The organism is Delftia sp. WSY_10 (genome assembly GCF_043104705.1).
In the GTDB taxonomy this organism is placed as follows: domain Bacteria; phylum Pseudomonadota; class Gammaproteobacteria; order Burkholderiales; family Burkholderiaceae_C; genus Comamonas; species Comamonas tsuruhatensis.
Genome location: NZ_JBICKY010000015.1, coordinates 281,811 through 335,749 on the forward strand (window position 1 = coordinate 281,811; position 53,939 = coordinate 335,749).

The following is a 53,939-nucleotide window of genomic DNA, read 5'->3' on the forward strand; positions in this document are numbered from 1 at the left end:
TCAAGGCAATTTCATAAAGCTGCCACTCTTTTTGAAAATCACGCAGGCAATAGACGCGCCTCGAAATACTTGCCATATCCAGGAAATCGACATCTCCGGCAATGCCTCCATTGCCGGATATTCAGGATTCGCCTATGACCACCACAGGAATACACAGGAACGAATACACGGGACAGGCAATGCAGGAGTACTCCTTCGCTTTTCATTTGCGCATTCCATTCATTGCGCATGCGGCATGCCAGCGGCGCCGCGAAGCCGGCGGCATGCCTGCGCCGCCCGCAGGGCGCCACCAGGGCTTCACCCTGGTGGAGATCATGGTGACCCTGGCTGTGGTGGTCATCCTGCTGGCCATTGCCGCCCCCAACATGAACGACATGGTGCAGACCAGCCAGCAGGAGTCCGCACTGATGCGCCTGTCCGCGGCCCTGCGCATGGCCCAGCACGAGGCGGGACGACGCAACCAGCGCATCACCATCTGCCCTGCCAGCGCGGACCGCAAGGCCTGCAGCGACACCGCCATCGGCAGTGGTCCCTATCAGGGGCTCCAGGATTGGTCCGGCGAGCTGATCGCCTTCAGCGACGGCAGCACCCCCCGCGTGATCGACGAGGACGACCAGGTCCTCAGGGTGTTTCCCAGCGTGCGCAGCGTGGATCTCTTCGCCTGGTATCCGACGGGCGGCCAGGGCATGAAATCGGCGGGCCACGCCGTACACGCGCTTCCGGACGGGCAGATCTGCTGGCCCACGGCCCGCCGGGGCGCACCGGGCGCCGAGCAGGTCCACCGCGTGGCCTACCCCTGCAACCCCGACGTGACCTTCACGGCCTGCCCGAGTCGCGCCCGGCACCTGCCCGCCCGCCATATCGCCATGTATGCCGGTGGCCTGCAGGACCTGGCACCGCGCGACCCGTTGCCCCGCGCCTCTGGCAGCAGCAAGCCGCAAGCCGTGGACTGCGCCGGCGCCGCTTCCGGCCTCTGAACACAAGCGAGGACTTCGCATGGACAGGAAGGATCCACACCCCGCTCCCACCCCCTCCGCAGCTGCCGCATCGCAGGCAGGCTTCACGCTGGTGGAGGTCATGGTCACCCTGGTGGTCATTTCTGCCGGCCTGCTCGGCACCCTCAAGGGGCTCTATCAGAACCTGGGCGACCTCAATGCCTCCTACCAGCGCACGGCGGCCGTGCAAAAGGCCGCCGAGATGGTGGAACGCCTGCGCGCCAACCGCCGGGGCGCACTGGCAGGCGACTTCGACGGCGGTGGCGGCACCGCGCCCAGATCCTGCAGCGACCCTGGCGAAGGCGGCGACGACAAGGCCCATGCCCAGTACCGGCTGTGCCTGTGGCAAAGGGACCTGGGCAACGCCCTGGCCCAGGGTCAGGGCAGCGTCAAGACGGCCCAAGGCAAGACCCTCATCACCGTGACCTGGAGCCATCCCCGCAGCGGGGATGGAAACCCCGAAGAACACAGCATCGAGGTCATCCCATGAGAGATCGGCTGGCATCCCGTGGCCCGCAGCAAGGCCCGCAACAGGGCCTGACCCTGGTGGAACTCATGGTGGCAGTGGTCATCGCCCTGTTTCTCCTGGCCGCCTTGGTGGGACTGTATGTGAACGCAAGAGGCCTGCTGCGCCATGAAAATGCACTGGCGCGCATGCAAAGCGATGCACGCCTGAGCTTTGGCGTTATGGGCCAGGCGGTGCGCAATGCGGGCTTCACGGGCTGCAGCACGGCCCTGACCAAGGTTCCCCCCTTCATCGCCGAGCCCGAAAGGCTCGGGCCCCACTGGAACCTGCTGGACCCCATAGGCATCCGGCGCGGACAGGCACAGGATGCCTGGACCAGTTTCGCGGAAGATGTCCCCGCCCAGGCCAGCGCCCGGTCGGACGTGCTCAGGACAGCGGGCACGGGCACGCACAAGAGCAGCCAGCAACTGAGCGACAACGATGTGGTCGTCGCGACCGATTGCTCGCAGACCTACATTTCCCGCCGGGCGCTCCTGGATACCTGCATCCAGCCCCCGCCCGGATCGGGAATTTCCGGTTTCTCCCCGGACCGGGGCGCCTGCGGCCTGACGCTCCTCAAGCGCGACGCACGCGTGCTGCCCGCAGTCAATGACCTGTTCTTCATCGGGCGGCTCAAGAACGGCAGCGCCACCGGCCTCATCCACTGCTCCAGCAGCCAGATCGATCCCATGCCCGGGCAAGGCAAAGCCAACGACCTGAGCTGCCGCATGCTGGCCGAAGGGGCCATGGATCTCAAGATCGAGTCCATACACGGCCAGCCCTCGGCCGCCGTGCAGCAAGAGGCGCCGGGCAACAGCGTATGGAACAACACCGGCTCCGGCCTGGCCGGCAGAGCGACGACGCCGGGTCCGACTCCGCCACCACCGCCTCCTGCCGTGCGCGCCGTGGAAGTGCGCCTTCTCATGGCCTCCGCGCCTGGCATGGGCGCGCTGCTGCACGCACCCCAGAGCTACACCTTCTATCGCGACAGCAACGGCGCCCCCCGGCGCACCACCGCCGCCGACCGGCGGCTGTACCGTGAATTCAGCGCGGTCTTCACGCTGCGAAACCGGGTGGAATGAGCATGGCAAGGACACGGACACAAACACGGACACAGGGCGGCCTGGCGCTCATCACCACCATGATCATCATGATGGCCCTGGTGATGCTGTCGCTGGCCGCCATGAATATGGGCCTGCTGCAGGGCCGGTCCACGGGCAACCGCAACGACTGGCACATCGCCTTCCAGGCCGCCGAGGCCGCGCTGCGCGACGGGGAGCAGGACATCACCACCCGCAACCCGGCCCTGGAGGCCTTTGACGATGCCTGCACAGCGGGCCTGTGCCTGCCCAGGGAAGACGGCAGCTCGTGGTCCGAGGCGCTCATTGCCCAGGACACGCTGGGCGTGGCGCTGGGCACGCGCACCGGGCAGACCTCCCCCGGCCCCCAGGGAGCACCGACACCGCGCTACCTCATCGAGCGGCTGGAGACCCCTGCGCAAAGCGTGGTGGTGCAGGGCTATGGCGCCGACCAGGGCCGCCCTCCCGTCTTTCGCGTGACGGCCATCGGCATGGGAGCGGCCCGGCGCGCCGATGGCAGTCCGGCCTCGCGGGTGGTGCTGCAAAGCATGTACATCAATTGAAGGAAAGACCATGCGCAAACTCCCTCTGCAAAAGCCCTGCCCTCCCCTCTTTCCGGCGGCAGTGGCGATGCTGCTGCTTGCCTGCATGGCCGCCCCCCGCGCGCAGCAGCCTACGGCACCGGTGCGCCCCGTGCCCCTGAACATTTCACAGGCGCCCCTGATGGCCACGCAGAACGCCACGCCCAACGTGCTGCTCATCATGGACAACTCCAACAGCATGGACGAGGCCCCGAACGGCTCCGCCGTCGGCAGCGACAGCACTGACAGCAAGTCCGAGATCGCCCGCGCCGCTGCCCGCACCATCATCGAACGCTACCAGGGGCGCATGAACTTGGGCCTGATGGCCTACCAGCAGGAAGACGTCGTCCCGCGCAGCCTGAGCAACTCGCTATACGACGTCAGCTACGACCCCAACCACTTCGACCCGCAATGGAGGGGCACGCGCGCCAGCCCCACCCGCAAGCGCTTCAGGTTTCCCAACCCCAGCGACAAAGGGCGTTTCATCTACTACAACGTGGCCTTGCCGTTCTATGGTGGCGGCAACACCTCCAGCCACTGCTTTTCCGCCACGGCCAACGCCGGGCCCACGCCCGCCAATCCCGACGGCTTCCGCACCAACGAGACCGTCGATGGCCCCTGGGACGTCTATTCATGCTTCAGCGGCAAGACAGGCACTACCAACGCCACCAACACCACCGGCAATGCGGGATACAACAACTTCCGGGGCCGGGCAATGTTCAACCCCACCGACTCCGACTATGCCCAGGGCATCTACGACTTCGGCAGGCAGATGTTCGACACTCCCATAGGACAGGCCTGGTTCAGCGAAAGCTTTCCGGGCCGCGGCTTCCTGCACCAGCCCATCCGGCCGCTGGACGTCGCCCACAGGGCCGCTCTGGAACGCAAGCTCGCCACCTCGCAGTTTCTGCTTAACGCGCCCCGTGATCCCGCCCGGCCCCTGCAGAACGCGGGCAACACACCGCTTGAGGGGACGCTGCTGACGGCGCTGGACTACTTCCAGGGCGAAGAGCTTTGGCGCAATGCCGCAGAAGGCTATGTGCCCGCCTGCTATCCGCTGCCCCAGTCCTGCGGCCGCAACTTTGTGGTGCTGCTCACCGATGGCCTGCCCTCGACCCGGCCCAACGGCAAAATCATCCAGGACATGGCGGCAGGCCTGCGCCAGACGGCAGAGGCCGCGCGGCGCCTCAGGCAAGAGGCCAACGTGGAGACCTTCGTCATCGGATTCGCCCTGCCCTTCGGCACCAATCCCGAGCAATTGAACGAGGTGGCCGCCGCCGGGGGCACGGAGCGCGCCTTCGCGGCCAACGACCCCGCGACCCTCGATACCGCCCTGCAGGCGATCTTCGCCGACATCGCCGCCCGCTCCTCCAGCGTGGCCGCCGTGGCGGCCAACTCCACCAACGTGTCCAGCAGCACCAGGATCTACCAGGCCCGCTTCGATCCCCGCGACTGGAGCGGCACGCTGTCAGCGCACAGCATCACAGGCAATGCGGTGGCCGAACAGGCGCAGTGGGAGGCACGCATTCCTGCGACACGCCGCATCCTCAGCTACCGGCCCGACACGCGCCAAGGCGTGGCCTTTGCCTGGGAAGCACTGAACCCCGAGCAGCAAAGGCAGATCGGATCGCCCGACGTGCTGGCCTACCTGCGGGGCAGCCAGGCAGGGGAAGCGCCCCGTGGACCCCTGCGCAGGCGCACCAGCCTGCTGGGCGACATCGTGAACTCGGCCCCGGTGTATGTGGGCGCGCCCGAGATGCCCTACACCGAGGCCTCCTACCGCGAATTCCGCAAGGCACGGGCCGATCGCCGCAAGATGGTCTACGTGGGAGCCAACGACGGCATGCTGCATGCTTTCGACGCGGACACGGGGCAGGAGCTCTTTGCCTATGTCCCCTCGACCGTGATCCCCCACCTGCGCCAGCTGTCCGATCCGAACTACCGCCACCGCTTCTACGTGGACGGCTCGCCCATGGTGTCCGATGCCTTCATTGGCGGCCGGTGGCGGACCATCCTCGTGGGGGGTCTGGGCGCAGGGGGCCAGGGCGTGTACGCGCTGGACATCACCGATCCCGATGCGATCACCGAAGCCGCCGCCAAGAACGTCGTGCTGTGGGAGTTCGGCGACCGCGACCGGCGCGCACCGGGCAGCAACCGACCCGCCGGTTTCGATATGGACATGGGCTTCAGCTTCGCGCAGCCTTCCATCGCCAGGACCCGGGCAGGCTGGATGGCCCTGTTCGGCAACGGCTACAACAATGTGGAGGCGGACGGCGCGGCCAGCACCAGCGGCAATGCCGTGCTGTACGCCGTCAACCTGGAGACCGGCGCGCTGCACAGTAAATGGGACACTCGCCGAGGCGTGCAAGACAGCCAGCGCAGGTGGCCCAATGGCCTGAGCACGCCGGCCGCCGTGGACCTGGACGACGACGGGCTGGTGGACCGCGTCTATGCGGGAGACCTGCAGGGCAACATGTGGCGCTTCGACCTCATGGCCGCGAGCGGGGACGGGGGCGGGATCGTGCCGTCGGTCAACGGCACTCCTGCACCGATGACCACCCCCTGGGGCGGCAGCTTCCACGGGCAGCCCATCACCACGCGGCCTGAGGCCAAGATCAGCCACGGCACGCTGCAATCCCACGTGCAGCTACTGTACGGCACGGGCAAGAGCTTCGAGGTCGGCGACCATGACGCTGCGGCCCCGGCCTCCGCATCCCAGTACTTCTTCAGCCTGCTGGACGAAGGCACCGGGGGCTCCTCCGCAAGCCACAGCGTGCTGAAGGTCACCAGTGTCGACGCCGGCGCCGCCAACGGCGATGGCCGCACCACGCAGATGTCCCTGCGGCTGATCTCCGACGGCCGCCCCGGCAACAGGAACTGGCTCATGCCGCTGGCCGACGCGGGCGAGCGCTTGATCACCCATCCCATGCTGCGCCGCGACCGCATCATCTTCACCACGGCCGTGCCCAGCACGCAGATGTGTACGGCAGGCGGCCATAGCTGGCTGATGGAACTCTCGCTGGACGGCCAGGGCGCGGAGAAGTATGCCGACGGCCTGTTCGACATCAACGGCGACGGTACGGTGGACGGCAGCGACCGCTACGGCGACAACGACCGCGCCACCGGGGGCGCGCGGCTGGAGGGCATCAGCTCGCAGCCCGCCATCCTGAACAACGGCAAGCAGGAAACCAAGGTCATGAACAGCACCGCAGGCCTGCAGTCGCTGGCAGAAAGCAAGGGGCCGCTGAGCAACAGGCGCATTTCCTGGCGCGAGGACACCCCGGCCGACATCCATCCGCTGGGCCTGGACTGACCATGGGCATGCAGAACAACCCCTTGCCGACGCCTGGTCGCCGCCGCCGGGTGGCACGCGGCTTCACCCTGATCGAGCTGATGGTGGTGGTGGCCGTGATCGGCATCCTGTCGGCCATCGCCTATCCCAGCTATGCCGAATACCTGCGCAAGTCCCGCCGCACCGATGGCAGGCGCGCCTTGCTGGAGGCCGCAGGCGCCATGGAGAAGTACTTTTCCGCCAACCTGACCTACGAGGGTGCGACGCTGGGGGGCACCGGCGTCTATGCCAGCCGATCTCCCGACGGTTTCTACGAACTGTCGCTGAGTCCTGACCCCGCCGCATCGAGCTACACCCTCATTGCCTCACCGCTGCGAAGCCAGCTCAGCGACAAATGCCATACCTTCACCTACGACCACCTGGGCGTGGGTGGGGTCCGCAATGGCACCCTGCCTGCACGCGATTGCTGGTAGCAGCTGCGCAGCGTGGCCCGGCAGCCGCGCTCAGGGCTCGCTGCCCGGCCCAGGGCTGGGGGCCGGCGCCCCGGGTCCGGCAGGTTCCGGCCGCTGTATGGTGCGCACGGCCGCGCGCACGCGGGTCAGGGTGTGGAAGTCCAGCAGGCTGGTGGCCATGATGGTTTCCCAGAGAAAGCAGGCCAGGGCCGAGAGAAACATCAGCACGCCGAACAGAAAGCCCAGCACCGCATAGCCATGGCCGTTGATGCCGTAGGCCTCGCCCAGGAACAGCAGGGCAATGGTCAGGCCGATGCAAAAGCCGCAGACGGTCAGCAGCCCTATGCAGACATTGGCCAGCCGGCCGCGCTTGCGCAGAAAGTGCAGCTCGGTCAGGCTGCGCGCGATGAATTCCTCCTCCTGCGGCGTGCGCAGCAGTTCCTCCAGCTTGCGCGCGCGGTCGATGATGCGGGCCAGCCGCCCGGCCACGGCGCCTATCATGCCGGCCACGGCCGTCAGGAAGAACACCGGCGCCAGCGCCAGCTGGATGCTGTGGGTGACGGTATCGGCGTCTAGCGACCAATTGATCATGCGGTCCTCTGCGTGCTTTCTGTTGTCTGGTCCGGCCGTGCTGCCGTGTTTTCGCGCGGACAGTATTGTGGCCGCAACCGGGGGCCGCAAGAAGCCATGCCGCCCGCTTTCAGCGCGCCGGGGGTGACGGCAGAACCTGCGCGCACAGCGAAAGCATCTGGTCCAGCAGGGCGGGCGCCCGGTCGCGGCGGCGGACCACGCCCAGCGGCGCCAGCCGGCCCGTCAGTTGCACGTCGAGCCGGCACACGCGCGCATGGGTCTGCAGGCCCGGCGCGATGCTCAACGGCACCAGGGCCACGGCGCCGGGCTGGCTCAACAGGCCTTCCAGTATCGGCAGGGAAACGGTGGAGACGGGAAACCAGGGCGCATCGGGCAGTGCCTGGAGCACCTCGGCCTCGAAAATCCCGCGCACGGCGATGTTGGCCGTGGGCAGCACCCAGCGCGCGCCGGTCAAGGCCTGCAGCGGCACGCCACGGCGCCCGGCCAGTGCATGCGAGCGTGCGGCCACCACCACGGCCGTGTCGGCCAGCAGCGGCTCGAAGACGAAGGGGCCGGGCAGCAGCGCCGGCTCGCGGCAGAACACCGCATCCAGCCCGCCGCCCAGCAGCTGGGACAGCAGCCGGGTGCTGGCGTCTTCGTGCACATCGACATGCACCTCGGGGTGTTCGGCATAGAACCGCGCCAGCAGGGGCGAAAGAATGGCCAGGGCCGCCGCCGGAATGGCGCCCAGGCGCAGCGCGGCCGCGGCGCCCCGGCGAATGGCGGCCAGCGATTCCGCCACCTCCTCCAGCGCGGCCAGCACGCCGCGCACCGTGTCCACCAGGGTCTGGCCGGCCAGCGTGGGGCGTATGCCGCGCGCATGCCGCTCGAACAGGCGGATGTCCAGCACGCGCTCCATCTCGGCCAGCGCCTGGGTGGCGGCCGACTGGCTCATGTGCAGCGTGGCGGCGGCCTGCACCACCGAGCCGCATTGCTGCAGCGCCACCAGCAGCTGCAGCTGGCGCAGGCGCACATGCTTGGTCAGGCGCGAGAACAGCAGCCGGCCCTGGGGCGTGGCCGCATCGTCCAGGCCTTCGCGGTCGTCAAAATCGTGGCTCATGGGAATCTTGGTGTTTTCCCCAGGCAGGCCCTGGCGCGCCACAGGCGGCAAAGGGCAAGCTATCGGAACGGCTTATAGCTTGGCACAAATACCGTGGCCCACGCGGGCGGCAGGATTTCTATAGTCGCCTGCATCGGGAGCCGGCACGGCCCAGGCTGCGGCTCCCTCCCCGTCGATGGAGTCCATGCCATGCAAGCCAAGCCCCTCTTACAGCCTCTCTCTCACCTGCCGCGCCGCACCCTGCTTTCCCTGGGCGCGGGCCTTTGCGCCGCGCTGTGCGGCCTCACCCTGGCCCGCACGGCCCATGCGGCCGACGCCTATCCGAGCAAGCCCGTCAAGCTCATCGTGCCCTTTGCGGCCGGCGGCTCCACCGACATCGTCGCGCGCGTGATCGCCGAAGGCCTGCGCAGCACGCTGGGCCAGCCCGTGGTGGTGGACAACAAGGCCGGCGCGGGCGGCCTGATCGGTACCGAAAGCATTGCCCAGGCCGTGCCAGACGGATACACCATAGGCATGGCCACGGTGAGCACGGCCACCATCAACCCCTCGCTGTACACGCGCGCCGCCAGGCTGGAAGGCAGGCTCCTGCCCGTGGCCAACCTGGTGACCATGCCATCGGTCTACATGGTCCATCCCAAGATGGGCGTCAAGGATTTCGCGGGGTTCCTGGCCAGGCTGCGCGCCCAGCCCGGCGCCTACAGTGCGGGCGTGCCGGGCCTGGGCACGCTGGGCCATCTGATGGTGGCGTCCTTCAACGAGACCATGAAGACCCAGATCCAGATCGTGCCCTATCGCGGCAACGGCCCGGCGCTCAACGACGCCCTGGCGGGCATGGTGCAGGTGATGACCGATCAGTTGCCTTCGGCCATGCCCCAGATCAAGGGTGGCAAGCTCATCCCCGTAGCACTGTCGGGCGACAGCCGCTCGCCCGATCTGCCCGATGTACCCACCTTCAAGGAGCTGGGCTATGCGCAGCTCAACGAGCTGGGCATCAGCTGGTTCGGCCTGGTCGTGCCGGCCGGCACGCCGCCCGCCATCGTCCGGCAGTTGCAGGAAGCGTCCACGAAGGCCGTGCGCCTGCCCGAGGTGCAAAAGCACCTGAAGCTGCTGGGCGCATCGGTCACCGAGATGGACCAGGGCCGCTTCCCTGCCCAGATCGCCAGCGAACTGCAGCGCAACAAGGCGCTGCTGGACAAGGCAGGAGTGAAGCCGGAATGAGCGCGGTCGATCATCTCCAGGATTTCTTCCAGCAGCAGTCCGCGCGCATGGCGGCCCTGGCCGACAGCATCTGGTCGCTGGCCGAACTGCGCTATGCCGAGACGGCTTCGGCCCAGCTGCACATCGATGCGCTGGAGCAGGCCGGGTTTCGCATCACACGCGCCCTGGCCGGCATTCCCACCGCCTTTCTGGCCGAATGGGGCGACGAGGGCCCGGTGCTGGCGTTCCTGGGCGAGTACGACGCACTGTCGGGCCTGAACCAGCAAAGCGGCGCCCTGGTCTGCACGCCGTCCACCGACAGCCCGGGCCTGGCCGGCCACGGCTGCGGCCACCACCTGCTGGGCACCTCGGCGCATTTCGCGGCCATCGCGCTGCAGGAGCACCTGCGCCGCAGCGGCGCCAAGGCGCGCGTGCGCTACTACGGCTGCCCGGCCGAAGAAGGCGGATCGGGCAAGACCTTCATGGCGCGCGCCGGGGTCTTCGACGATGTGGACACGGCGCTGACCTGGCACCCGGCCAGCTTCTCCGGCGTGTTCAGCCAGAGCACGCTGGCCAATATCCAGGCGAAGTTCGTCTTCCACGGCAAGGCCTCACATGCCGCGCACTCCCCCCACCTGGGCCGCAGCGCGCTCGACGCCGTGGAGCTGATGAACGTGGGCGTGAACTACCTGCGCGAGCACATGCCCACCGATGCGCGCGTGCACTACGCCATCACCGACTCGGGCGGCCTGTCGCCCAACGTGGTGCAGGCGCGCGCCGAGGTGCTGTACCTGGTGCGGGCCGCACGCAACCACGAGGCGGCCGCACTCTACGAGCGCGTGCAGAACGTGGCGCGCGGCGCAGCGCTGATGACGGATTGCCGGCTGGAGATCGTCTTCGACAAGGCCTGCTCCAACCTGCTGCAGAACCGCACGCTGAACCAGGTCATGTACGAACAGATGCAGGCCCTGGGCCCGCTGCGCGTGGACCCCGGCCTGCACAGCCTGGCCGGCGACTTCCAGGCCACGCTGGACAGCAATGACGTAGACCAGGTCAGCCGCCCGCTGGCCAGCGTGCTGCGCGGCAAGGTGCCGGCCGTGTTCGAGGGCCTGGCGCCCTACGACCCCGCTGTGGAGGGCACCCTGTTCGGCTCCACCGACGTGGCCGATGTGAGCTGGATCACGCCCACCGTCCAGGCCTGGGTGGCCTGCTACGCCTTCGGCACGCCGCTGCATTCCTGGCAGATGGTCTCGCAGGGCCAGTCCGGCCTGGCCCACGCCGGCATGGTGCGCGCCGCCCAGGTGATGGCGGCCACCGCCATCGCCCTGCTGCAGCGGCCCGAGCGCATGGCCGAGGCCAAGGCGGAGCTGCTCGAGCGCCGCGGCGGCAGGCCCTATGCCTGCCCGATTCCTGCGGAGGTGCCCTTGCCGTTCATGCGGGGGTGATGTCCTTGGCATCGACGAATGTAAGGAAAATTCCTTACACTCATCTCCCAAGTCATTTGTGAAGGATTGCGCCATGCCCGACATCCATGAACTGGCCACCCTCACCTCCAAGGGCCAGGTCACGCTGCCCAAGCCCATACGCCAGGCCTTGGGCGTCGATGCGGGCGGCAAGATTGCATTCCGACTGCGCGAGGATGGCCTGGTCGTTGTCAGCCGCGCCGAAGAAGAGCATCAGGACCCCGCCATAGCGGCCTTCCTCGATCTGCTGGCTGCCGATATCCAGTCCGGCCAAAGGCTCCAGAGCCTGCCCGACGACCTGGCCCGCGACATGCTTGCGCTCGCAGGTCGTACGGTGGACCTGGATGACGATATCCAGGGCGATGTGGTGATCTGATGCAGCGCCACGGCTGGACCCTGCTGTTCCATGACTGCGTGGTGGAACAGTTGCGCAAATTGCACCAGGCCGCCCGACGCGCAGAGCACAACAGTCCGCAAGACTTCGGCTCCAATGCCAACGTCAAACTGTTCAGGGCTCTGAGCCAGTTGATGCTGGAAGTGATTCCCGGCGATCCCTCACGCGACGAATACCGCCAGGGCAATACGCTGGGAGCCAGCCACCGCCACTGGCGGCGGGCCAAGATCGGCAGAAGGTTCAGGCTGTTCTTCCGGTACGACTCCCGCTCCAGGGTGATCGTCTTCGCATGGGTCAACGACGAGCAGACCCTTCGCTCGTCGAGCAGCGCGTCCGACCCCTATGCAGTTTTCGAAAAAATGCTCGGACGCGGCCATCCGCCCGACGATTGGGAAGATCTGAAAGCGGCCAGCACGGAACATTGGCACGCAGGCCCGCAGTAGCCGGGCACCCGGCCTTTGCGCTGCCGCAAACCCGCCCCGCCGCCGCGTTGACCCATCACAAGCCCTCCACGCCATGCCACGGCGATAGTCGGATCGGGACCCCACCGATACCTACAAACCACAGGAGGACTTGTGAAGCTGATGATCGATCTCTTTTCCACCGACTACGGGCTGATGAGCCTGGGCGTCATCGTCTTCATCCTGATCATGGCGGGCTTTTTCCTGCGCCTGTTCCTGGGCAAGATGAAGCACGTGGCCAACAAGCCGCTTGAATGAAAAGATGCCCAGGCAGGGCCTGGCCTGGGCATTCGCATGCAGCCCTGCGCACTCAATAGTGCGGGGGCAGCTCGTCGCGCAGATGGGTCGCACCGCCGGCGGGCCCGCCCTCCGGCACCCGTCGGCGCAGGTCGCGCAGCTCGTCCAGGAGCCGGTCGATCTGCTGCTGCTGGCGGTAGATGGTCAGGTTCAGTTGCTCCAGCAGGTCGTCGGTGTAGCTGGCCTTGATCTCCAGCTCCATCACGCGCGCCTGCAGGGCCTGGGCCTCGTCGCGTTCGCCGCTGCGCTCGTTGTCCCCAGCCACGCTCACGCCTTGAGCGCCTGGGCCAGGCGGGCGATGCCTTCGCGGATCTTGTCCTCGTCGGCCGTGGCGAACGAGAGGCGGAAGCTGGTGGCATCGGGGTTTTGCGCGAAGAACGGCGCGCCCGGCACAAAGGCCACGCCCTGGGCGATGGCCCGCTTGGCCAGCTCGCCGGCATCGGCCAGCGCGCCGCCCTTGCCGGTCAGGCGCACCCACAGGAACAGGCCGCCCTGGGGCTGCAGGAATTCCACGGCATCGCCGAGGTGCTCGCGCAGCGCATCGCCCATGGCCTTGGCGCGGCGCGCATAGACCTCGCGCACATGGGCCAGCGTGGCGGGCATGGCGCCGGACTTCAGGTACTGCGCGGCCGTGGCCTGGGCAAAGGTGCTGGTGTGGGCGTCGCTGAACTGCTTGCACATCACGGCGCGGGCCAGCAGCTCGGGCGGGGCCACCAGCCAGCCGATGCGCAGGCCGGGGCTGAGCACCTTGCTCAGCGAGCCGCAGTGCGCCAGCCAATCGCGGCTGCCGGGCACCTGGCTGGACAGGGCCAGCAGGCTGGGAGGTGGCGCCTCGCCAAAATACAGGTCGCCGTAGGGATCGTCTTCCACCACCAGGGTCTGGTACTTGACGGCCAGCTCCAGCACCTTCTTGCGGCGCTCCAGGCTCAGCATGGCGCCGCTGGGATTGCCGAAGGTGGGAATCAGGTAGACCAGCTTGGGGCGGTGCTCGGCAATGAGCTTTTCCAGCGCATCGACCTGGGCGCCTTCGGCATCGATGGGCGCGCTGATGACTTGCGCGCCGTACAGGCGAAAGCACTGGATGGTGGCCAGGAAGGTCGGGCCTTCCACGATGACCTTGTCGCCAGGGTTGATCATGGTCTTGCCCAGCAGGTCCAGCGCCTGCTGGCTGCCCGTGGTGACCACCAGTTGCTCGGGGGCCAGCTCACGCACGCCCTTGCCGGCCATGAAGGCGGCGATCTGCTCGCGCAGCGGCTGGTAGCCCTCGGTGGCTCCGTACTGCAGCGCGGCGCCCGGCTCCTGCTGCAGCGCTGCCTGGGAGGCGGCGCTGATGCCGGCCACGTCGAACATGGCGCTGTCCGGGAAACCACCCGCGAAGCTGATGATGCCGGGCTTGCCCAGCAGCTTGAACAGCTCGCGGATGGCGGAGGTTTCTACGTTGTTCAGACGGTCGGCGAATTGCATGGGCAGGATTCTCGTTGTCGATGCGATGAAAAGGCGAAGCCTGCATTGTCGCCAATCCTGCCGCAGCTTTCCTGCACGATTAGAAGTCCCCTGAGTCGCTTCGCGCCTTCCCGTTGCACGGCGCCTCCCAAGGGGAAGACGCCATCTCTGCCCCCTCTCTCCCGGAAGGCAGCTGCGTTCAATCCACCTTGATGTCGGCCCTGGCGGCCACGGCGCGCATCTGCGGCAGTTCGCGCTCGATGCGCTCCTGCAGCGCGCTGCCCGGACCCCATGCGGGCGACAGGCCGATGTCCACCAGCTTCTTCTTCATGGCCGGCTCGGCCATGGTGTCAGCCAGCGCCTTTTCCAGCTTCTTCTGGATGGGAGCGGGCAGGCCGGCCGGTGCGAGGAAGGCAAACCAGGTGTCCATGGCAAAGCCGGGGTAGCCGCTTTCGGCCACGGTGGGCACCTGGGGCAGCAGGGGCAGGCGCTGCGGGCCCAGGGCCGCGATGGGGCGGATCTTGCCGGCCTTGATCAGCGGCGTGGTGGCCACCACCGTGTCCACGGCCACCTGCACCTGGCCGCCCATCAGCGCGGTCAGGCTGGGCGAGCTGCCATTGAAGGGCACATGCACCATGCGCATGCCCGTGGCGGTCTTGAGCATTTCGCCACCGAAGTGCACCGACGACCCCGTGCCGAAGGAGCCGTAGGACAGCTTGTCCGGATCGGCCTTGGCCAGGGCCACGAGTTCAGGCAGGGTGCGTGCAGGCGTTTCGTTGTGCGCCACCAGCACCAGCCCCATGTCGGCCACCAGGCCCAGCGGCGTGAAGCTGCGCAGCGGATCGTAGGGCAGCGGGTTGCGGATCACGGGGTTCAGCGTCAGCGTGGTGCTGGCGCCCAGCAGCAGCGTGTAGCCATCGGGCGGCGCCTTGGCCACCAGCGCGCCCGCCACCACGGTGCCCGCGCCGGGACGGTTTTCCACCACCACGGGCTGGCCCAGGCGCTCTCCCAGCGATGTGGCCAGCAGGCGGCCCAGGATGTCGGTGGCGCCGCCGGGCGCAAAGGGCACGACCAGCTTGATCGGGCGATCCGGGTAGGACTGGGCCTGGGCATGCGCCAAGGGCAAGGCAAGCGCAGCGGCGCCGGCCATCAGGCACGACAGAAAACGGGAACGGGACAAGGCCATGGCACGGATCTCCTGGGGAACGAGGGAACGGGAACCTGGGAACAAGCTCAATGCGGCAATTCAGTCGTCAGTCTTCAGTCGAGCAGCGGGCTGCGCACGCGCGACAAGCCGCTGGCCTGGTCATAGGCATGGCCGATCTGCAGCACGGCCAGGTCGGCCTGCGCCGGGCCGATGATCTGGAGCCCGGCAGGCAAGCCATGCGGCCCGAAGCCCGCAGGCGCGGCCAGGGCCGGAAGGCCGGCCATGGTGGCAGGCACCACGGTCTGCATCCAGCGGTGGTAGGTGTCCATCTCGCGGCCGTCCACGGCGTGAGGCCAGTCCAGCGCTGCGTCGAAGGGAAAGACCTGGGCGGAGGGCAGCACCAGAAAGTCGTAGCTGTCGAACAGGCGGCGCAATGTTTCATACCAGGCCGAGCGCACGCGCGCCGCGTCATAGACGGCCATGGCCGGCAGCGTCAGACCGCGCTCGATTTCCCAGACGGCCTCGGGCTTGAGCAGGGCGCGTTTGGCCGGATCGTTGTACAAGGCGGCGTTGGCGCCGGCCACGCTGAAGCTGCGCAGGTCGATCCAGGCGCGCCACAGGCGCTCGAAATCGAACTGCGGCACGGCCTCCTCCACCGTGCAGCCTGCGGCCGTGAAATGCTGCAGCGCCGCCCGGCAGGTCTGCAGCAGGCCAGGCTCGGTGGGCAGGTGCCCGCCCAGGTCCCCCAGCCAGCCGATGCGCAGGCCCTTGCAGTCGCGCTGCAGCTGCGCGGCCCAGTCCTGGGGCGGCTCGCTGCGGCGGGTCAGCGGCAGGCGCGCATCAAAGCCTGCCTGCACGGACAGCAGCAGGGCCAGGTCGGGGATGTCGCGCGCCATGGGGCCGGCGACGCTGAACTGCTGGAAGAACACCTCTTCCGAGGGGCCATGCGGCACGCAGCCCACCGAGGTGCGCAGTCCGTAGACATGGTTGAAGGCGGCCGGCGTGCGCAGCGAGCCCATCATGTCCGAGCCATCGGCCACGGGCAGCATGCGCAGCGCCACGGCCACGCCCGCCCCGCCGCTGCTGCCGCCTGCCGATCGCGAAGGATCGAAGGCATTGCGCGTGGTCCCGTAGACCGGGTTGTAGGTATGGCCGCCCAGGCCGAACTCGGGCGAATTGCTGCGTGCCACGAAGAGCGCACCGCCTGCGCGCATGCGCTCGAACACCACGCAATCGGCCTGCGACAGCTGGTTCGCGAAGATCGGCGATCCCTTGGTCGTGACCATGCCTGCGGCCGGCATGATGTCCTTGGGCGCCTGCGGAAAGCCGTGCAGCGGCCCCAGGCTCTGGCCGCGCGCCAGCAGCGTATCCAGCTCGCGGGAGCGGCCGCGCAGCCAGTCCCGGTCCAGCGGAGCCACCAGCGCATTGACCACGGGGTTGAGCCGGTCGATCTGGGCGCAGTAGGCATCCAGCACTTCCAGGCAGGACAGCTCGCGGCCGTGGATGGCCTTGGACAGCGCGACGGCCGACATCTCCACCACGGCACCGCCCCCGGTGGCCAGATCCGGCTGCAGCGCAGCGGCGCTTGTGCTTGACTCCATGGATTTCCTCGTTTTTGTGACAGAACGAAGTCAGCATAAGCAGGCGCAAATATTTCGACAATCGCCATTTTCTCGGCTTATCGTTGCGTTTTCCGCAAACCATAAATGGGAGCCACATGCTTTCCAACCGCCTTCAGGACACGGCCCTGCGCTACTTTCTCGAAGTGGTGCGCAGCGGCTCGGTCAGCGATGCCGCCGCGCGGCTCAACGTCTCGCCCTCGGCCGTGAGCCGCCAGGTCGCCGGTCTGGAAGAGATGCTGGGCGTGCCGCTGTTCGAGCGCCGCCCGCGCGGCATGGCGCCCAGCCCGGCAGGCGAGCTGCTGGCCGCCCACGCGCGCCGCGGTGCGCTGGAGGCCGACCGCGTGGTCTCGGACATCGAGGCCCTGCAGGGCCTGCGCCGGGGCGTGGTGCGCGTGTGCAGCTCGGGCGGCTTTGCCATCGAATTCCTGCCGCGCGCCATGGCGCTGTTTCGTGAACAGTACCCGGGCATGCAGTTCCACCTGCGCGTGGAAGCGCCTGCCGCCGTGACCCAGGCCGTGCTGGGCGGCGAGGCCGATGTCGGCCTGACCTACAGCCGTGCGGCGGCACGCGATATCGAGGTCTGGCACCGCCAGGTCTCGCCCGTGGTCGCCATCATGCGGCCCGACCACGCACTGGCCCGGCATGCCAGCATCACCCTGGCCCAGATGCATCCCCATGCCATTGCCCTGCCCGAGGACGCCAACACCGCGCGCCAGCTGTTCGACATTGCCTGCAGCCACCGGCGCCTGGTGTTCGAGCCTGCCCTGGTCAGCGGCCAGTTCGAGACCCTGGTGCACTTCGTGCTGCATGGCGGCGGCCTGTCATTGGGTGGTGAGGTCACCATGCGCGAGCGTGTGCGCCGTGGCGAACTGCATGCGGTGCCCATACGCGAACGCGGCATGAATGCACGCGCCATCGAGCTGCAGACGCTGGCAGGCCGCACGCTGTCCAAGGGAGTGCGGGCCTTCGTGGAGCATCTGCGGGAGCTGCTGCCTCCCGGGTAAGAAGACGAAGTAGAAGAAGCAGAGAAAGACGGAAGGGATGGACTGCAGGCCGGCGCCCGTGCTCAGCCCTGCCCGACTTCCAGGTGGCACTGTGCCCAGTGCCACTGCGCCCGGCGCGTGGCCTCCCGCAGCCGCTGGGCCAGCACATGGCGAGCAGGCAGGCCGGGCAGATACTCGGCCATCTGGACGCCGCCGCGGCCCAGCTCCAGCAGCTCGATCTGCTCCGAGCTGTTGCCCGAGCACAGCATGATGCCCAGCGGCGCATCCTCGCCCGGCTCATGCTCATGCCGATCCAGCCAGCGCAGGTAGTGCTCCATCCGATCCTTGTCCTCGGCCGCGAATTCGCCCACCTTCAGCTCCACCGCCACCAGCCGCCGCAGCCTGCGGTGGTAGAACAGCAGGTCAAGCTGGAAATCCTGGTCATCCATCTGCATGTGCCTTTGCCGCGCCACCAGGCTGAAGCCCATGCCCGACTTCAGGAAAAAGGCTTCCATCTCGCGGATGACGGCCGCCTGCAGGTCGCCCTCCTGCCAGGCATCGTGCAGCCCCAGGAAGTCGAGGATGTAGGGGTCTCGCATGAACAGCGCTGGCGACATGCGCTCGGTGGCTCGCTGCGTGGGCTCCTGCGCGACCAGCGTGTCCGCATCGAAGGACAGCACGGTGCGCTCGTACAGCCGGGAATCGATGCGGCTGCGCAGCGTGCGAGCGCTCCAGCGCTCAATGCTCGCCATGCTGGCGTAGTACTCGCGCTGCAGGGCGTCCTTGAGCGGAATCAGCGCGATGAAATGCGCCCAGCTCAACTGCCGCGTGGGCGAGATGACCAGGGGCTCATCAGGAAAGGTGGTGGAGAACTGCACCATGCGCCACAGGTTCTTTTCCGAGAAACTGCCGCCATAGCCCTGGACCAGATGCCCGGCCAGGGAGGGCAGGACCTTGTCGCTGCAGCCGGCCTGCCGCACCTCGGATTCGCAGTCATGGATGTGCTGGCCGATATGCCAGTACAGCAGGGTCATTTCGCTGTTGATGGTGGAAGCCACCCGAAGCCGCGCGGCCTCGATCAGGTCGCGGACATCACCCAGCAGGGTCTGCGCCGCCGCGATCGCGGGAGAAACGGATATCTTGCGAGTGGCCATGCGGTCGCCCCCTCCTGGTGGCGTGTTGTCTGTATGTGTGGTGTCGGCGGAATCGATCCGGCCCACTATTGCCATGCGGCCCCAGCACGTCAACGCCGCAACGGCATAACCAGACGATCTGGCCCTCGCAGACATCAAAAACCAGAACAGTCCTAGAAATCACACTTGCACGACAATGCTCGCCACATCGATGGACACGCGCTTCCCACAATGAAAACCACCAGCATCGAACCCTTCTTCGCCACACTCAAGGCCGCCAACCCCTCGCCCCAGACCGAGCTGGAATACACCAACGTGTTCGAGCTGCTGTCTGCCGTGCTGCTCTCGGCCCAGGCCACGGACGTGGGCGTGAACAAGGCCACGCGCAAGCTGTTTCCCGTGGCCAATACGCCCCAGGCCATCCTGGACCTGGGACTTGAAGGGCTGGAGGGCTACATCAAGACCATCGGCCTGTACCGCAGCAAGGCCAAACACCTGATGCAGACCTGCCAGATCCTGGTCGACCGCCACGGCGGCCAGGTGCCGCGCACGCGCGAGGAACTGGAAGCCCTGCCCGGCGTGGGCCGCAAGACGGCCAACGTGGTGCTGAACGTCGCCTTTGGCCAGCCCACCATGGCCGTGGACACGCACATCTTCCGCGTGGGCAACCGCACGGGCCTGGCGCCAGGCAAGACGCCGCTGGCGGTGGAAATGCAGCTCATGAAGCGCGTGCCGCCGGCCTATGCCGTGGACTCGCACCACTGGCTCATCCTGCTGGGCCGCTACGTCTGCCAGGCCCGCAAGCCACGCTGCTGGGAGTGCGTGGTGGCGCCGTACTGCGACTACTCGCCCAAGACGCCTGCGCCGGCTGCGGGCAAGCGCTGAGCTTCAATCGGCCTTGAAGCCCGTGGCCGCCACGGCCTTGCCCCAGGTGACCGTGTCGGAGCGCATGATGCGGGCGAGTTCGTCGCCCGTGGTGCCCGTCACGCGGAAACCGGCCTCTTCCAGCCGGCTGCGGCTGTCGGACTGCTGCAGGGCGCGCACGATGTCGGCCTGCAGCCTGGCCACGATCTCGGGCGGCGTCTTCGCGGGCGTGACCACGCCGAACCAGGAATTGAATTGCAGTGACGGATAGCCCTGCTCCCCGATGGTCGGCAGATCGGGCATGGACGGGGTGCGCGTGGCGCCCGTGCTGCCCAGGGCCGTGAGCTTGCCGGCCTTGACCTGGGGCGCGGCCAGGGCCGCCGTGGCGAAGACGGCCTGCACGTCGCCGCTGAACAGGCCGCCCAGGGCATCGTTGGTGTTCTTGTAGTGCACGGGCTCGGGCCTGAGCTGCACGGCATTGCCGAACATGAAGGCGCCGAAGTGGCCTGGCGTGCCGGCGCCGAAGGTGGCGATGAACAGCTCCTTGCGCTGGCGCGCCCAGGCCACGAAATCGAGCACATTGCGGGCCGGCACTTTCTGCGGATTGACCAGCAGCACGAAGTCGGAGGTGACGACCTGGCTGACGGGCACAAAGTCCTTTTGCGGATCGTAGGGCAGGCGCTGGTAGGTGTTGGGGGCAATGCTGAGCTGGCCGGTCTCGCCCAGCATCAGCGTGTAGCCGTCAGGCACGGCGCGTGCCGCCTCGCTGGCGGCGATGAGGCCGCCAGCGCCCGGCTTGTTGTCCACGACCACGCCCAGGTTGCCCCATTGCTCGGACAGCTTTTGCGCAAGCAGGCGTGCCACGATGTCCGGCCCCGTTCCCGCAGGAAAGCCGACGAGCAGGCGCACGGGCTTGCTCGGAAAAGCAGGCTGGGCGCTGGCCGCGGCCCAGGGAGCCAGGCCGGTGGCCAGCACGGCGGCAAGAGTGCAGGCCACGGCGGCGCGGCGCGCCTTGGATGCAGGGTTGTTCATGTGTTGTGTCTCCTGTGTTGTAGGTATCGAAGCGGGGAAGGCCCCCTCAGAGCAGCTCGTGAAAGCGCATCTGCACGCGATCGGGATGGCGCGCGCCGGTGCCGAAGAACAGGCGCTCGTTGATCCAGGCCAGCGCACGGCTGGCCGTCTCCATGCGGGGCGCGCAGCGGAAGTAGATATGTGCAGGGTCCACGGGCTCGCCACGTGCCAGCTTGGCCATGTGCGCCGGGTCGCCGCTGCGCAGGGCCTGGTTGCAGACATAGATCAGGTCGCCGGCATCGGTCTCCAGCACATAGCGCGCGTCGAGTTCGGCCAGCCCGCCGTGCACGATGCGCTGGAAGTCCGCGCCTCCGGGCAGCACGCGCGCGCTCCAGCCGTCGCCCCGGGCCGTGCCGCCCAGGATGGGGATCAGCCGGCGCCCGCCGTGCGCCGTGGCACCGACCTCCTGCGGCGGGCCCACCTGCACGCTCAGGTCGGCGAAGAAGCGAAAGCGCGGATCGGGCAAGGCCGCAAGCTGCGGCACGTCATCTGGCATGGTTCTGGGGCTCCGGTGAATGGGATCGGGACCTAGCATAAGCACCATTGCCCGGGCAGGCCGTCATCCCGGAAGATGACAGCGCCCTGCCCGCCCCTGCCATCCCTTGAGACACTGGACCTGCCCCTCCCCCGCCCTTGACGCCAGCGCCTTGCCCGGCCAGGCGTCCAGCCATGCGCTGGGCCAGATGGTGTCCAGCCTGGGTGGGCCGGGCTTCGCCCTGCAGGTGCTGCAGGCCATGAACGCGCTGCTGCCTGTCGCCTCCTGGTCGGTCTACCGCACGGGGCAGCGCAGCCGGCCGCAGCTGTTCCTGTCGGCCAGCAGCGAGGCGCGCGACACCACGCGCGAGTGCTGGCGCGCCTATCTCTCAGGCCCCCATCTGCGCGACAGCACGTGGAAGCACGGCGGCACAGCGCCGGCACGCAGCACGGCGCTGTGCCACATCACGGCCCAGGAGGTGGAAGGCGAGCACCGCGCCCTGGTCTACGACGCGCACGGCATGGCCGAGCGCGTGTCCATCGTCGAGCACCAGGACGACGGCGGCGTGTTTGCCGTCAACTTCTACCGCCACCAGCACCAGAGGGCGCTGGGCGATGCGCAGATCGGCTGCTTCGAGAGCATGGCGCCCGTGCTGCTGGCCCTGGCGCACAAGCACATTGCGCTGACACAGGCGCAGCCTGCCGTGGCTGCGGCATCGGCGTCCCCAGCCCTCCAGCCCAGACAGCGCCAGACATTGCCCGCCCTGCGCATGCGCCTGCTGCAGGCACAGCCCGGCCTCACGCCGCGCGAACTCGATGTGTGCGCCCGTTTGCTGCAGGGCATGACGCACGAGGGCATTGCCTGCGACCTGTCCCTCAGCCTGCCCACCGTCAAGACCTACCGTAACCGCGCATTTGCACGGCTGGGCATCCACTTTCGCAGCGAGCTGTTCGCGCTGGCCATGGAGCCGCAGGGCTGAAAGGGCCGGGGCTCAGTCCAGCGAGGCGCCGGAGTCCTTCACAATGCGCGCCCACTTGGCGATGTCCTCGCGCAGCAGGGCCGCCATCTGGGCGGGTGGCACGGGCCTGTCCGCCGGCCCGGCCAGCTCCACGCCCGAGGCTTCGAGCTTGCCCCGCAGATCGCCGGCCGCCAGCGCACGCGCCATGCCGTCCTGCAACTGCGCCAGCACCGGCGCGGGCACGCCTTCAGGAGCAAACAGCCCCACCCACAGCGTGCCGTTGTAGCCGGGCACGGTCTCGCCAATGGTGGGCACATCGGGCAGCAGCGGCGATCGCGCCGCGCCGCTCACGGCCAGCGCGCGCAGCCGGCCGGCCTGGATATGGGGCAGCGTTGACGGCAGGCTGCCGAACAGCAGCGGTACCTGCCCGCCCAGCACATCGTTGAGCGCGGGCGCCACGCCCTTGTAGGGCACGTGCTGCAGCTGGATGCCCGCCATGCTGTTGAGCATCTCGCCCAGCAGATGGTTGAGCGTGCCGTTGCCGGCCGAGGCATAGCGGAACTCGTCGGGCCGGCCCCGGGCCATGGCGATCAGCTCGGGCACGGATTTGGCCGCAAAGCCGGGATGGGCCAGCAGCACATTGGGCACGGAGCCGATCAGGCCGATGGGCCGGAAGTCCTTCACCGGATCGAAACCCGGCTTGCGGTACAGCGCGGGGTTGATGGCCTGGCTGCTGCTGATGGTCATCAGCAGGGTATGTCCGTCGCGCGGCGCCTTGGCCACGGCCTGGGTGCCGATGTTGCCGCCCGCACCGGGCCGGTTCTCGACCACCACGCTGGCGCCCAGCACCTCGGCCAGCTTCTGGCTGACCAGCCGGCCCACGATGTCGTTGGTGCCGCCCGGCGCCTGCGGGACGATCATCACGATGGGCCGCGCGGGCCAGGCCTGGGCATGGGCCAGCAGGGGCAAGGCGAGTGCGGCGGCCAGCAGGCTTCGGCGGCGCAAAAGGCTCGACGGCAGGGGAAAGGAAGAATCCGGCATGGTCATGTCTCCATTTGTTCTTGTCGCAAGCCCGCATGGTTGCCCGTGCCGGGCCAGCGCACAATCGCGCATTTCCTGACCCGGCCTTCGGAATTGACAAAGCCTTGACCCAGCCCATGCCCTCTTCGCCCTTCATGCCCCTCATGCATTTCGACCTGACGGATCTGCGCCTGTTCGTGCATGCCGCCGAACTGGGCAGCCTCACGCGCGCCTCGCAAAGGCAGCACCTGTCCCTGGCCGCAGCCAGCCTGCGTATCAAGGCGCTGGAGGAGCAGGCGGGCATGCCCCTGCTGTACCGCGAGGCGCGAGGCGTGCGGCCCACGCCGGCCGGCGAAGCCTTCCTGCACCACGCGCGCGGCATGCTGCTGCAGTCCGAGCAGCTGCGCCACGACCTGCAGGAGTACGGCGCCGGCCTGCGCGGCCATGTGCGGGTGTTTGCCAACACCACGGCCGTGACCGATTTCCTGCCCGAGATCCTGCCCGCCTTTCTTGCCGACCACCCGCGCGTGAATGTGGACCTGCAGGAGCGGCCCAACGCCGAGATCGCGCGCGGCGTGCTCGATGGCCGGGCCGACCTGGGCATCGTGGCCGGCCAGGTGGACACGCTGGGCCTGCAGACCATCCACTTCAGCACCGACCGGCTGGTGCTGGCCACGCCGCGCGGCCACCGCTTTGCGCGGCGCAAGCGCATTGCGTTTGCCGAGACGCTGGACGAGGACGCCATCGGCATGCAGCAGGGCAGCACGCTGCAGACATTTCTGGCAGGTGTGACCGAGCGCCTGGGCAAGCCCATGAAGCTGCGCATACAGCTGTCCAGCTTCGACGCCATGTGCCGCATGATCGGCGCCGGCGTGGGCATAGGCATCGTTCCCGAGAGCGCCGCGCGGCGCAACCGCGAAAGCATGGGGCTGGCGCTGATCGATCTGACCGACGCCTGGAGCGTGCGCGAGCGCCGCATCCTCGTGCGCGATCAGGGCCGGCTGCCGCGCCATGCGCAGGCCCTGATCGAGGTGCTGCAGGCCTACTACGCCACGCCGGCAGGCTCCTGAGCCGGCTGCGCTCCCGGCTCCATCAGGCTGGACAGCGAAAGAACCTGTCCGCCGCCTGCATCGAAGTTGCCCGGCTCCAGCCAGCGCTGGTAGGCCGCGCGCAGCGCCGGCCATTCGCTGTCGATGATGGAGAACCAGGCCGTGTCGCGGCTGCGGCCCTTGTAGACCACGGCCTGGCGGAACACCCCCTCGAACCGGAAGCCCAGGCGCGCCGCTGCGGCACGCGACGGCGCATTCAGGCTGTCGCACTTCCACTCGTAGCGGCGGTAGCCCAGCTCGTCGAAGGCGCGCTGCATCAGCAGGAACTGCGCCTCGGTGGCCGCACGCGTGCGCTTGAGCTGGCGCGAGTAGCACACGAAGCCCACTTCCATCACGCCGCTGGCCGTGTCCACGCGCATCAGCGCCAGCGAGCCGATGGCACGGCCCGTGGCCAGGTCGATGACGGCGTGGTGCAGCGGGTCTTCGCTGGCCTGGGCGGCCTCGGCAAAGCGCAGATAGGCCTGGGCGTCGGCGAAGGGGCCCACCGACATGTATGTCCAGTCGCTGGCGTCCGGCGCCTGGCTGAAGGCATCGAACAGATCGGCTGCATGGCGCGCGGCGGACAGCGGCTCCAGCCGGCAGTAGCGGCCTTGCATGGGCGTGCGGGGCGGGCGCTGGCGCGGGGTCCATCCGGGCAGGTCGTGGCCTACGGGTTGGGAGTGGGCATTGAGTGCGGGGGGCATGGGAGATTCCTGGTCAGGTCATTTGGCAGGGCCACGATAGCGCCCGCGTGGCATCATTGAAAGCGCCATATCCCCCTTATTTCATGGTGCCACGCCGTCCATTGCATGCACGCTTCCGACCTGCTGACCAGTCCCTTGCAATCCGGCCCTGGAGCGGCTCCCCGCCAGCGCCAGCTGATCCAGCGCCTGAAGCAGGCCATCCTGGCGGGCCGGCTGCCGGCCGGCGACCGCCTGCCGGCCTCGCGCGCCCTGTCGGAGGATCTGGGAGTCTCGCGCAACACCGTGCTCATCGCCTACGAGCAACTGGCGGCCGAAGGCTATGTGGTCGCCGACCGGCAGGGCACGCGCGTGGCGGCTGTGTCCACCCATTCCGCGGCAGCCGCCGAGGCCGCCGCCGCGCCCCCCTGCGTACCCCGCACGGCACGGCGCCTGGACCGCATCGTGCCCACGCGTCATGCCATTGACCGCAGCCTGCCCCTGACGCCGGGCACGCCCGCCCTGGACAGGTTCCCCCTGCCCGCCTGGCGCCGATCGCAGGACCGCGCATTGCGCCTTCCCGCCAGCGCCACGCTGGACTATGGCGACCCTGCGGGCGAGCCCGCACTGCGCCAGGCCATTGCGCAGCACCTGCGCATCTCGCGCGGCGTGCGCTGCGATGCCTCGCGCATCATCGTCACCGAAGGCGCCCAGGGTGCGCTGGACCTGTGCGTGCAACTGCTCACCAACCCGGGAGACCATGCCTGGCTGGAGGAGCCCGGCTACCGGGGCGCCAAGTCGGCCTTTGCGGGGGGAGACCTGTGCGTCAGCACACTGCGCGTGGATGCCGATGGCGCAGCCATCGCCCCCGGCCTGTGGGACAGCCATCCTCCACGGCTGATCCAGATCACGCCGTCGCACCAATATCCCACGGGCGCCGTGCTGTCGGTGGCGCGCCGGCTGGACTTGCTGGAGCGCGCGCGCCGCGCGGGGGCCTGGATCATCGAGGACGACTACGACAGCGAATTCCGCCACCAGGGCACGCCCATCGCCGCCATGCAGGGCCAGGTGCCGGACGCGCCCGTGCTCTACGTGGGCACCTTCAGCAAGACCATGTTCCCGGCACTGCGCCTGGGCTTTGTGGTGCTTCCGCAGACCCTGGCCACCAGCGCGGCATCCGCCGTGCAGGAGATGCTGCGCGGCGGCCACCGCCTGGAGCAGCTGGCCATGGCGGACTTCATGGAAAGCGGCCAGTTCTCGCGCCACCTGGGCCGCATGCGGCGCCTGTACCGCGAGCGCCAGGCGGCCCTGCGCGAGGCGCTGGCCACGCAACTGGGCGTGGAGCATGAGGTGCTGGGCGGCCACGGCGGCCTGCACCTGACGGTGCGGCTGCCGCCGGACCTGTCCGACCGTGCCATCGTGGAGCAGGCGCGCCGCGCCGGCATGAACCCGGGCGCCCTCTCGTCCTTCGCCCTGGCACCGCTGCCCCAGGACAACGGCCTGGTGATCGGCTATGGCAACACCGATGCCGCGCGCTTTGGCGCGCTGGTCAGGCGGCTGGGCAAGCTGGCAGCGGCTGCATTGCAGCGCTAGCCGCAGCGCAGCCCCAGCGGCTATGCCTATTCCGAGCGCGTGCTCACCCCGGCCTGCGCAAAGCTGGCCATCTCGCCCAGCATGGCGCAGGCCGACACCAGCAGCGGCCAGGCCAGGGCCGCGCCCGAGCCTTCGCCCAGGCGCAGTTGCCAGTCCAGCAGCGGCTCGGCACCCAGGTGGGCCAGCATGCGCACATGGCCGGGCTCGCCCGAGCGGTGCGAGAAAACGCAGCGCTCCAGCACGGCCGGCTGCAGGCGGCTGGCCACCAGCACGGCGGCCGTGGTGATGAAGCCATCGACCACGATGACGCGCCGCTCGGCGGCGGCCTGCAGCACGGCGCCCACCATGGTGGCGACCTCGAAGCCGCCCATGGCCGCCAGCGCGTCCAGCGGTTCCGTGGCCTGCGCGTGCAGCTGCAGCACCTCCTGCAGCACCCCGATCTTGCGCGCCAGCCCGGCGGCATCCAGGCCGGTGCCCGCACCCGTGACCTCGGCCAAGGGCTCGCCGCACAGCCGCGCCAGCAGCAAGGATGCGCTGGAGGTATTGCCAATGCCCATCTCGCCCAGCAGCAGCGCATTGCCCGGCAACTGGCGCACCAGGGCCGCGCCGTTGCGCAGGGCCATGGCGCATTCGGTGGCCGTCATGGCCGGGCCCTGGCTGCAGTCGCGCGTGCCGTAGCCCAGCTTGCGGCGCCACAGGCGCGGCTGGCCGGGCTGGGGAAGCTTGTCGTCGGGGTCCTGCTCGCGCGCGGGAAAGTCGCGTGCCACGCCGCAGTCCACCACGTTCAGCGCCAGCCCATGCTGGCGCGCCAGCACGCTGACGGCGGCGCCGCCGGCCATGAAGTTCTCGACCATCTGCCAGGTCACAGCCACCGGATAGGCCGACACGCCACGCGCCGCCAGCCCGTGGTCGGCCGCAAACACCAGCATCTGCGGCTGCTGCAGCACCGGCCTGTCCTGGCCCAGGATGCAGGCAATGCGCAGCGCCAGCTGCTCCAGCCGCCCCAGTGCGCCCAGCGGCTTGGTCTTGTGGTCTATGGCGTGCTGCACGCGCTGGGTGAAGGCGGCATCGGCCAGGGAGGCGATGGCGGGAATAGCGGCTATAGCGGTAGTGGCGGCAATAGCGGAAATGGCGCCATCGTGCGAGTGTTCTGTGGGTGCAGCGGAATGCGGGGTGGGCGTTGACATGGCGAAGCGGCCTTGGCCCGGGGCGGGCGTGGCGGGCGGATTGCAAAGGCGCAAGTATGGCGCGCCGCGCAACTCCGGCAGAACCATCGGTCTCTTTCCTGCCGCCATGGACGGTCTGGGCGTCGATTGCCGCAGCAGGCCGTACAGGCCGCACCGTTCTGAGACAATCGCTGCCACACGTGTCTCCCCAGCCCCCCACTCCCTCCATGACGGTTTCCTTCTCGGCCATTCAGCCCGGTCTCAAGCTTGCGGACCAGGTTGCCCGGCAGCTTGAGGCGCGCATCCGCGCCGGCAACCTGCAGCCGGGGCAGAAGCTGCCGACCGAGGCCGAGCTCGTGCAGCAGCTCGAGGTCAGCCGCACCGTCGTGCGCGAGGCGGTGTCCCAGCTCAAGTCGCGCAACCTAGTGGAATCGCGCCAGGGCAGCGGCGTGTTCGTGAAGGCGGCAGGCATAGAGCCACTGGACTTCGAAGGCCTGCCGGCGGCTGGCAGGAATGCGCTGATCCAGATCACCGAGGTGCGCCGCGCACTGGAGACCGAGGTGGCCGAACTCGCGGCGCGGCGGCGCAGCGAAGAGGATATGCAGCGCATCCACGATGCGGAGAGCGCCCTGGCCGAGGCCGTGCGGCTGGGCCGTGATGGCGTGGAGGAAGACATGGCGTTTCACCGCGCCATTGCCCAGGCCTCGGGCAACCCGTTCCTCATCAGCACGCTGGACTACCTGTCGCAGTTCCTGCGCGGTGCCATGCGCATCACGCGCGCCAACGAGGCGCGGCGCGAGGACTTCGGCAAGGCCGTGGAACGCGAGCACCACAGCATCGTGCTGGCCATCGAGGCCGGCGACCCCAAGGCCGCGCGCAAGGCCGCCGCCACGCACATGGGCAACGCCATAGACCGCATCCACCGCGCCGACGCCAGCTTCTGGGAGCAGGACGGCGAACGCCTGGCCCGCGACATCCTGGCCGCCAAGCCCTGAACCTCCGAAACCACCCCTTGGCGCATGGCCAAGGGTTTTCACCTTGTTTGGGTTTTTGCGCAAAATTTGTATGATGACCTGATGACAATATCAGTCACATCTCTTTTTGCAGCAGGCACACCCGGCCTTTGCCTGGGCGTTCACCCATGAGCGACGAATCCCGCATCCGCGAGCAGATCTGCGCCACCGGCGCCAGCCTCTACCAGCGCGGCTACACCGTTGGCGCTGCCGGCAACATCAGCGCGCGCCTGCATGACGGCTGGCTGATCACCCCCACCGACGCCTGCCTGGGCCGGCTCGACCCGGCAGAGCTGTCCAAGGTCGATGCCGGCGGGCATTGGGTCAGCGGCGCCAAGCCTTCCAAGACCCTGGTCCTGCATCGGGGCATCTACGGCAATGACGGCGAGGCCGGTGCCGTCATCCACACGCATTCCACCCATCTCGTGGCGCTGACGCTGTCCGGCGTCTGGCGCGAGGACGAGGTGCTGCCGCCCATCACCCCCTACCAGGTCATGAAGGTGGGCCGCATCCCGCTGATCCGCTACCGCCGGCCCGGCGATCCGCAGGCCGCCACCGAGGTGGCCGCGCTGGCCGGCCAGGTGCGCGGCGCCTTGTTCGAGCGCCTGGGCCCCGTGGTCTGGGAACGCTCGGTGGAGCAGGCCAGCCATGTGCTGGAAGAGCTGGAGGAAACCGCAAGGCTCTGGCTCATGACCCATCCCCGGCCGCAGCCCCTGGACGCGGCCGCCATCGACGAGCTGCGCACCACCTTCGGGGCGCGCTACTGATTTGCACAGCGGCGCCCACGGCCGCATTCCACCACCCAGCCCATCCACAGCCGCGCAGCCGCCAGGCGGCGCACCAAGCGGCGAATCAAGCGGCGAACCCAAGGGAGACTTGAAATGACGACAACGGATATCGCATCCGGCCAGGCCGGGGCCCACCCTGCCCAGGCCGACTCTGCAGAGACGGCGCGCGCCTACGCCAAGGTGTTCTGGCGCCTCGTGCCGTTCCTCATGCTGTGCTATGTGATCGCCTACCTTGATCGCGTGAACGTGGGCTTTGCCAAGCTGCAGATGTCCCAGGATCTGGGCTTCAGCGAGACCGTGTTCGGCCTGGGCGCAGGCGTGTTCTTCATCGGCTACTTCCTCTTCGAGGTGCCCAGCAACCTGCTCATGCACCGCCTGGGCGCGCGCGTCTGGATCGCCCGCATCATGATCACCTGGGGCATTCTGTCGGCCATGTTCATGTATGTGGAAACGCCCACGGGCTTCTACATCCTGCGCTTTCTGCTGGGCCTGGCCGAGGCGGGCTTCTACCCCGGCGTGATCCTGTACCTGACCTACTGGTACCCGGCCCACCGGCGCGCCAAGATCGTGGCGCTGTTCATGTCGGCCATCCCCGTGGCCGGCATCTTCGGCAACCCGCTGTCGGGCTGGATCATGCAGGCCTTCCACGGCGACCATGGCCTGCACGGCTGGCAGTGGATGTTCCTGATCGAGGCGATTCCCGCCCTGGTGATCGGCGTGGTGACCATCTTCTATCTGGACAACGGCATCTCCAGCGCCAAGTGGCTGACGGCCTCCGAAAAGCAGCTGCTGGCGCGCGAGATCGATCTGGACCAGCGGCACTCAGGTGCCCAGAAGCATTCGCTCAAGGCCGTTTTCGCCGACCGCCGCGTCTGGTGGATGTGCCTGATCTACTTCGCCTTCGTCGCCGGCCAGTACGGGCTGACCTTCTGGATGCCCACGCTGATCAAGTCCACGGGCGTCACGGGCGCGCTGAACATCGGCCTGCTCAGTGCCATCCCCTTCCTGTGCGCCATCGTGGTGATGAACCTGATGGGCCACAGCGCCGACAGGCGCCGCGAGCGCCGCTGGCACCTGATCGTGCCCGCGCTGATGGGCGCCGTGGGCTTTGCGATGACGGCCTTCTTCGCCGACAACACCGTTCTTTCCCTGATCTTCCTGTCGCTGGCCGCAGCCGGCGTGCTGACCTGCGCGCCGCTGTTCTGGTCGCTGCCCACGGCCTTCCTGTCGGGCACGGCGGCGGCGGCGGGCATTGCCATCGTCAACTCGGTCGGCAACCTCGCGGGCTTCGCCAGCCCTTACATGATCGGCTACCTCAAGGACCTGACCCAGTCCACGCAGGCCGGCATGTTCGTGCTGGCGGGAGTGCTCGTGGTGGGCGCCATCGCGGTCTGGCTCACCCCCGCAAAGATGGTCAACCGCTGACCGGCTCTTCTTCCCATCCTTCAAGCTCCAAGCCCCAAGACACATGAAAGTACTGATCACCGGCGGCGCCGGATTCCTGGGCCAGCGCCTGGCCCGCAAGCTGCTCGAACAGGGTGCGCTGACGCTGGCCGGCACCCGCTGGCCCATCCACCAGATCGACCTGCTCGACGTGGTGGCCACCCAGGCCATTGACGACACGCGCGTGCGCTCCCTGGTGGGCGACATTGCCGACCCGCAGGTGCTGCGCGGCGCCATAGGCCAGGACACGGCCGTGATCTTCCATCTGGCCGCCGTGGTCAGCGGCCAGGCCGAGGCCGACTTCGACCTAGGCATGCGCATCAACCTCGATGCCTCGCGCGCCCTGCTAGAGACCTGCCGCGCCGTGGGCCACATGCCGCGCGTGGTCTTCACCAGCTCGGTGGCCGTCTACGGGGGCGACCTGCCCGACACCGTGCTGGACGGCACGGCCCTGAACCCGCAGTCCTCCTACGGCACGCAAAAAGCCATTGCCGAGCTGCTGCTGGCCGACTACACGCGGCGCGGCTTTGTCGACGGCCGCGTGCTGCGCCTGCCCACGATCAGCGTGCGCCCGGGCCGGCCCAATGCGGCCGCCTCGTCGTTTGCCAGCGGCATCATCCGCGAGCCCCTCAACGGCGAAGCAGCCAACTGCCCCGTGGGCGCCACCACGCGGCTGTGGCTGCTGTCCCCGCGCCGCGCCGTCGAGGCCCTGGTCGCAGGCTGCGAACTCGATGCCAGCGCCGTCGCCGACCGCCGCCCCATCAACCTGCCCGGCGTGTCCGTCAGCGCGGGCGACATGGTGCGTGCGCTGCGCGAAGTGGCTGGCGACGAAGTGGCCAACCGCGTGAGCTGGCAGCCCGACGACAAGGTCGAGCGCATCGTCGGCAGCTGGCCCGGCCGCTGGGATACCACGCGCGCCGACCGGCTGGGCCTGCGCGGCGACGAGAACTTTGCGGCCATCGTGCGCGCCTACATCGCCGATGACCTGACACCCCGACGCCAGCCATGAACCACACCACCGCCACACCCCGCGCCGTCGGCGTGATCGGCCTGGGCGCCATGGGCGCCGGCATGGCGCAAAGCCTGCGCCGCGCCGGCCACCACGTGCATGTCCACGACATCCGCCCCGAGGCCGCAGCCGCCTTCGCTGCCGAAGGTGGCACGGCCTGCGCCACGCTGGCCGACATGGCCGCCGCTTGCAGCATCATCGTCAGCGTGGTCGTCAACGCCCAGCAGACCGAGGCCGTGCTGTTCGGCGAAGGCGGCATCGCCCCCGCGCTGCAGCCCGGCTCCGTCTTCGTCATGTGCTCCACCGTGGACCCCAACTGGTCCGTGGCGCTGGAGGCCAGGCTGCAGGCGCAGGGCGTGCACTACATTGACGCGCCCATCTCCGGCGGCGCGGCCAAGGCCGCGTCCGGGCAGATGACCATGATGACGGCAGGCCGCGCCGAGGCCTATGCCGCCTGCGAAGGCGTGCTCGACGCCATGGCCGCCAAGGTCTACCGCCTGGGCGACAGCGCGGGCGCGGGCAGCAAGGTCAAGATCATCAACCAGCTGCTGGCCGGCGTGCACATTGCCGCAGCGGCCGAGGCCATGGCCCTGGGCCTGCGCGAAGGCGTCGATGCCGCCGCGCTCTACGAGGTCATCACCCACAGCGCCGGCAACAGCTGGATGTTCGAGAACCGCATGGCCCACGTGCTGGCCGGCGACTACACCCCGCTGTCGGCCGTGGACATCTTCGTCAAGGACCTGGGGCTGGTGCTGGACACCGCGCGCCACAGCAAATTCCCGCTGCCCCTGGCCTCCACGGCCCACCAGATGTTCATGCAGGCATCCACCGCCGGCCATGGCCGCGAGGACGACAGCGCCGTCATCAAGATCTTCCCGGGCATCACCCTGCCCCAGGCTCCATCGGAATCCCCATGACCCTTCTTCTGGGCTGCATAGCCGACGACTTCACGGGCGCCACCGATCTGGCGAACAATCTGGTGCGCGCAGGCATGCGCGTGGTGCAGAGCATTGGCGTGCCTGCCGGCCCGGTGGACGAGGGCGTGGACGCCGTCGTGGTCGCGCTCAAGTCGCGCACCATCGCGCCGGCCGACGCCATTGCGCAATCGCTGCAGGCCCTCCAATGGCTGCAGGCCCAGGGCGCCAATGGCCGCGCGCCGCAGATCTACTTCAAGTACTGCTCCACCTTCGACAGCACGCCGCAGGGCAATATCGGCCCCGTGACCGATGCGCTGATGGACGCGCTGGGCTGTGGCTTCACCATCGCCACGCCGGCCTTCCCCGACAACCAGCGCACCGTCTTCAAGGGCCACCTGTTCGTGGGCGATGTGCTGCTCAGCGACAGCGGCATGCGCAACCATCCTCTCACGCCCATGACCGATGCCAACCTGGTGCGCGTGCTGCAGGCGCAGACACGGCGCAAGGTGGGGCTGATCGACCATGTGGCCGTCGCGCAGGGCGAGGCCGCCATCCGCGCGCGCATCGCCGCACTCCAGGCCGAGGGCGTGGGCATGGCCGTGGTCGATGCCGTCTCCAACGACGACCTGCTGCGCCTGGGCCCGGCGCTGGCCGGCATGCCCCTGGTCACGGCCGGCTCGGGCGTGGCCATCGGCCTGCCCGCGAACTTCGGCATACAGCCCTCGGCCCAGGCCGCTGCCCTGCCCACCGCCACCGGCCTGCAGGCGGTCGTCTCGGGCAGTTGCTCGGTGGCCACCAATGCGCAGGTGGCGCACTTCATCGCCTCGGGGCGCCCTGCCCTGGCGCTGGAGCCGCTGCGCATCGCCGCCGGCGAGGACGAAGCCGGCAAGGCCCTGGCCTGGGCCTGCCAGCACATCGCCAGCGGCCCGGTGCTGATCTACTCCACGGCCGAATCCGCGGCCGTCAAGGCCGTGCAGGGCCGCCTGGGCGTGGAGCAGGCCGGCGCCCTGGTCGAACAGACCATCGCCGCCATCGCCCGGGGGCTGGTCGAGATGGGTGTGCGCCAGCTCGTCGTGGCCGGTGGCGAAACCTCGGGCGCCTGCGTGCAGGCGCTGGGCATCGAGCAAATGCGCATAGGGCCGCAGATCGACCCTGGCGTGCCCTGGTGCCATGCCGCCTCGCCCCTGGCGCCGCAGGGGCTGCACCTCACGCTCAAGTCCGGCAACTTCGGCACCACGGACTTCTTCACCAAGGCCTTCGGCGCGTTGCAGCGCGCCTGATGCCACACTCAGCATCCGTTTTCAGGAAAGCCTTCATGCCCCGCTTCGCCGCCAACCTGTCCATGCTCTACAACGACCTGGATTTTCTTGACCGCTTCGAGGCCGCCGCGCGCGACGGCTTCCAGGCTGTCGAATACCTGTTTCCCTACGACTTCGCGCCCGAGCAACTGGCCCGCCGCCTGCAGGACAACGGCCTGCAGCAGGTGCTGTTCAACGCCCCGCCCGGCGACTGGAACGCGGGCGAGCGCGGCCTGGCCTGCATCCCCGGGCGCGAGGCGGAATTCGCCCAGGGCATGGAACGCGCCATTGCCTATGCCCGCGCGCTGGGCTGCCCGCGCATCCACGTGATGGCCGGCCTCAAGCCCGAAGGCGCCAGCGACGATGCCCTGCGCGCCACCTACATCGCCAACGTGCGCCACGCCGCACGGCTGGCCGCGCCCCACGGCATCGCCATCCTGCTGGAGCCCATCAATGGCCGCGACATGCCCGGCTTCTTCCTGAGCCGCCAGGACCAGGCCCACGCCCTGCTGACCGACATTGCCGAGCCCAATGTCCAGGTCCAGATGGACCTCTACCACTGCCAGATCGTCGAGGGAGACCTCGCCATGAAGATCCGCCAGTACCTGCCCACGGGCCGCGTGGGCCACCTGCAGATCGCAGGCGTGCCCGAACGCCACGAACCCGACGTGGGAGAGGTCAATTACCCCTACCTGTTCCGCCTGCTGGACCAGCTGGGCTACGACGGCTGGATAGGCTGCGAATACCGCCCCGCGCGCGGCGCGGCCGCGCACGCTACCAGCGAGGGGCTGGGGTGGATGAAGGAGTGGCTGTAGATCCGGGCAGATACCCCCGCAGCGCACGCACCAGCGGCGAATCATCGGCACGCCGCCAGACGGCGACCGTCTCCACGGCCGTCCTTTCCCCCAGCAAGGGCCGGTAGACCACGCCTTCACGGTGCAGGGCCTGCACACAGGCGGGCACCAGCGCCACGCCCAAACCGCCAGAGACCAGGCTGACGATGGTGTGCATCTGCCGCGCCGCGAACAGCCGGGGGCTGAAGCCGTGGCGCATGCAGGTGGAGACGATGGCATCGAACATCAACGGCCCCTGGTGGCGCTCGAAGCCCAGGAAACGCTCCTGGGCCAGTTTCTCCAGCGCGATGCGCCGGTTGCGGGCCAGCGGGTGGGACTCGGGCAAGGCCACCACCAGCGGCTCGCTGCGCACCAGCACAGAGTCCAGTGACGCGGGCAGGTCCGGCGTGCGAAATACCAGGCCGATATCCAGCCGCCCGCTCTCGATGTCATGTGCAATCTGGTCGGTCGTGCCCTCCTGCAGCGATAGCCGGACCTGCGGATAGTCCTCGCCAAAGCGCCTCAGCGTTTCCGGCAGGAAGGAGTAGGCCGGCAGGCTGATGAACCCGATGGACATGGAGCCCATGAGCCCCTGCGAGGTCTCGCGTGCGCGGCGCCGCATGGTGTCGGCAGCGGCCAGCACGGCACGGGCGTCGCGCAACGCATCCTCCCCGGCTTTCGTAAGCACGATGCGCCGCGACGTGCGCTCCAGCAGCGTCACGCCCAGCTCCTCCTCCAGCTCCTTGATGGCCAGGCTCACGGGGGGCTGGGTCAGGTGCAGGCGCTCGGCCGCACGACCGAAGTGCATCTCCTCGACCACGGCCACGAAGCACCGCAGATGTCGCATGTCCATTCATAGCCTCCGCAAATCGATCCATATGAATTGCAAATTTCCTTGCATTGAACCAGATCCCTAGACTGCGCTGCAGGCCTGTACGCACCATCCCGCGCCCAGGACAACACAAGCTGAATACAAAGCAGCAGCAGGAGACAAACATGCCAGAGCGCCTCGCGGGCCTGCCCAGGCCACGCACCCTCATACATCCCGGCCCCTGCAGCGCCGTGCGACTGGATCACCGGCAAACGCCCGCTGCGCGCCACATGCGGCTGGCCCTGGCGCCCGGGCTGACGCTGTTCGACGCCATCGTCGGCGCACTGTCATCGGCCAGCGTCGAGAGTGCCTCGCTGACCTTGCTGGAAGGCGATCTCGAAGACCTGGATTTCTGCGTGGCGCCACCCGATCGCAGCGGCCATGTCGTGGCCACCTACGGCCCGCCCGCGACACTGCAGTCCGCCAGGCTGCTGTTCGGCAACGCCACGCTGGGCTGCGCCGAAACAGGGCATCCGGCTGTGCACTGCCATGCCGTCTTCTCCAGCGCACAGGGCCACCTGCTCGGCGGCCATGTGCTCACGCAGCGCTGCCGCATCGTCAATGCGCCCGTCAGCGCCCTGGCGACCTCGCTGGACGGGTTCGGACTGCGCATCGCCTACGACCCTGAAACGCGCATGTCCCTGATGCGTCCGGCCGCCGCGCAGGTCTGCCATGGCTGAGGCCCGCATGGTCGAGTCAGGCCGCATGGGCCGCGTCGCCTACGCACGCATTGCCCCCAACGAAGATCTGGTGCTGAGCGTGGAAAAGCTCTGCGCGCTGCAGGGCTTTCGCAATGCCTTCGTGCGCGGCGCCCTGGGCAGCCTGGTCGATGCCTGCCTGGCGCGCGCCGACGGCGGTTGCCTGTTGCTGCGCGGGCCGGCCATCGAGGTGGTCAGCCTCGCCGGCGAGGTGCGCTGCCAGGACGACGGCTCGCTGCGTGCCTGCCTGAGCGGCGTGGTCGCCGACACCACCGGCCAGGTGCATGGCGGCCCCTTCGTGGCCGGAGCCAACCCCGTCTGCATCACCTTCGAGCTGACCCTCGAAGAGTGGCTTCCCCAAACCCCTTCTGCCTTGACCCCGGATCCAGGAGCCTGTCCATGAACCAACGAGATTCCCATCCATCCCCCGCACGCGTCGCCGTGGTCACCGGAGGGGCGCGCGGCATAGGCCGGTCCATCGGCGAATGGTTTCTACAGCGGGGCTGGCGCGTAGCGCTGCTGGACATCGACAGTGAAACGCTGGAGCGCACGGCGCAGGACATGGACTGCCCGGCCCGGCTGCTGTGCCAGCATTGCGACGTCTCGAACCCGCAGCAGGTGGACGAGGCCGCCACCGCCGTCATGGCGCGCTGGGGCCGCGTGGATGCGCTGGTCAACAACGCCGGCGTGGCGGTCTTCAAGCCCGTGCTGGAGACATCGTTCGAGGAATGGCGCACGGTCATGGCCACCAACCTCGACGGCGCCTTTCTCTGCACGCAGGCCTTCGGTGCCCGGATGGCTCGCAACGAAGGCCGCGGCGGCAGCGGCGGAGCCATCGTCAACATCGCCTCCATCTCGGGCCTGCGGGCCAGCACGCTGCGCGTGGCCTATGGGACGAGCAAGGCCGCCCTCATCCACATGACGCGCCAGCATGCGGTGGAACTGGGCAATCTGGGCGTGCGCGTCAACGTGATCGCGCCAGGGCCGGTGGAGACCGAGATGGCCAAGCTCGTGCACAGCGTCGCCATACGCTCCGACTACCACGACGCCATCCCGCTGGGCCGCTACGGCACACCACAGGAAATGGCAGAGGCCGTGGGCTTTCTTTGCAGCGATACGGCCAGCTTCATCAATGGCCAGGTGCTGGCCGTCGACGGCGGCTTCGATGCCGCAGGCGTGGGTCTGCCCACGCTGCGCCGCCGGCTGGCCGAGGCACCGGCAACCGTGCAGTCCGCGCAGTCCTGAACACCGCCCGCACCACAGGAGCCACGCCATGAACCCACCCCGCATCATCGGCTGGGGCCACACGCCCTTCGGAAAGCATGCCGCAGCCGATGCCGAGCAACTGCTGCGTGACGCCATCGACCCGGCACTGCAAACCGCCGGCCTGGAGCCCCGGGACATCGACGGCATCTTCGTCGGCCACTTCAATGGCGGCCTTCTGCCCCAGGATTTCAGCGCCAGCCTGGTGGCCCTGGCCGTGCCTGAACTGCGCCATGTGCCCGCCACGCGCAGCGAGAACGCCTGCGCCACCGGCTCGGCTGCCATCTGGGCTGCGCTCGACGCCGTGCAGTCCGGCCGCATATGTTGCGCGCTGGTGGTGGGCTTCGAGATCATGAACGCCCAGCCTGGGCAGAAAATTGCCGAGATCCTGCTGCGCTGCTCCTACGTGAAGGAGGAAGCTGCCACACCGGCGGGCTTCGCAGGCGTGTTCGGGCAGATCGCCACCCGCTATTTCGAACGCTTCGGCGACCAGAGCGATGCACTGGCAGCCATCGCGGCCAAGAACCATGCCAACGGCGTGCACAACCCCTTCGCCCACATGCGGCGTGACCTGGGCCTGGACTTCTGCCGCCACGCCTCGGACAGGAACCCCTTCGTCGCAGGCCCGCTCAAGCGCTCGGACTGCTCGCTGGTCTCCGACGGCGCGGCCGCCCTGGTCATCTCGCGCCAGGCCTGCGGCAATGCCAGCGTGGCGCCCGTGCGCTGGCGCTCGCGCACCCAGGTCAACGACCTCCTGCCCCTGTCGCGGCGGGACCCCACGCGCTTCGAAGGCGCCGCCCTGGCGTGGCAGCGCGGGCTGGCCGACGCAGGCGTCACGCTGGCCGACCTGGGCTTCGTGGAAACACATGACTGCTTCACCATGGCCGAACTGCTGGAATACGAGGCCATGGGCCTGGCGCCACATGGCCAAGGCGCGCGCGCCATCCTCGACGGCAGCACATGCCGCGACGGGCGGCTGCCCGTCAACCCGTCGGGAGGACTCAAGTCGCGCGGCCATCCCATAGGCGCGACAGGCGTTTCCCAGCATGTGATGGCGGCCATGCAGCTGTCAGGCTCGGCCGGGGCCATGCAACTGCCCGCGCCCCGGCTGGGCGCCGTCTTCAACATGGGTGGTGCGGCCGTGGCCAACTACCTGAGCGTGCTGGAGGCCGCATGAACAGGCTTGCACCTGCGGACATCGCGGCAGTCCCCGCGCCCCAGGCAGCCAACCTGTCGCTGCTGCTGTCGCAGACGGCCGCCCTGTTTCCCGACAGGCCCGGCCTGATCCAGGGCGACCGCCGCTGGACCTGGGCGCAGATCGATGCGCGTGTCAATGCGCTGGTCCAAGGCCTGCGCGCGCTGGGCATGCAGGCCGGTGACCGCCTGCTGGTGCAGTCTCGCAACGGCATTGCCCTGTTTGAAAGCTGCTGGGCCGCCTTCCGGCTCGGCGCCGTCTGGGTGCCGGTCAACTTCCGGCTTACACCATCCGAAGTGGCTTGGCTGGGCCACGCCAGCGGCGCCACCGCCATGCTGGCCGAAGAGGGCTTCGCCGGCCATGTGGACGCCGTGCGCGCCGCCTCGCCACGGCTGCGGCATGTGATCACCATCGGCCGGCCTCGCGAAAGCCGGGGCGAGCAGGACTACGAGCAATTGCTGCATGACAACGCAGGCGCTCCCGCATCTACAGCCCATGTGCATGCCGATACGCCGCTGTGGTTCTTCTACACCTCCGGCACCACAGGCCGGCCCAAGGCCGCGATGCTCACCCATGGACAGATGGCCTTCGTGGTGACCAACCACCTTGCCGACCTGATCCCGGGCACGGACGAGCGCGACTGCTCCATTGCCGTGGCACCGCTGTCGCACGGCGCAGGCATACATGCCCTGCTCAACGTGGCGCGCGGTGCGGCCACAGTGCTGCCCACCGCCGACCGGCTGGACCCTGCCGAGGTCTGGGAGCTGGTGCAGCGGCACCGGGTCACCAATCTCTTCACCGTGCCCACCATCGTCAAGCTGCTGGTGGAAGACCCCGCGGTGGACCGCTTCGACCACGGATCGCTGCGCTACGTGGTCTATGCGGGCGCGCCCATGTACCACGCCGACCAGCAGCGCGCATTGCACAAGCTGGGCCCGGTGCTGGTGCAGTACTTCGGCCTGGGCGAGGTGACGGGCTGCATCACCGTGCTGACGCCCTCCATGCACGCACTGGACGACGGGCACAGCGACGGCAGCACCGGCACCGCCGACACATTGATCGGAACCTGCGGGCGCCCGCGCACGGGCATGGAGGTCGCCATCCTCGACCACCGGTTGCAGCCCGTTCCAACGGGCGCCATCGGCGAGATCTGCTGCCGCGGCCCCGCCGTCTTTGCGGGCTACCACGACAACCCCGAGGCCACGGCCCAGGCCTTTCGGGGCGGCTGGTTCCACACGGGCGATCTCGGGCGGCTGGACGAGCGGGGCCTGCTCTACATCACGGGGCGGGAATCGGACATGTACATCTCGGGCGGCTCCAACGTCTATCCGCGCGAAATCGAGGAGGCGCTGCTGACCCATCCCGCCGTGGCCGAGGTCGCCGTGCTCGGCATGCCCGACGCCACCTGGGGCGAGGTCGGCGTGGCCGTGGTGGTCGCGCGGGAGGGTGCCGATGCCACCGCTGGAGACCTCACGGCCGAGGCGCTGCTGGCGCACCTGGAGGGCCGCTGCGCGCGCTACCGCTGGCCGCGCCAGTTCCACTTCTGGGACGCCCTGCCCCGCTCGGGCTACGGCAAGGTGGTCAAGAAGGAAATCCGCGAACGCCTGCTGCAGAACATGACGCAGGGAAAGGAGCAGGCCGCCCCGACCCCGTGATGCGCCCCCCCGCGCGCCGCTTGCGCCCGAACGACACAAAGACAACACTCAGGAGACAAGCCATGACCCTTTCCCGACGCCACGTGCTGCACGGTGCCGCAGCCTGCGCCCTTCCACTGGCCCTTTCACAGCGCAGCGCCTTCGCCAGCAAGGCCGAATTCCGCTACAAGTACGCCAACAACCTGCCCGCCACGCACCCCATGAACATCCGGGCCCTGCAGATGTCGCAGGCCATCCTGGCCGAGACCGGTGGACGGGTGGACATCCAGGTCTTCTCCAATGGGCAGCTCGGCTCGGACACCGATGTGCTGGGCCAGTTGCGCTCGGGCGGCGTGGAGTTCTTCACGCTGTCGGGCCTGATCCTGTCCACCCTGGTGCCGGCAGCCTCCATCAGCGGCGTGGGCTTTGCATTCGACGGCTATGACAGTGTCTGGAAGGCCATGGATGGCGAGCTGGGCGCCCATATCCGCGCACGCATCGCCCACGCCAACCTGGTGGCCATGGAGCGCATCTGGGACAACGGTTTCCGGCAGATCACCTCCTCCACGCGCCCCATCGCGGGTCCCGCCGACCTGCAGGGCTTCAAGATCCGCGTGCCCGTCTCTCCGCTGTGGACCTCGATGTTCAAGGCGCTGGACAGCGCGCCCGCGTCCATCAACTTTGCCGAGGTCTATTCCTCGCTGCAGACGAAGATCGTGGACGGGCAGGAGAACCCGCTGGCCATCATCTCCACGGCCAAGCTCTACGAGGTGCAGAAGTACTGCTCGCTCACCAACCACATGTGGGACGGTTTCTGGTTCCTGGCCAACCGCCGTGCCTGGGAAAGACTGCCCCCAGACCTGCGCGACATCGTGGCGCGACACATCAATGCCGCAGGCCTGCGCGAACGCGACGATGTCGCCGAGCTCAACGCCGGCCTGCAAAAGGAGCTGGCCGCCAAGGGCCTGGCCTTCAACACTGCCGACACCGCCGCCTTCCGTGAGCGGTTGCGCAAGGTCGGCTTCTACGCCGAATGGAAGCGCAAGCACGGTGACCAGGCCTGGGCCATCCTCGAGCGCAGCGTCGGGGCGCTGGCATGACTGCGCCCCAGGACAAGCCCGCCCATACCCCGCACGATGCCTGGACCGCGTGGGACCGCATCGACCGCTGGATGGGCGCGGCCGTGGCTTGCGCGGCGGGCCTGCTGGTGCTGGCCGATATCGGCGTGCTGTTTGCGGGAGTGGTGGCACGCTTTGTCTTCCACCAGCCACTGGTCTGGGCGGATGAACTGGCCTCCATGCTCTTCATCTGGCTGGCCATGCTGGGTGCCGTGATCGCACTGCGGCGCGCCGAGCACATGCGCATGACGGCCCTGCTCTCACGCCTGTCGCCTGCGCGCCGGGCCCTGTTCGATGCCATCGGCACCTGTGCCACGCTGGCCTTTCTCGCCCTGGTGGCCTGGCCCGCCTGGGAATGGGCAGCGGACGAGCACTTCATCACCACGCCCGCGCTGGAAATCTCCAACATCTGGCGCGCTGCGGCACTGCCCGCCGGCATCGTGCTGATGGGTGTTTTCTCGGTGCTGCGCCTGGTGCGCAGCGGCGAAAAGGCGGCGGCCTGGAAGGCACTGGCCGTGGTGGCCGCCATCATGGCGGCGTTCGTGCTGGCAAACGGCATCTTCGGCCTCTTCGAGGACCTGGGGCGCCTGAACCTGCTGGTCTTCTTCGTCGGCGTGGTCGCGGCCTGCGTGTTCGGCGGCGTGCCCATTGCCTTTGCCTTCGGCCTGGGCACGCTCGGCTATCTGGCCCTGGCCACGGACACCGCCCTGCCCGTGATCGTCGGGCGCATGGACGAAGGCATGTCCCACCTCATCCTGCTGGCCGTTCCGCTGTTCGTCTTCCTGGGGCTGCTGATCGAGATGACGGGCATGGCGCGCGCCATGGTGGCTTTTCTCGCGGGCCTGCTCGGCCATGTGCGCGGCGGCCTGTCCTATGTGCTTGTGGGGGCCATGTACCTGGTCTCGGGCATCTCGGGCTCCAAGGCGGCCGACATGGCGGCCGTGGCTCCGGCACTGTTCCCCGAAATGCGCAAGCGCGGCGCGGACGAAGGCGATCTGGTGGCCCTGCTGTCAGCCACAGGCGCGCAGACGGAAACCGTGCCGCCCAGCCTGGTGCTGATCACCATCGGCTCGGTCACGGGCGTGTCCATTGCAGCGCTGTTCACGGGCGGACTGCTGCCGGCGCTGGCCCTGGGCCTGTCGCTGTGTGTGGTCGTCTGGTGGCGCTCGCGCCATGACCAGCCGCCGCAGACACAGCGCCAGCCCTGGTCGCAGATCGCGCGGCTAGGCTTCATCGCCCTGCCGGCACTGGCGCTGCCCTTCGTGATCCGCGCGGCCGTGGTCGAGGGCGTGGCCACGGCCACCGAAGTCTCGACCCTGGGCATTGCCTACGCGGCCATTGCGGGTCTGCTGATCTACCGCCAGTTCGACTGGCGCCGCCTGGGGCCCATGCTCGTGGCCACGGCATCGCTGTCGGGCGCCATCCTGCTCATCATCGGCACTGCCACGGCCATGGCCTGGGGCCTGACCCAATCGGGCTTCTCGCGCTCGCTGGCGGAGGCGATGGCCGCCCTGCCCGGCGGGGCACCCGCGTTTCTCGCGGTCTCGCTACTGATCTTCGTCATCCTCGGATCGGTGTTGGAAGGCATACCCGCCATCGTGCTGTTCGGCCCGCTGCTGTTTCCCATCGCACGCGACCTGGGCATCCATGAAGTGCACTACGCCATCGTCGTCGTGCTCGCCATGGGCCTGGGCCTGTTCGCCCCACCACTGGGCGTGGGCTACTACGCAGCCTGCGCCATAGGCCAGATCCACCCGGACAAGGGCTTGCGGCCCATCGTGGGCTACCTGCTGGCGCTGTTGCTGGGTACGGTGGCGGTGGCGGTCGTGCCCTGGCTGTCGATCGGATTTCTGTAGAGGCGCGGCCGCCTGCGTTCAGGAATACTCCAGATCGCTGTGCTTGCTGGTCACCAGCCGGCCGGCCGACAGCGACATCATCAGCAGCGCAATCGCCTCATGCATGATCAGCGTGTGCGTGTTGCCGGTCTCCACCATCTTGCTGCGCAACGACTCGCGCACCTGGGGGGAGCCGGTCACGTCGATGATGATGTCCACCGCTGCATCCACCAGATCCATGAACCGTGTGGTGACCGGCACGCCACGCGCGCGTGCCAGTGCGATGCCGGGCTGGTCCAGGTCCAGGTCGGCCACCCCGAGCAACTGCACGAAGGGCGCGTCCAGCAACTGCTGCAGCAAGGGAGTGCCGGTCTGCCCCGCACCAATGACCACGATCCGGAAGGCTTGCATGGGTTGAATCCTTTTCCATATGGGAAGTACGGCGCCATCATAGAAATGCCTTGCCGGTGCGCGCCGGTCCGGGACAGGTGGAATGGGTTTGTATGACCCAGATCAAATCCGGTATCCAGGTCCAGATGGACCTCTACCACTGCCAGATCGTCGAGGGAGACCTCGCCATGAAGATCCGCCAGTACCTGCCCACGGGCCGCGTGGGGCATGTGCAGATCGCAGGCGTGCCCGAACGCCACGAACCCGACGTCGGCGAGGTCAACTACCCCTACCTGTTCCGCCTGCTGGACCAGCTGGGCTACGACGACTGGATAGGCTGCGAATACCGCCCCGCGCGCGGCGCGGCCGCGCACGCTACCAGCGAGGGGCTGGGGTGGATGAAGGAGTGGCTGCAGGCCACGTTCCCCGCCCTCAACGCAACCACCTGCGCAGGTGCGTCTGGTCGTGGACCTGAAACCGGCGACATCCAGCAACGCATGGACTACGACGCCTGGAGCCGCGTGGCCCACGACAGCAACCTGGGTTGACTCCAAACCAGCTGTGGCTTGGAACTGCGGTTAGGTGCACGGCCACGGTCCATTTCGCACTCGAATTTTTAGACTATGAGCCGTCCTTGCCAGCAATGGAAATTGTTCAGATACAATCCCAAATCCATATGTAACACATCGTAAAACAAAGGAAACTATGAAAATAATTCACAGATACGGCCGGCGGATCCTGTTTGCCCTGTTCGTTGCCACCGCCTTGGCGGGCTGCGGCACTCCCACAGGCCTTACGATTGACTACGCACCAAGCTCTACCAAGACCGCTCAAGGCAGTCTTGCTGTCGGCGAGTTTACATATTCAGCTGTAGACCCAAAGACATCCAAGCCCATGCCTCCGGATGTGATACGTAACACAGCTATGGGTGAAATAAAACTGGATCGCGACGTATCGAAATTTATCCGAGATGCTGTTTTTGTTGAACTCCGTTTTGTTGGCATAAATACCAGTTCGGGCGGGAAAGTACTGACAGGAGACATTCAAGATTTCTTCATTGATGACCTAGGCTACAGCATCGATTGGACTTACAAAGTCAATTACACCGTAAAAGAAGAAACCTCAGGAAATATCGTATATGCAGCAGTCAAAAACATTCAACGCAAGACCAATAAATTTGGTAATGCGCTTGGCGTGCTGAAGGAAAATATCAAAATGAGTGTCGAAGAACTGATTGAAGATCCTGATTTTTTGAAATCAATCAAATGATCAGCCATCCGACAGAAGTCGGCTCGGCAATACACCACGCCAATCCGATCTTCAAGCATTTCGTTTGAAGCTCGCTCATTAAAAAACCCGCCGGCTTCGTGGCCCGGCGGGTTTTCTCAGGTGAACAACAGCCAGCGCTGTTATTGCCTTACAGGAACCTGCTCGGTGTACTCGCGCAGCACGCCGCCGCCTTCGACGGAGCCGCTGACCTGGCCGTCCTTGACGCGCTCCACGCAGGAGCGGCGGTCGCCTTCGTTCTTGAAGACATCGCAGCGGGCCACGGCATTGCGCTGGAAGTTGTCACCCGACTGGACGCCGCCTCGGCGCGATTGCTCCTGGACGGCGGCGGCCTCGTGCTGGGCAGGGTCGCGGCGGTCATAGCCGCGCTTGGCGGGCCCCTTGTGCTCGGCGTGCTTCTTGTGGTGGTGATGGGGCTTGGCCTTTTCCGCGGCGGGGGGCGGAGGCGGCGTGCCATCAGGCCCGGGGCCGGGCTGGGCGGTGGCCAGGCCGGCCATGCCCAGGACGGCAGCGCCAATACACAGCTGCAGGGGACGGATCCATGGATTCTTCATAGCTTCACTCCATTCCTCGTGAAAAAGTCAAGGCCCAAGCATGCGTGTTTTCCAGCTCCCCATTTATCGGTACAGCACGGCTGCGCATGCAGTCCATGGCCTACATGTTGCCGCGCAACGCGCAAGCGGTCGCCGACCTGGGTCAAGCCTGGGTGGCAAACCAGCGCTGAACGCCGTCGGCCATGCGCGCGAAGACGCTGTCCAGCGTGGGAACCTCGGCACCCCACAGGGCGCGCAGCACGTCCGCGTTCTCGAACAGGCCGTGCCAATAGCAGCCGGCGATGCGGCCGTCAGGGCTGTGCCACAGCAGGCTCGGCACGGGCTCGGCCACGGCACTGCCAGCGGCCACCATGTCGGGGCGCACGCTGGTCTGGCCATGGTGGATTTCATAGACCCGGGCCTGCACGCCGGACAGCGCCGCCAAAGCCCCTGGCAGCGGCGGCAGCTGCACGCTGGCGGGCAGCACGGTCTTGTCGGGCGCGAACAGGGTCGTCAGCGGCAGCAGGCCCAGGCCGGCTGCGTTGCCGTCCACGCCGTGCAGGTCGATCAGCGCCTCGCCCAGCATTTGCAGGCCGCCGCAGATGCCCAGCACCTGCCGGCCTGCCGCCGCATGGGCGGCGACGGCAGCATCCAGGCCCTGGGACCGCATCCAGGCCAGATCGGCAGCGGTGGCCTTGGAGCCGGGCAGGATGATCCAGTCCGCGCCTGCCAGCTGGGCCGGCGTGCGCGCCCAGACCACGCGCAGGCCCGGCACCTGCAGCAGGGGCTGGAATTCGTCGAGGTTGCTGATGCGCGGGTAGGCAATGATGGCGATGGTGGTGTGCACGGCGCGCCCCGCCCCTCCTCCAGAGCCACGGTCATCAAAGACGCCATCCTCCTCCGGCAGGCCATGCTGGAACTGCATGGGGATGGTGGCCACGGTGGGCACGCCGGTGCGCTCCTGCAGCATCTGCGGGGCGGGCGCCAGCAGGCTGGCGTCGCCCCGGAACTTGTTGAGCACGAAGCCGCGGATCAGCGCCTGTTCGTCAGGCGGCAGCAGCGCCCAGGTGCCGTAGAGGTGGGCGAAGGCGCCGCCGCGGTCGATGTCGGATACCAGCAGGCAATGCGCGCCGCAGTGGCGCGCCACGCGCATGTTGACGACGTCGCTGGCATGCAGGTTGATCTCGGCCGGCGAGCCTGCGCCCTCGATGACGACCACGTCGTTGTCGGCACGCAGGCTGTCCAGCGCCTCGGCGATCTGCGGCCACACGCGGGCGCTGCGGCCGCGCCAGGGCAAGGCCGAGAGTTCCTCGCTGACCCGGCCCAGCAGCACGACCTGGCTGCGCATGTCGGCCTCGGGCTTGAGCAGCAGCGGGTTCATGCGCACATCGGGCGCGCAGCCTGCGGCCAGGGCCTGCAGGTACTGTGCCGTGCCGATCTCGCCCCAGGCACCGCCCGGCGCGCAGACCACGCGCGCGTTGTTGCTCATGTTCTGCGCCTTGAAGGGCGCCACCTTGTAGCCCTGGGCGCGGTACCAGGCGCACAGCGCGGTGGCCACCCAGCTCTTGCCGGCACCGCTGCTGGTGCCCAGCACCATCACGCACAGCGCGGGGCGCTGGCCGGGCTCGGGCAAGGGCAGGTTCACGGCGGCGGGTTCACTCGATTGCATGGTGTTTCTCCATTGGCTGCCAGGCAGCCAGCAAGGCGTTCTGGGATGCAGGCGCCAGCACGCCCATGCGCACGCAGCCGGGCAGGCCGAAGCTGTCGCAGTCGCGCAGCTTGATGCCCTGCGCGCGCAGTTGGGCCAGACGCGTCTGCATGGCGTCGCCCTGCCGTGCCTGCGGCCAGCGCGCCACAAAGTAATTGGCCTGCGAGCCGGGCAGCACCTGCCAGCCCAGGCGCTGCACCAGATCGATCTGTTGCGCCTTCCAATCGCGCAGCCGTTGCAGGCTTTGCGCCAGCCATTGCCGGGTGGCCGGTGCGGTCCAGGCCGTGAGCATGGCCTCGCCATGGGCGCCCACGGGCCAGGAGGGTGACAGGGCACGCAAGGCATCGATCTCGTCGTGCGGCACGGCTTCGGGCGCAATGGCGTAGGCCGCGCGCACGCCGGTCATGCCAAGGGCCTTGTTGGGAGTCCACATCTGCCAGGCATCGCGCACCGGGGAGGGCACGGCGGGTTCCATGCCCGGCTCCAGTCTGAGGGGCGCATAGGCGCAGTCGATCACGCGCCAGGTGCCGGGCGGTGCGGGCTCGCTCCACAGGGGCCAGACATCTTCGGGCCGACCCAGGGGGCTCGATGGTGCGCAGGCCCAATGCAGGCCAGGGCCAGCTTCGGTGATACCGTCGCGCGCGGCCTGGCGCAGGCGCCAGACCTGGGCCGCGTGGGCGTAGTCGCCATAGTGGTGTGCCGGCAGGCTGGCGACGGCCGCGCCCTCTCTCACCGCATGCATGGTGATTCGGTGGATGAAGTCGCTGGCACTGGCCGCGATGACGATGCGCTCGGCCTGCACGCCATGAAGATCCGCCAGCCGTGCGCGCAACGCCGTGTAGTGCGGGTCCGGGTACTGGGCTGCATGTGCCTGGGACAGCGCATCCAGCGCCTGCGGGCAAGGTCCGCAGGCATTGCGGTTGGTGGAGAAATCGTGCGCGGGCACGCCCAGCGCATCCGTGCCGCCGTGGGTGACTGGGATCGGTTTCATGGTGTCTTTCCTGCCATCGCCCATGCAATGACCAGGGCGGCGGCCAGCCCTGCAGCCACCAGCATGGCGACCACGCGGCCCGCATGCGCCACGGCCTGCTGCAGCTCGGCCGCCTGCGGCACGCAGCCTGCGGGGTTGAGCACGTAGACGCCGGGCTTGCCCAGGCGCACACCCAGCAGCCTTGCCATGGCGCCCATGGGCCAGCCGCCGTTGGGCGACGGGGTGATGCGCGCGTCCTGGCGCAGCGCACCCCAGCCCGGACGTCGGCCAGCGGCCAGGCCGGACAAGGTCAGCAGCAAGGCGGTCAGGCGCGCCGGTATCCAGTTGAGCAGGTCATCGGCACGCGCCGTCCATTTGCCGGCCCATTGCCAGTGGCGCCGGTCATCGCCATGCCCCCGCCAGCCCGGGTAGCCCCACATGGCATCGGCCGTGTTGGCAAAACGGTAGAGGGCCGCGCCCGGCAGGCCGGCCACGGCAAACCAGAACAGCGGCGCCAGCACGGAGTCGCTGAGGTTCTCGGCCAGGGTTTCGATGGCGCTTTCGCGCACCTGGCCTGCGTCGAGCTGCGCCGTGTCCCGGCTGACCAGCCAGGTCAGGCGCTCGCGGCCTGCGGGCAGGGATTGCTGCAGTGCAGCTTCCACGGTCAGCACCTCGTCGCGCAGCATGCGCCAGGACAAAAGCGGCTTGAGCAGCACGCCCAGCACCAGGGCGCCCAGCCACCAGGGCATGGGCGGCAGCAGCCACTGGATGAACGCGTAGATGGCGAAGAACAGCAGCGCCAGCAGGCACCAGGCGACGGCGCCCAGCGCAAAGCGTGGCCAGTCGCGCACATGTTCTTCGCGTGGGGCAATTCTTCGCCCAACCGCAGCCAGCAGCCGGCCCATGGCGACCACGGGGTGCATCCACACGGGTGGCTCGCCCCAGAGCCGGTCGATCAGCAGGGCCACGGGCACGGCCAGCGCGGCGGCCAGGGCGTGGCGGGCCCAGGGGTCGGGCACAGGCTGCGACAGCGCCTGCCAGCTCCACCACAGCGGACTGAACGCGGCGCCCGACAGTTGCCAGAAATGGCTGTCGTTCATGCCTGCGGCGGCGCCCCGGCGGCGCGCTGGCCCCACAGGTCGTCGTAGAGCATGTCCTGCAGCGGCGCACGGCTGGCCCATTTCTGCTGCTGCAGCATGGGCTCTGCGTAATAGGCGGACACGGGGCCCAGGCACAGCACGGCCAGCGGCCGGCTGCCCACGGGCATTTGCAGCAGCGCGGCCAGCACCTCGGGATCGAACAGCGAGACCCAGCCCAGCCCCAGCCCCTCGGCACGCGCGGCCAGCCACAGGTTCTGGATGGCACAGGCGGCCGAGGCCACATCCATCTCGGGCAAGGTGCGGCGACCGAAGACATGGGCATCGCGCCCGGGCGGCATGGCCACGACCAGCACCTCGGCCGCATCCAGCACACCCTGGACCTTGAGCTGCATGAAGTCTTCCTCGCGCTCGCCCAGGGCGCGGGCGGTCTGCAGGCGCTCCTGCTCGACCACGGCGTGTATGCCCTGGCGCAACTGCGCATCGCGCACGCGGATGAAGCGCCAGGGCTGCATGAAGCCGACGCTGGGCGCATGGTGGGCCGCGCGCAGCAGGCGCAGCAGCACCTCGGGCGCGACCTCGCCTCCGCAGAAATGGCGCATGTCGCGCCGCTCATGGATCGCGCGGTAGACGGCTGCCCGATCGGCCTCGGCAAAGGGTTGGGCGGGAATGGTCTCTGGCGCCCGGGAATGCGTTTCGCTGCTCATGCCGCCATTGTCCGCCGCAGGCCGGGCCTGCAGGCGGCATCAGTCCTCAATACCACGCTGGGCGGGAATACCGGCCTGGAAGGCGTGCTTGACCAGTTCCATGCGCGTGACCGTATCGGCCACGGCAATGATTTCCTCGGGGCAGCGCCGGCCCGTGAGCATGACGTGCACATGGCGCGGGCGGTCGGCCAGGGCCTGCAGCACGGGCTCCAGCGGCAGCCAGCCGTAGATCAGCGGATAGGTGATTTCGTCGAGCACGACCAGGAAGTGATCGCCCGAGAGAATGGCCGTGCGGGCGCGCTCCCAGCCTTCGCGTGCGATCTGGGCAGAGCGTTCATGGTCCTGGCTCTTCCAGCTGAAGCCGTCGCCCAGTCCCTCGATGGGCATGCCCAGCTGCTCGAACATGCGGTGCTCGCCAAAGCGCGCCGTGGGCACCTTCATGAACTGGAAGATCTTGACGGACTTGCCCCGGCCATGCGCGCGCAGGGCCAGGCCGAAGGCCGCCGTGCTCTTGCCCTTGCCGTCGCCGGTGTTCACCAGCACCAGGCCACGGCGTTCGCCTTCGGGCTTTTCATAGGGCTTTTCCGTCGGGGCCTGTTCAATCTGCATGGGTCTGTCGTCCTCAAAAGTTGCACACGCTGCGGCGGGCATGCGCCGCAGCGGAGCGCCACTTTAACCGAGGCGCACGCCCAGCCGGCGCTGCAGGGCACGCACGGCGCTGTCCACCGTGGTGAGCACGGGCAGGCCCGTGGCGGCCTCGCAGGCGGCGCGGGCACGCGCCATGCTGAACTGGGCCAGCGCAATGCGCGTGCAGCCACGCGCAGCCAGGGCCCTGGCCTGCTCGACCACCAGGCGGTCATGCGTGGCGGTGTCGCCGCGGTTGAGCGCGTCCATGGCGCCATCGGCCAGGGCAGGCACCAATTCGATGCTGGCCGGGAACTCCGGCGGCATGGACTGCAGCGTGGGCGCGAAGCTGGAGATCAAACCCAAAGCACCCTGCTGGCCCTGCACGGCCTGCACCGCCTCTTCGATCATGGCCTCGTTGGGCTTGAGCACAGGCAGCGGCGCATGGCGCGCGGCCACGGCCTCGATGCAGGGGCCGAAGGCCGAGCAGGTGAACAAGATCCCCTGCGCGCCCGTGTCCACGGCGTACTGCGCCAGGCGCTGGAAGCGCTCGTGCATGGCGGCGTCCAGCCCGCGCCCGTTGCGCGCCAGGTCGGCCGAGAGGCTGTCGTCCAGCAGGTTCATGCGTACCGCCTCGGGCCAGTCGCGCGCAAAGGCTTCGTTGATGGGAGCGACGGAATGGCTGAGGGCGTGGATGAGGGCGATGCGGGTCATGGATTGGGGGAATCTGAAAAGGAAAGGAATTATTGGGGCGCCAGCCGGGTGAACTGGGAGCGCGGCAGCAGGCGCTTGAAATCGGCATCGAAGCTGACCACATGCTCGCCCTGGTGGATGGCGGCGGCGGCCAGCCAAGCGTCCGGCACGTCATTGGCGGAAAGCGCCTTGTCGGCGCACAGTTGCCTTAACGCCGGCCATTCGGCACCCAGCACGGCCTGCTCGACGCCGGGCGATGCCAGCAATGCGTCAACGAAGCGCAAAGCCTCGACCATAGGAGTCGGGTTGACGAAGATCTTCGGATGCGTGACCAGGCGCAGAAAGTTCGCCACCACCATGGGCTGCAATTTCAGCAGCACGCCCTGGCTGGCATCGGCCATGGCCTGCTCCAGCCAGTCGCGGGCCACCGAATGATGGGGGTGGTCGCTGCGCGATGCCGCAACCAGCAGGTTGACATCGGGCGTCATGGTTGATCCTGCTGACCGGCGGCATCCAGCAGCGCGCGGTTGCTCAGTGCGTCCAGCCCCGGTGCCAGTCCGCCCTTGCCGCGGTAGACGGGAAGGCGCACGCGCCGGGCAGGCGCCTGGGCCTTGCGCAAGCGCAATTGCAGGCCCTCCTCGATCAGGCGCGTCAGGCTGGTGTGCTGCTGTGCCGCATAGGTCTTTGCTTCGGTCAGCAATGCATCGTTGAGGTCAAGCGTGGTCTTCATGACGGCCCTCAGAGCAGGAATTTCGTACAGATTTCTCGCACAGATCCTTTGCAAAGATCTTTCGTACAGATTTCTGTATGTTAGAAAAATTCCGCTGGCAGGACAACCAGGCCGGCCTGCGCCCTTCAGATGCCCTTGGACGAGGGATGAGCGAAGGATGGGCGAAGGCATCATGCCCCTCACCACGCGGTCCACGATGGCCTTGGCCTCGTCCCCGATACGCCTTCAGCGATTCAGGTGTTCCCTGCAGCCTTTCGCGCCGATGACGATGCCGGTCAGAGATTCTTCGGCGTGTGTCATGGGCTCTGCACCCAGAGTGCCAATCTGCAGGATGACGTTGCGCCGCATTCCAGAGCCGGTATTCATGCCTCCGCCATGAAGCACCTTCGGGTGGATCGCCACGATCTGGCCTGGGTCACACTGCACGGTGACGGTGTCGGCCGGATCGGGAGTGGGCCAGGTGCCACTCACCTTCTGCTGCTGCGCCTCCTGGTCGGAGATGCGATGAGTGCCCGCATCAAAGCAGGTGGCACCGCTCTCCACCGACATGCCATCCAGGCAGATCATCAGACGAACAAAGCTGGAATCCCTGGTGCAGAAATACCCATTGGGATAATCGCGGTGCCAGGAGATTGACCGTCCGAATCCGGGATTCTTGATGGTCACGTTCATGAAATGGACCACTGCCTCGTCCACGCCAAGAAGCGTCGTTGCCGCCGAGACAAGCGCGGCATCGTGAAGTGTCTCTGCGAAGACTTCATCAAAGCGGGCGGGATCTCCAACAATGAAGATCGAGTTTCCGGTAAGGGCACCATCCAAGCCGGCGCGCTTGCTGGCCGGCAGATCTTTCTCGTACACCAACAGCTCGTCCAGCGCCGGATCCAGTGTCCTGGCCTGCGCATGGCGCTGGATGGCTTCAACAGATGCCACCAAGCTGTCGAGAAGGCCCTTCTCCATGGGTCTTGGCCAGATGACAAATCCCTGCTGTTCAAACATCCCCAGTGCATCGGCAAGCATCGAAAAATTCCTCCACCCTTTTTTTGTGAAGCGCCATTTCACCCTGTTGCGACAGAAAAAGAGATGTATCGCAGTCTGAAAATCAGCATGCCAGGGCCGAAGCCGCCATTTGCGCCACAGCCATTGCAGCGCCAGGATCATCACCGTCTTCCATGCTCCAGACGGCAGACAGCCCCGACCAGGCCAGCACCCATTGCAACAGGCGCCTTTGCTCTATGCCCGAGACTTCGGCAATGGTGGCCATGCGGCGCGCAAAGCGCCCCGGCGCCAGTGCGATGGCGGGGTCGGGATTGCTCAGGATGTTGGCGTAGTCAAAGCCGCGCTCACCGTGCAGGCCCTTGGGGTCGATGGCCAGCCAGCCCAGGGGGCCGAAGTCCAGCACATTGCCGTGGTGAAGGTCACCATGCAGCACGGTCACGTCGCGCGGTGCGGCCAGCAGCTCGCGCGCCGTGGTGGCGCACAGGCCGAGCAGGCTGGCGGTTCCATGGCCTTGTGCAAGCAATGCATGGAACCACTGCGTCAGAGGCACCAGGGGTGGCAACGCCTTGGCGCGCGGCAGGTGCAGGCGCTTGGCAGCGGTGCACAGGATGCGCGTGGCCTCCTCATCGCGCGCGCCACG

Annotated in this window: 56 protein-coding genes and 1 pseudogene (1 of these 57 only partly in view); 32 read left to right on the forward strand and 25 right to left on the reverse strand. The window is 68.1% G+C overall.

The annotated features are described in order from the left end of the window. Positions 1-134: 134 nt before the first annotated feature. From ACF8ML_RS07660 to ACF8ML_RS07685, 6 genes are read left to right on the forward strand one after another with little or no spacing between them, the layout of a single operon-like run. The gene (locus ACF8ML_RS07660; protein WP_197065173.1) at positions 135-977 is read left to right on the forward strand and encodes a GspH/FimT family pseudopilin; all 843 of its coding nucleotides are present in this window, start codon (positions 135-137) and stop codon (positions 975-977) included. 19 nt (positions 978-996) lie between these two features. After that, complete coding sequence (pilV, locus tag ACF8ML_RS07665) at positions 997-1,485, forward strand: type IV pilus modification protein PilV (RefSeq protein WP_392406850.1); 489 nt, start codon at positions 997-999, stop codon at positions 1,483-1,485. Further along, complete coding sequence (locus ACF8ML_RS07670) at positions 1,482-2,582, forward strand: PilW family protein (RefSeq protein ID WP_074923004.1); 1,101 nt, start codon at positions 1,482-1,484, stop codon at positions 2,580-2,582. The genes pilV and ACF8ML_RS07670 overlap by 4 nt, the downstream gene beginning before the upstream one ends. A 2-nt stretch (positions 2,583-2,584) precedes the next feature. Continuing rightward, complete coding sequence (locus ACF8ML_RS07675; RefSeq protein ID WP_167368418.1) at positions 2,585-3,142, forward strand: PilX N-terminal domain-containing pilus assembly protein; 558 nt, start codon at positions 2,585-2,587, stop codon at positions 3,140-3,142. Between the two features lie 10 nt (positions 3,143-3,152). After that, entirely contained in the window at positions 3,153-6,473 is a 3,321-nt protein-coding gene (locus tag ACF8ML_RS07680) for a PilC/PilY family type IV pilus protein (protein WP_209669758.1), read from the forward strand. Between the two features lie 2 nt (positions 6,474-6,475). Beyond that, the gene (locus ACF8ML_RS07685) at positions 6,476-6,925 is read left to right on the forward strand and encodes a type IV pilin protein (RefSeq protein WP_279627039.1); all 450 of its coding nucleotides are present in this window, start codon (positions 6,476-6,478) and stop codon (positions 6,923-6,925) included. Positions 6,926-6,955: 30 nt separating this feature from the next. Here ACF8ML_RS07685 and ACF8ML_RS07690 read toward each other — a convergent pair whose 3' ends face one another. Both ACF8ML_RS07690 and ACF8ML_RS07695 read right to left on the reverse strand, forming a co-directional pair. Next, on the reverse strand, positions 6,956-7,495 hold the full coding sequence (locus ACF8ML_RS07690; protein WP_074923001.1) for a DUF2721 domain-containing protein: 540 nt from the start codon (positions 7,493-7,495) through the stop codon (positions 6,956-6,958). 109 nt (positions 7,496-7,604) lie between these two features. After that, positions 7,605-8,594 (reverse strand): LysR family transcriptional regulator, encoded by a 990-nt coding sequence (locus ACF8ML_RS07695; RefSeq protein ID WP_070081001.1) that lies wholly within the window; start codon positions 8,592-8,594, stop codon positions 7,605-7,607. A 189-nt stretch (positions 8,595-8,783) separates the two neighbouring features. On the opposite strand from ACF8ML_RS07695, the gene ACF8ML_RS07700 reads away from it, so the two are divergent. From ACF8ML_RS07700 to ACF8ML_RS07720, 5 genes are all read left to right on the forward strand, one after another. Next, a complete protein-coding gene (locus ACF8ML_RS07700) occupies positions 8,784-9,812 on the forward strand; it encodes a tripartite tricarboxylate transporter substrate binding protein BugE (protein WP_392406854.1) in 1,029 nt (342 codons plus the stop codon). Next, on the forward strand, positions 9,809-11,236 hold the full coding sequence (locus tag ACF8ML_RS07705) for a M20 family metallopeptidase (RefSeq protein WP_016453036.1): 1,428 nt from the start codon (positions 9,809-9,811) through the stop codon (positions 11,234-11,236). The genes ACF8ML_RS07700 and ACF8ML_RS07705 overlap by 4 nt, the downstream gene beginning before the upstream one ends. 73 nt (positions 11,237-11,309) lie before the next feature. Next, positions 11,310-11,630 carry a type II toxin-antitoxin system PrlF family antitoxin gene (locus ACF8ML_RS07710; RefSeq protein ID WP_154834711.1) on the forward strand — a complete coding sequence of 107 codons (321 nt, stop codon included), beginning with the start codon at positions 11,310-11,312 and terminating at the stop codon, positions 11,628-11,630. Further along, the gene (locus ACF8ML_RS07715) at positions 11,630-12,091 is read left to right on the forward strand and encodes a type II toxin-antitoxin system YhaV family toxin (protein WP_154834712.1); all 462 of its coding nucleotides are present in this window, start codon (positions 11,630-11,632) and stop codon (positions 12,089-12,091) included. Before ACF8ML_RS07710 ends, ACF8ML_RS07715 begins: the two co-directional genes overlap by 1 nt. A gap of 141 nt (positions 12,092-12,232) precedes the next feature. Further along, a complete protein-coding gene (locus tag ACF8ML_RS07720) occupies positions 12,233-12,367 on the forward strand; it encodes a DUF3149 domain-containing protein (protein ID WP_016445252.1) in 135 nt (44 codons plus the stop codon). 52 nt (positions 12,368-12,419) lie between these two features. On the opposite strand, the gene ACF8ML_RS07725 is transcribed toward ACF8ML_RS07720, so the two are convergent. The 4 genes from ACF8ML_RS07725 to ACF8ML_RS07740 form a co-directional block, all read right to left on the reverse strand. Next, complete coding sequence (locus tag ACF8ML_RS07725) at positions 12,420-12,677, reverse strand: SlyX family protein (protein ID WP_016445251.1); 258 nt, start codon at positions 12,675-12,677, stop codon at positions 12,420-12,422. Beyond that, positions 12,674-13,870 carry a PLP-dependent aminotransferase family protein gene (locus ACF8ML_RS07730; protein ID WP_016445250.1) on the reverse strand — a complete coding sequence of 399 codons (1,197 nt, stop codon included), beginning with the start codon at positions 13,868-13,870 and terminating at the stop codon, positions 12,674-12,676. The genes ACF8ML_RS07725 and ACF8ML_RS07730 overlap by 4 nt, the downstream gene beginning before the upstream one ends. A 178-nt stretch (positions 13,871-14,048) precedes the next feature. Continuing rightward, positions 14,049-15,035, reverse strand: coding sequence for a tripartite tricarboxylate transporter substrate binding protein (locus ACF8ML_RS07735; RefSeq protein WP_016445249.1), 987 nt, complete (start codon positions 15,033-15,035; stop codon positions 14,049-14,051). A 74-nt stretch (positions 15,036-15,109) separates the two neighbouring features. Next, positions 15,110-16,597: an amidase gene (locus ACF8ML_RS07740; RefSeq protein WP_047327154.1), complete on the reverse strand. Its 1,488-nt coding sequence runs from the start codon at positions 16,595-16,597 to the stop codon at positions 15,110-15,112. A 116-nt stretch (positions 16,598-16,713) separates the two neighbouring features. Here ACF8ML_RS07740 and ACF8ML_RS07745 point away from each other — a divergent pair, with 116 nt between their 5' ends. After that, positions 16,714-17,622 (forward strand): LysR family transcriptional regulator, encoded by a 909-nt coding sequence (locus ACF8ML_RS07745; RefSeq protein WP_016445247.1) that lies wholly within the window; start codon positions 16,714-16,716, stop codon positions 17,620-17,622. A gap of 62 nt (positions 17,623-17,684) precedes the next feature. Here the strand turns inward: ACF8ML_RS07745 and ACF8ML_RS07750 are convergent, their stop codons facing one another. Further along, a complete protein-coding gene (locus ACF8ML_RS07750) occupies positions 17,685-18,755 on the reverse strand; it encodes a YhcG family protein (RefSeq protein WP_016445246.1) in 1,071 nt (356 codons plus the stop codon). Between the two features lie 210 nt (positions 18,756-18,965). Here ACF8ML_RS07750 and nth point away from each other — a divergent pair, with 210 nt between their 5' ends. Then, positions 18,966-19,619, forward strand: coding sequence for an endonuclease III (gene nth / locus ACF8ML_RS07755; RefSeq protein WP_046240335.1), 654 nt, complete (start codon positions 18,966-18,968; stop codon positions 19,617-19,619). Positions 19,620-19,622: 3 nt separating this feature from the next. On the opposite strand, the gene ACF8ML_RS07760 is transcribed toward nth, so the two are convergent. Together ACF8ML_RS07760 and ACF8ML_RS07765 are read right to left on the reverse strand one after the other, a co-directional pair. Further along, a complete protein-coding gene (locus ACF8ML_RS07760; RefSeq protein ID WP_047327153.1) occupies positions 19,623-20,630 on the reverse strand; it encodes a tripartite tricarboxylate transporter substrate binding protein in 1,008 nt (335 codons plus the stop codon). Positions 20,631-20,676: 46 nt separating this feature from the next. Continuing rightward, positions 20,677-21,165: a DUF3237 domain-containing protein gene (locus tag ACF8ML_RS07765; RefSeq protein WP_016453040.1), complete on the reverse strand. Its 489-nt coding sequence runs from the start codon at positions 21,163-21,165 to the stop codon at positions 20,677-20,679. A 187-nt stretch (positions 21,166-21,352) separates the two neighbouring features. On the opposite strand from ACF8ML_RS07765, the gene ACF8ML_RS07770 reads away from it, so the two are divergent. After that, positions 21,353-22,123, forward strand: a complete 771-nt coding sequence (locus ACF8ML_RS07770) for a LuxR C-terminal-related transcriptional regulator (protein WP_392406994.1) — start codon at positions 21,353-21,355, stop codon at positions 22,121-22,123. 12 nt (positions 22,124-22,135) lie between these two features. On the opposite strand, the gene ACF8ML_RS07775 is transcribed toward ACF8ML_RS07770, so the two are convergent. Continuing rightward, on the reverse strand, positions 22,136-23,143 hold the full coding sequence (locus ACF8ML_RS07775) for a tripartite tricarboxylate transporter substrate binding protein (protein ID WP_392406859.1): 1,008 nt from the start codon (positions 23,141-23,143) through the stop codon (positions 22,136-22,138). A gap of 143 nt (positions 23,144-23,286) precedes the next feature. Here ACF8ML_RS07775 and ACF8ML_RS07780 point away from each other — a divergent pair, with 143 nt between their 5' ends. Beyond that, positions 23,287-24,192: a LysR family transcriptional regulator gene (locus ACF8ML_RS07780; protein ID WP_197065189.1), complete on the forward strand. Its 906-nt coding sequence runs from the start codon at positions 23,287-23,289 to the stop codon at positions 24,190-24,192. Here the strand turns inward: ACF8ML_RS07780 and ACF8ML_RS07785 are convergent. Beyond that, entirely contained in the window at positions 24,168-24,914 is a 747-nt protein-coding gene (locus ACF8ML_RS07785) for a GNAT family N-acetyltransferase (RefSeq protein WP_392406860.1), read from the reverse strand. The genes ACF8ML_RS07780 and ACF8ML_RS07785 overlap by 25 nt on opposite strands. Before the next feature lie 105 nt (positions 24,915-25,019). Here ACF8ML_RS07785 and ACF8ML_RS07790 point away from each other — a divergent pair, with 105 nt between their 5' ends. Then, positions 25,020-26,483: a PLP-dependent aminotransferase family protein gene (locus ACF8ML_RS07790; RefSeq protein WP_392406862.1), complete on the forward strand. Its 1,464-nt coding sequence runs from the start codon at positions 25,020-25,022 to the stop codon at positions 26,481-26,483. A 26-nt stretch (positions 26,484-26,509) separates the two neighbouring features. Here ACF8ML_RS07790 and cobT read toward each other — a convergent pair whose 3' ends face one another. Continuing rightward, positions 26,510-27,757 carry a nicotinate-nucleotide--dimethylbenzimidazole phosphoribosyltransferase gene (gene cobT / locus ACF8ML_RS07795; RefSeq protein ID WP_392406864.1) on the reverse strand — a complete coding sequence of 416 codons (1,248 nt, stop codon included), beginning with the start codon at positions 27,755-27,757 and terminating at the stop codon, positions 26,510-26,512. Positions 27,758-27,876: 119 nt separating this feature from the next. On the opposite strand from cobT, the gene ACF8ML_RS07800 reads away from it, so the two are divergent. The 7 genes from ACF8ML_RS07800 to otnI all read left to right on the forward strand — a co-directional run bounded on the left by ACF8ML_RS07800 (position 27,877) and on the right by otnI (position 34,932). Then, positions 27,877-28,644, forward strand: coding sequence for a FadR/GntR family transcriptional regulator (locus tag ACF8ML_RS07800; protein ID WP_016445234.1), 768 nt, complete (start codon positions 27,877-27,879; stop codon positions 28,642-28,644). A gap of 146 nt (positions 28,645-28,790) precedes the next feature. Beyond that, positions 28,791-29,429, forward strand: coding sequence for an aldolase (locus ACF8ML_RS07805; protein WP_392406866.1), 639 nt, complete (start codon positions 28,791-28,793; stop codon positions 29,427-29,429). Between the two features lie 114 nt (positions 29,430-29,543). Next, positions 29,544-30,875 (forward strand): MFS transporter, encoded by a 1,332-nt coding sequence (locus ACF8ML_RS07810; protein WP_252653318.1) that lies wholly within the window; start codon positions 29,544-29,546, stop codon positions 30,873-30,875. 43 nt (positions 30,876-30,918) lie between these two features. Further along, positions 30,919-31,902: a D-erythronate dehydrogenase gene (denD, locus tag ACF8ML_RS07815; protein ID WP_392406868.1), complete on the forward strand. Its 984-nt coding sequence runs from the start codon at positions 30,919-30,921 to the stop codon at positions 31,900-31,902. Beyond that, positions 31,899-32,819: an L-threonate dehydrogenase gene (gene ltnD / locus ACF8ML_RS07820; RefSeq protein WP_392406870.1), complete on the forward strand. Its 921-nt coding sequence runs from the start codon at positions 31,899-31,901 to the stop codon at positions 32,817-32,819. The genes denD and ltnD overlap by 4 nt, the downstream gene beginning before the upstream one ends. Further along, entirely contained in the window at positions 32,816-34,099 is a 1,284-nt protein-coding gene (otnK, locus tag ACF8ML_RS07825; protein WP_392406872.1) for a 3-oxo-tetronate kinase, read from the forward strand. Before ltnD ends, otnK begins: the two co-directional genes overlap by 4 nt. 35 nt (positions 34,100-34,134) lie before the next feature. Then, positions 34,135-34,932 carry a 2-oxo-tetronate isomerase gene (otnI, locus tag ACF8ML_RS07830; RefSeq protein ID WP_338497010.1) on the forward strand — a complete coding sequence of 266 codons (798 nt, stop codon included), beginning with the start codon at positions 34,135-34,137 and terminating at the stop codon, positions 34,930-34,932. On the opposite strand, the gene ACF8ML_RS07835 is transcribed toward otnI, so the two are convergent. After that, positions 34,892-35,803 carry a LysR family transcriptional regulator gene (locus ACF8ML_RS07835; RefSeq protein WP_047327144.1) on the reverse strand — a complete coding sequence of 304 codons (912 nt, stop codon included), beginning with the start codon at positions 35,801-35,803 and terminating at the stop codon, positions 34,892-34,894. The two genes, otnI and ACF8ML_RS07835, sit on opposite strands and share 41 nt — an antisense overlap. 143 nt (positions 35,804-35,946) lie before the next feature. Here ACF8ML_RS07835 and ACF8ML_RS07840 point away from each other — a divergent pair, with 143 nt between their 5' ends. From ACF8ML_RS07840 to ACF8ML_RS07870, 7 genes are all read left to right on the forward strand, one after another. Next, positions 35,947-36,501, forward strand: coding sequence for a PCC domain-containing protein (locus tag ACF8ML_RS07840; protein ID WP_392406875.1), 555 nt, complete (start codon positions 35,947-35,949; stop codon positions 36,499-36,501). Beyond that, on the forward strand, positions 36,494-36,922 hold the full coding sequence (locus ACF8ML_RS07845; protein WP_017406556.1) for a PPC domain-containing DNA-binding protein: 429 nt from the start codon (positions 36,494-36,496) through the stop codon (positions 36,920-36,922). Before ACF8ML_RS07840 ends, ACF8ML_RS07845 begins: the two co-directional genes overlap by 8 nt. Continuing rightward, positions 36,919-37,764 (forward strand): SDR family NAD(P)-dependent oxidoreductase, encoded by an 846-nt coding sequence (locus ACF8ML_RS07850; RefSeq protein ID WP_392406876.1) that lies wholly within the window; start codon positions 36,919-36,921, stop codon positions 37,762-37,764. Before ACF8ML_RS07845 ends, ACF8ML_RS07850 begins: the two co-directional genes overlap by 4 nt. 28 nt (positions 37,765-37,792) lie before the next feature. Continuing rightward, entirely contained in the window at positions 37,793-38,959 is a 1,167-nt protein-coding gene (locus tag ACF8ML_RS07855) for an acetyl-CoA acetyltransferase (protein WP_034363084.1), read from the forward strand. Continuing rightward, entirely contained in the window at positions 38,956-40,632 is a 1,677-nt protein-coding gene (locus ACF8ML_RS07860) for an acyl-CoA synthetase (RefSeq protein WP_392406878.1), read from the forward strand. Before ACF8ML_RS07855 ends, ACF8ML_RS07860 begins: the two co-directional genes overlap by 4 nt. Positions 40,633-40,694: 62 nt before the next feature. Beyond that, entirely contained in the window at positions 40,695-41,711 is a 1,017-nt protein-coding gene (locus tag ACF8ML_RS07865) for a TRAP transporter substrate-binding protein (RefSeq protein ID WP_016453060.1), read from the forward strand. Further along, positions 41,708-43,585 carry a TRAP transporter large permease subunit gene (locus tag ACF8ML_RS07870; protein WP_392406879.1) on the forward strand — a complete coding sequence of 626 codons (1,878 nt, stop codon included), beginning with the start codon at positions 41,708-41,710 and terminating at the stop codon, positions 43,583-43,585. Before ACF8ML_RS07865 ends, ACF8ML_RS07870 begins: the two co-directional genes overlap by 4 nt. Before the next feature lie 18 nt (positions 43,586-43,603). On the opposite strand, the gene ACF8ML_RS07875 is transcribed toward ACF8ML_RS07870, so the two are convergent. After that, complete coding sequence (locus tag ACF8ML_RS07875) at positions 43,604-43,975, reverse strand: hypothetical protein (protein WP_016445227.1); 372 nt, start codon at positions 43,973-43,975, stop codon at positions 43,604-43,606. Positions 43,976-44,088: 113 nt separating this feature from the next. Between ACF8ML_RS07875 and ACF8ML_RS07880 the strand changes: the two are divergent. Further along, positions 44,089-44,367, forward strand: a pseudogene (locus tag ACF8ML_RS07880) (TIM barrel protein); the annotation flags it as partial. Positions 44,368-44,659: 292 nt separating this feature from the next. Further along, positions 44,660-45,223 carry a hypothetical protein gene (locus ACF8ML_RS07885; RefSeq protein WP_013803205.1) on the forward strand — a complete coding sequence of 188 codons (564 nt, stop codon included), beginning with the start codon at positions 44,660-44,662 and terminating at the stop codon, positions 45,221-45,223. A gap of 140 nt (positions 45,224-45,363) precedes the next feature. Here the strand turns inward: ACF8ML_RS07885 and ACF8ML_RS07890 are convergent, their stop codons facing one another. The 11 genes from ACF8ML_RS07890 to ACF8ML_RS07940 form a co-directional block, all read right to left on the reverse strand. Next, complete coding sequence (locus ACF8ML_RS07890) at positions 45,364-45,795, reverse strand: hypothetical protein (RefSeq protein ID WP_016445226.1); 432 nt, start codon at positions 45,793-45,795, stop codon at positions 45,364-45,366. 142 nt (positions 45,796-45,937) lie between these two features. Continuing rightward, positions 45,938-47,443: a cobyric acid synthase gene (locus ACF8ML_RS07895; protein ID WP_047327138.1), complete on the reverse strand. Its 1,506-nt coding sequence runs from the start codon at positions 47,441-47,443 to the stop codon at positions 45,938-45,940. Next, positions 47,430-48,473: an aminotransferase class I/II-fold pyridoxal phosphate-dependent enzyme gene (locus ACF8ML_RS07900; protein ID WP_047327137.1), complete on the reverse strand. Its 1,044-nt coding sequence runs from the start codon at positions 48,471-48,473 to the stop codon at positions 47,430-47,432. Before ACF8ML_RS07900 ends, ACF8ML_RS07895 begins: the two co-directional genes overlap by 14 nt. Then, positions 48,470-49,552 (reverse strand): adenosylcobinamide-phosphate synthase CbiB, encoded by a 1,083-nt coding sequence (cbiB, locus tag ACF8ML_RS07905; protein ID WP_047327272.1) that lies wholly within the window; start codon positions 49,550-49,552, stop codon positions 48,470-48,472. The genes ACF8ML_RS07900 and cbiB overlap by 4 nt, the downstream gene beginning before the upstream one ends. Further along, positions 49,549-50,256 carry a 5,6-dimethylbenzimidazole synthase gene (gene bluB, locus ACF8ML_RS07910; protein WP_267178859.1) on the reverse strand — a complete coding sequence of 236 codons (708 nt, stop codon included), beginning with the start codon at positions 50,254-50,256 and terminating at the stop codon, positions 49,549-49,551. The genes cbiB and bluB overlap by 4 nt, the downstream gene beginning before the upstream one ends. 39 nt (positions 50,257-50,295) lie before the next feature. Continuing rightward, complete coding sequence (cobO, locus tag ACF8ML_RS07915; RefSeq protein ID WP_013803210.1) at positions 50,296-50,865, reverse strand: cob(I)yrinic acid a,c-diamide adenosyltransferase; 570 nt, start codon at positions 50,863-50,865, stop codon at positions 50,296-50,298. A gap of 63 nt (positions 50,866-50,928) precedes the next feature. Beyond that, on the reverse strand, positions 50,929-51,594 hold the full coding sequence (locus tag ACF8ML_RS07920) for an aspartate/glutamate racemase family protein (RefSeq protein WP_034363079.1): 666 nt from the start codon (positions 51,592-51,594) through the stop codon (positions 50,929-50,931). Positions 51,595-51,623: 29 nt separating this feature from the next. Further along, positions 51,624-52,061, reverse strand: coding sequence for a TA system VapC family ribonuclease toxin (locus ACF8ML_RS07925; RefSeq protein ID WP_016453067.1), 438 nt, complete (start codon positions 52,059-52,061; stop codon positions 51,624-51,626). Continuing rightward, complete coding sequence (locus ACF8ML_RS07930) at positions 52,058-52,303, reverse strand: DUF6364 family protein (protein ID WP_392406884.1); 246 nt, start codon at positions 52,301-52,303, stop codon at positions 52,058-52,060. Before ACF8ML_RS07930 ends, ACF8ML_RS07925 begins: the two co-directional genes overlap by 4 nt. Positions 52,304-52,528: 225 nt before the next feature. After that, entirely contained in the window at positions 52,529-53,461 is a 933-nt protein-coding gene (locus ACF8ML_RS07935; protein ID WP_392406886.1) for a phytanoyl-CoA dioxygenase family protein, read from the reverse strand. Continuing rightward, positions 53,403-53,939, reverse strand: partial view of an aminoglycoside phosphotransferase family protein gene (locus ACF8ML_RS07940; protein WP_392406887.1) — the 3' portion only. It continues 264 nt past the right edge of the window; the window shows 537 of its 801 coding nt (coding positions 265-801); its start codon lies off the right edge, out of view; the stop codon is at positions 53,403-53,405. The genes ACF8ML_RS07935 and ACF8ML_RS07940 overlap by 59 nt, the downstream gene beginning before the upstream one ends.

Bases quoted from the DNA above. Each gene is read 5' to 3' on its own strand.
- ACF8ML_RS07735 (WP_016445249.1), bottom strand. From the start codon at position 15,035: ATGGCCTTGTCCCGTTCCCGTTTTCTGTCGTGCCTGATGGCCGGCGCC.
- ACF8ML_RS07745 (WP_016445247.1), top strand. From the start codon at position 16,714: ATGCTTTCCAACCGCCTTCAGGACACGGCCCTGCGCTACTTTCTCGAA.
- ACF8ML_RS07705 (WP_016453036.1), top strand. From the start codon at position 9,809: ATGAGCGCGGTCGATCATCTCCAGGATTTCTTCCAGCAGCAGTCCGCG.
- ACF8ML_RS07930 (WP_392406884.1), bottom strand. From the start codon at position 52,303: ATGAAGACCACGCTTGACCTCAACGATGCATTGCTGACCGAAGCAAAG.
- ACF8ML_RS07850 (WP_392406876.1), top strand. From the start codon at position 36,919: ATGAACCAACGAGATTCCCATCCATCCCCCGCACGCGTCGCCGTGGTC.
- ACF8ML_RS07860 (WP_392406878.1), top strand. From the start codon at position 38,956: ATGAACAGGCTTGCACCTGCGGACATCGCGGCAGTCCCCGCGCCCCAG.
- ACF8ML_RS07895 (WP_047327138.1), bottom strand. From the start codon at position 47,443: ATGCAATCGAGTGAACCCGCCGCCGTGAACCTGCCCTTGCCCGAGCCC.
- ACF8ML_RS07670 (WP_074923004.1), top strand. From the start codon at position 1,482: ATGAGAGATCGGCTGGCATCCCGTGGCCCGCAGCAAGGCCCGCAACAG.
- ACF8ML_RS07845 (WP_017406556.1), top strand. From the start codon at position 36,494: ATGGCTGAGGCCCGCATGGTCGAGTCAGGCCGCATGGGCCGCGTCGCC.
- ACF8ML_RS07750 (WP_016445246.1), bottom strand. From the start codon at position 18,755: ATGGCCACTCGCAAGATATCCGTTTCTCCCGCGATCGCGGCGGCGCAG.
- ACF8ML_RS07730 (WP_016445250.1), bottom strand. From the start codon at position 13,870: ATGCAATTCGCCGACCGTCTGAACAACGTAGAAACCTCCGCCATCCGC.
- ACF8ML_RS07660 (WP_197065173.1), top strand. From the start codon at position 135: ATGACCACCACAGGAATACACAGGAACGAATACACGGGACAGGCAATG.
- cobO (WP_013803210.1), bottom strand. From the start codon at position 50,865: ATGCAGATTGAACAGGCCCCGACGGAAAAGCCCTATGAAAAGCCCGAA.
- ACF8ML_RS07810 (WP_252653318.1), top strand. From the start codon at position 29,544: ATGACGACAACGGATATCGCATCCGGCCAGGCCGGGGCCCACCCTGCC.
- ACF8ML_RS07785 (WP_392406860.1), bottom strand. From the start codon at position 24,914: ATGCCCCCCGCACTCAATGCCCACTCCCAACCCGTAGGCCACGACCTG.
- ACF8ML_RS07770 (WP_392406994.1), top strand. From the start codon at position 21,353: ATGGTGTCCAGCCTGGGTGGGCCGGGCTTCGCCCTGCAGGTGCTGCAG.
- ACF8ML_RS07870 (WP_392406879.1), top strand. From the start codon at position 41,708: ATGACTGCGCCCCAGGACAAGCCCGCCCATACCCCGCACGATGCCTGG.
- ACF8ML_RS07925 (WP_016453067.1), bottom strand. From the start codon at position 52,061: ATGACGCCCGATGTCAACCTGCTGGTTGCGGCATCGCGCAGCGACCAC.
- ACF8ML_RS07920 (WP_034363079.1), bottom strand. From the start codon at position 51,594: ATGACCCGCATCGCCCTCATCCACGCCCTCAGCCATTCCGTCGCTCCC.
- ACF8ML_RS07875 (WP_016445227.1), bottom strand. From the start codon at position 43,975: ATGCAAGCCTTCCGGATCGTGGTCATTGGTGCGGGGCAGACCGGCACT.
- ACF8ML_RS07715 (WP_154834712.1), top strand. From the start codon at position 11,630: ATGCAGCGCCACGGCTGGACCCTGCTGTTCCATGACTGCGTGGTGGAA.
- ACF8ML_RS07710 (WP_154834711.1), top strand. From the start codon at position 11,310: ATGCCCGACATCCATGAACTGGCCACCCTCACCTCCAAGGGCCAGGTC.
- ACF8ML_RS07675 (WP_167368418.1), top strand. From the start codon at position 2,585: ATGGCAAGGACACGGACACAAACACGGACACAGGGCGGCCTGGCGCTC.
- denD (WP_392406868.1), top strand. From the start codon at position 30,919: ATGAAAGTACTGATCACCGGCGGCGCCGGATTCCTGGGCCAGCGCCTG.
- bluB (WP_267178859.1), bottom strand. From the start codon at position 50,256: ATGAGCAGCGAAACGCATTCCCGGGCGCCAGAGACCATTCCCGCCCAA.
- otnK (WP_392406872.1), top strand. From the start codon at position 32,816: ATGACCCTTCTTCTGGGCTGCATAGCCGACGACTTCACGGGCGCCACC.
- pilV (WP_392406850.1), top strand. From the start codon at position 997: ATGGACAGGAAGGATCCACACCCCGCTCCCACCCCCTCCGCAGCTGCC.
- ACF8ML_RS07835 (WP_047327144.1), bottom strand. From the start codon at position 35,803: ATGGACATGCGACATCTGCGGTGCTTCGTGGCCGTGGTCGAGGAGATG.
- ACF8ML_RS07775 (WP_392406859.1), bottom strand. From the start codon at position 23,143: ATGCCGGATTCTTCCTTTCCCCTGCCGTCGAGCCTTTTGCGCCGCCGA.
- ACF8ML_RS07790 (WP_392406862.1), top strand. From the start codon at position 25,020: ATGCACGCTTCCGACCTGCTGACCAGTCCCTTGCAATCCGGCCCTGGA.
- ACF8ML_RS07865 (WP_016453060.1), top strand. From the start codon at position 40,695: ATGACCCTTTCCCGACGCCACGTGCTGCACGGTGCCGCAGCCTGCGCC.
- ACF8ML_RS07680 (WP_209669758.1), top strand. From the start codon at position 3,153: ATGCGCAAACTCCCTCTGCAAAAGCCCTGCCCTCCCCTCTTTCCGGCG.
- otnI (WP_338497010.1), top strand. From the start codon at position 34,135: ATGCCCCGCTTCGCCGCCAACCTGTCCATGCTCTACAACGACCTGGAT.
- ACF8ML_RS07935 (WP_392406886.1), bottom strand. From the start codon at position 53,461: ATGATCCTGGCGCTGCAATGGCTGTGGCGCAAATGGCGGCTTCGGCCC.
- ACF8ML_RS07695 (WP_070081001.1), bottom strand. From the start codon at position 8,594: ATGAGCCACGATTTTGACGACCGCGAAGGCCTGGACGATGCGGCCACG.
- ACF8ML_RS07805 (WP_392406866.1), top strand. From the start codon at position 28,791: ATGAGCGACGAATCCCGCATCCGCGAGCAGATCTGCGCCACCGGCGCC.
- ACF8ML_RS07690 (WP_074923001.1), bottom strand. From the start codon at position 7,495: ATGATCAATTGGTCGCTAGACGCCGATACCGTCACCCACAGCATCCAG.
- ACF8ML_RS07760 (WP_047327153.1), bottom strand. From the start codon at position 20,630: ATGAACAACCCTGCATCCAAGGCGCGCCGCGCCGCCGTGGCCTGCACT.
- ACF8ML_RS07780 (WP_197065189.1), top strand. From the start codon at position 23,287: ATGCATTTCGACCTGACGGATCTGCGCCTGTTCGTGCATGCCGCCGAA.
- ACF8ML_RS07720 (WP_016445252.1), top strand. From the start codon at position 12,233: ATGATCGATCTCTTTTCCACCGACTACGGGCTGATGAGCCTGGGCGTC.
- ACF8ML_RS07765 (WP_016453040.1), bottom strand. From the start codon at position 21,165: ATGCCAGATGACGTGCCGCAGCTTGCGGCCTTGCCCGATCCGCGCTTT.
- ACF8ML_RS07740 (WP_047327154.1), bottom strand. From the start codon at position 16,597: ATGGAGTCAAGCACAAGCGCCGCTGCGCTGCAGCCGGATCTGGCCACC.
- nth (WP_046240335.1), top strand. From the start codon at position 18,966: ATGAAAACCACCAGCATCGAACCCTTCTTCGCCACACTCAAGGCCGCC.
- ACF8ML_RS07890 (WP_016445226.1), bottom strand. From the start codon at position 45,795: ATGAAGAATCCATGGATCCGTCCCCTGCAGCTGTGTATTGGCGCTGCC.
- ACF8ML_RS07685 (WP_279627039.1), top strand. From the start codon at position 6,476: ATGGGCATGCAGAACAACCCCTTGCCGACGCCTGGTCGCCGCCGCCGG.
- ACF8ML_RS07840 (WP_392406875.1), top strand. From the start codon at position 35,947: ATGCCAGAGCGCCTCGCGGGCCTGCCCAGGCCACGCACCCTCATACAT.
- ACF8ML_RS07885 (WP_013803205.1), top strand. From the start codon at position 44,660: ATGAAAATAATTCACAGATACGGCCGGCGGATCCTGTTTGCCCTGTTC.
- ACF8ML_RS07800 (WP_016445234.1), top strand. From the start codon at position 27,877: ATGACGGTTTCCTTCTCGGCCATTCAGCCCGGTCTCAAGCTTGCGGAC.
- ACF8ML_RS07900 (WP_047327137.1), bottom strand. From the start codon at position 48,473: ATGAAACCGATCCCAGTCACCCACGGCGGCACGGATGCGCTGGGCGTG.
- cobT (WP_392406864.1), bottom strand. From the start codon at position 27,757: ATGGTTCTGCCGGAGTTGCGCGGCGCGCCATACTTGCGCCTTTGCAAT.
- ACF8ML_RS07700 (WP_392406854.1), top strand. From the start codon at position 8,784: ATGCAAGCCAAGCCCCTCTTACAGCCTCTCTCTCACCTGCCGCGCCGC.
- cbiB (WP_047327272.1), bottom strand. From the start codon at position 49,552: ATGAACGACAGCCATTTCTGGCAACTGTCGGGCGCCGCGTTCAGTCCG.
- ltnD (WP_392406870.1), top strand. From the start codon at position 31,899: ATGAACCACACCACCGCCACACCCCGCGCCGTCGGCGTGATCGGCCTG.
- ACF8ML_RS07855 (WP_034363084.1), top strand. From the start codon at position 37,793: ATGAACCCACCCCGCATCATCGGCTGGGGCCACACGCCCTTCGGAAAG.